The sequence below is a fragment of the Umezawaea beigongshangensis genome (assembly GCF_016464305.1).
GTDB classification, from domain to species: domain Bacteria; phylum Actinomycetota; class Actinomycetes; order Mycobacteriales; family Pseudonocardiaceae; genus Umezawaea_A; species Umezawaea_A beigongshangensis.
The window spans coordinates 1-52,457 of the sequence record NZ_JAEIOJ010000020.1; the positions used below are offsets into that span (position 1 = coordinate 1).

Here is a 52,457-nt window from a genome sequence, read left to right on the forward strand (position 1 = left end):
ACGTCGGTGTCGTTCGACCTGTCGGTGTTCGAGATCTTCGCCCCGCTGTCGGTGGGTGGGACGGTGGTGCTGGCTCCGGACAACGTGCTGGACGTGATCGAGCACCCGGAGCGGTACCGGGACGTGACGCTGGTGAACACCGTGCCCTCGGCGGCGCGGGAGTTGCTGGCTGCTGATGCGGTGCCGCCGCTGGCGCGCACGATCAACCTGGCCGGTGAGCCTTTGTCGCCGGAGCTGGTGCGCGCGCTGTACGCGCACCCGGTCGTCGACGTGGTGAACAACCTGTACGGACCCAGCGAGGACACCACCTACTCCACCCACGCCGTCACCGATCCGGCGCACGACCGGACCCCGATCGGTGTGCCGGTGGACGGTACGAGCGCGTACGTGCTGGACGCGAGTCTGAGGCCGGTTCCGCTGGGTGTGGTGGGGGAGTTGTACCTGTCGGGTGCGGGGATCACGCGTGGTTATCACGCGCGACCGGGTCTGACGGCGGAGCGGTATCTGCCTGATCCGTTCGGTGGTGGGCGGATGTACCGCACGGGTGATCTGGTGCGGTGGCGCACGGACGGGATGCTGGACTACCTGGGTCGTGCCGACGACCAGGTCAAGATCCGCGGTCACCGCATCGAACTCGGTGAGATCGACACCGTTCTCCGGGCGCATCCCGACGTCGCCGACGCCGTGGTCGTGGCCCACCAGCACCCGTCCGGCACCGCTCAGCTCGTCGCCCACGTCGTCCCCGCCGCAGACGAGGTCGACCACACCACGCTGACCGAACACCTGCGAGCCGTGCTGCCCGCGCACTTCGTGCCGGCCGCGTACGTCACGCTGCCCGAACTGCCCCTGCTGCCCAACGGCAAGATCGACCGCGCGTCGTTGCCCGCGCCCGCTCAGGAATCCCGCCGCACCGGACGTCCCCCTCGGACGGACACGGAACGGTTCGTCGCGGACGTCTGGCGCGAGGTGCTCGGCGTGACCGACATCGGTGCCGACGACGACTTCTTCGACCTCGGCGGCCACTCGCTGCTCGCGACTCGCGTGATCAGCAGGCTCTCCGCCCACACGAACGTCGACCTTCCGCTGCGGTTGGTCTTCGACCACCCGACGGTCGCCGAGCTGGCCGCCCAGCTCCCCGACCGGTCACCGGCGGCCGCGCCGACCACCATCCCCCGCGTGTCCCGCGTCCTCGGACGGGTGAGCGACGCGTGACCAGCGGTCAGACCGCCAACTCCGGCCCCCTCCACAACACGGGAGAGATGTTATGACACAGGTGAAAGAGGTCTCTGCCGAGCCGGTGAAGCGCCCCGACGAGGCGCAGGAACCCGGTGCCCGGCCCGTGCAGTTCACCGCCGACCCGAGCCTGCCGGGATTCGCCGGCTTCCTGATCGGCTCGATCTCGCTGGCGCTCTACCTGGTGGACTACAGCGTCGCGGCCAACTCCCTCGTCGCCTCCCTGCCGATCATGGTCTTCAGCAGCAGCATTCTGCTGCTGATGGCCGCGAGGTGGTCGATGCGGCTCGGTGACGGGGTCTTCGCGGCGATCTACGGCCTGTTCGGCACCTTCTGGCTCAGCTTCGCCGTGCTCAGCGTGACCCTGAACAACAACCTGCTCGGCGAGTTCGAGAACATCGAGCAGCGGGCGGCCACCGCGAACTTCGTCGTCGTGTGGGCGATTGTGATCATTCTGCTGACGGTCACCACGCTGCACCTGCCCGCGGTGTTCACCCTGCTGTTCGTGATCGTCGACGTCACCCTGCTGTCCCTGTTCGGGTCGATCAACCAGGCGATCGAGCGAACGATCAACAACCCGACGCAGCCGGGCGACCCGTGGCTGATCTACGTGGGCATGGTCAGCATGTTGCTGTTCATCCTGGTCGGCATGTACATCTTCGCCAGCGCGATGAACGCCGCGACGGGGGGCAAACGCCTTCCGCTGGGCCGTCCGCTGCGCAAGCGGCGTTGAGTCGGGACGATCATGGTGGACTACCTGCCCAGGGTTGCGACCGTTCCCTTCCGCCTCGGTCGGCCGGAGGACCTTCCGCGCACGGCCGAGGGCCTCGCGGCTCACCGCGACCGGGCCCGGCTCGCCGTCGCCCGCATCGCCGACCCGCGCGCACGGACCGACCTGCACGCCCTGCTGGCCGCCGCTGTGGAGACCAGGACCGCGCTCGGCGAGCTTCCCGGCAGACGGATCCACGACGATCGCGCCGAGTCGGAGGCCAACCGCGACAACGACGTCGCGTTCGGCATCCACCGCGTCGAAGGCCCGCCGCTGCCGCTGCTGGTCGACGCGGCGATCGCCGCGCTGATCGGCGTGCTGGAACCGGCGGTCGTCCGCGGCAGCGGGCTCGACGAGCGGGCCTGGACCGATCTGGTGCGCGGCGTCGACCACCTGCTCGACTGGTGCGCCGATCCGTACGCGTCACCGAGGTCGCGTCCCGTGCCCGTGGCTGCCGAGCGCGGGACGCCCGCGACGGACGACGCCCTGCGCAACTGGGTCCGCGGTCACCACCTGTTCATGGTGCTGGCCCAGGGGTGCGCGATGGCGTGCGCGTGCCTGGTCGACCAGGCCGCACGCGACGACGCCGAGGGCGCCGCGGTGTCGGCAGGGGTCGCCACGGCGCTGATGTGGGCATCGAGGGGTGCGCTGCGGTACGCCGGCGACGCGGCGCAGCAGGAGTACAACGCCGAGATCCGTCCGACGCTGATGCCGCCGATCGCACCACCGAAGATGAGCGGCCTGCGCTGGCGCGACCACGAGGCGCTCGTGCGCGCCCTCTCGGGCTCCACCGCGGCCTGGGCCTGGCTGGCAGACCGGGACGAAGCACCACTCGTCGCGTTCCGCACCGCGCTGGGCGAGACCTACGACGCCCACCGCGGAGTGTGCGAGCACTTCGTCGGCGGCCGGTCGCCCAGCCTGCTGGCGAACGCCGATTCGTCGCGATCGGCGGTCGGCGTGCTGTCGCAGTTCCGCCGGATCCGCCTCGCTCACCTGCCGGAGACCCCGGCGACCGAAGTCCGCGGAGGAGATCGATGATCCACAGCCTGGTGCTCGACGACGAGATCCAGCAGTACGTGCACGACGTGTCCCTCCGGGAGGACGACCTCGCACGGGAACTGCGACTGATCACGCTGGAACTCTCCGAACACACGATGCTGGTCCCACCGGAGCAGGGGCAGCTGCTGGGTTTCCTCGTCGGGTTGCTGTCCGCCACCACCGTGGTCGAGGTCGGCGTGTTCACCGGCTACAGCACGCTGGCCATGGCCCGCGCACTACCCCCCGGTGGTCGTGTCATCGCCTGCGACGTCAGCGAGGAGTGGACCGACATCGGCCGTTCGTTCTGGGAGCGGGCAGGCGTCGCCGACCGCATCCAGCTCGAACTCCGTCCCGCTGTCGAGACCCTGGACGCACTTCTGGACAGCGGCGCCGCGGGCACCGTCGACCTCGCCTTCGTCGATGCCGACAAGGAGAGCTACTCCGTCTACTTCGAGCGGTGCCTGGAACTGCTCAGGCCCGGCGGACTGATGGTGCTGGACAACGTGCTCTGGTCCGGGAAGGTGGCGCGATCGGACGAGAGCGACCCGGAGACGGATTCGTTGCGAGCGCTGAACTCCGCTCTGCGCAACGACAAGAGGGTCGAACTGAGCACGCTGCCCGTCTTCGACGGGATCACGCTGGCGTACAAGCGCGCCGACCGCTGAACGAAAACCGCAACGCACACATGAGGAGAACCAAGGTCATGACGTCGACACTCGGTAGCAAAGGTGCCACGTCCACGCCGCAGGAGCTGGACATGTCCGGCCTGTCGTGGATCCTCTTCGGGCACGCGGCGTTCCAGTACCTCAACGCCGCCTGCGAGTTGGAGCTGTTCGAACTGCTGGCGAAGCACGGTTCGCTGACCAAGCGGGAGATCCAGGAGAAGCTCGAACTGGAGGACCGCGCGACGGACGTCCTGCTGCTGGGCACCACGGCACTGGGGCTCACCGTGCAGCGCGACGGCAACTACTCCGTGGCGGAGGTCATCGCCGACCTGCAGCGGGGCAGCGACTGGCAGCGCATCAAGGACACGGTCGCCTTCGAGCAGTACGTCGTCTACGAGGGTCAGCTCGACTTCACCGAGTCGCTGCGCACCAACTCGAACGTCGGCCTGCGCCGCGTGCGGGGCACCGGCCGCGACCTGTACCACCGCCTGAGCGAGAACCCCCAGCTCGAGTCGGTGTTCTACCGGTACATGCGGTCGTGGTCCGAGCTCGCCAACGTGCACCTGGTCGAGCAGCTCGACCTGTCCGGCTCGAAGAAGCTGCTCGACTGCGGCGGCGGCGACGCCGTGAACTCGATCGCGCTCGCGGAGGCCAACCCGCACCTGTCGGCCGCGGTCTTCGAGATCCCGGCGACCGAGGCCATCGCGCAGAAGAAGATCGCCGAAGCCGGGCTGTCCGACCGCGTCTCGGTGATCGCGGGCGACATGTTCGCCGACCCGTTCCCGAGCGGGTTCGACACCATCATGTTCGCCCACCAGCTGGTCATCTGGACGCTGGAGGAGAACACCTTCCTGCTGCGCAAGGCGTACGAGGCGCTTCCGGAGGGCGGGCGACTGGTCATCTTCAACTCCATGTCGAACGACGAGGGCGACGGTCCGGTGGTGGCCGCGCTCGACAGCGTCTACTTCGCCGCGCTGCCCGCCAAGGGCGGTATGATCTATTCGTGGCAGCAGCACGAGAACTGCCTCCGTGAAGCCGGTTTCCAGGAATTCCAGCGAGTGGCCTGCCCCGGGTGGACCCCCCACGGCATCCTCATCGCGACGAAGTAACCGGTACGAATGCCGCGCGGGCGGCACGACCACTTCGGTGGTCGTGCCGCCCGCGCGGCGTCGGAAGCTGTCCCCCGGCCTCTGATCAGGCGTTATCGACTGTTTCGCCCTCCGTCGAACCGCGTCGCAGCAGCAGTGTCACCGCGGCCGTGGCCAGCACGGTGACGGCCAAACAGACGACACTGATGACGAACAAGCCGTGAGTGAACGCCGCGCGGGCGACGTCGAAGGCGGCAGAGCCCAGGTGGCCGGGCAATCGGCTGGCCTCGTCCGCCGCAGAACCGATCGTGTCCAGAAATGCTGGCACCGAATTCTCCGGAAGTCCGTCGGGGAGGTTTCCGGAGACCTGGCCGTGGTAGACGGAGGTGCCGATGCTCCCGAGAACGGCGATACCCGTGCCGAGGCCGACCTCGTGAGTGGTCTCGGAAATCGCGGAAACGGCGCCCGCTTGTGCGGGTGGTGCGGACGAGATCATCATGTCGGTGCCGAGCGCGACGGTCGGAGCCACTCCGAAATTCAGCAGGCCCAGTGCCACCACTGCCACGACCACCCCGTTGTCGGAATTGATCTGGATCAGCACGCCGAAGCCGACGACGGCGATCACGAGTCCCGTGGTCATCACCGCCGCAGGACGCATCCGCTTGAGCAGCAGCGGTGCGAGCAGCGACCCCGCCACCCCTCCGACGCTCGCGGGCAACGAGCACAGGCCCGTGGCGAAGGGGGACAGCCCCACGACCATCTGCAAGTACTGCGCCACGAAGAGCTGCGATCCCGCCATCGTGAAGAGGGCGAGACCCATGGCGCCCAGCGGAACGGAGAAGGTGCGTTCGCGGAACAGCCGGAGGTCGATCAGCGGACTGTCGATCCGCCGCTGGCGGAGCACGAAGGCGACCCCCAGCGCGAGACCGAGCGCGAGTGCCGGCACGGCCAGCGGTCCGGTGTTCGCGCCTGCGAGCTTCTTGACGCCGTAGACCGAGGTCAGCAGGCCGACGATCAGCAGCGCGACGCTCGTGACGTCGATGCGGCCGGGCTCGGGGTTCCGGTACTCCGGCAGGAGCACGGGACCGAGGACCAGCAGCAGGACCATGGCGGGCACGCCGAGCAGGAACACCGAACCCCACCAGAAGTTCTCCAGCATCACGCCACCGACCAGCGGGCCGATGATCCCGCCCGCCAGGAAACAGGCGATCCAGACGCTGAACGCGACCGAGCGCTGCCGCGGATCGGTGAACATGTTCTGGATCAGCGACATCGACGACGGCATCAACGTCGCGCCGGCGACACCCAGCAGAACACGGCTGACGATCAGCATCTCGGCGCTGACCGAGAATGCGGTGAGAAGGGACGCGACACCGAATCCCGCAGCGCCGATCAGCAACAGGCGACGACGCCCGATCCGGTCACTCAGCGTGCCCGCGACGATCAGCAGGCTGGCGATCATGAAACTGTAGACGTCGACGATCCACAGCAGCTGCGTGCCGCTGGGATTGAGGCTGGCGCTCAACTGAGGAATTGCAAGATACAGCACCGTGCTGTCGAGCGTGATGAGCAGAGCTGGTAGTGCGAGTGCGCCGAGAGCGAACCACTCGCGCTTCCCCGCACGTTGCGCGAGCGGGGCGGAGGATTTGGTCGTCATGAGTTCGAGTCCCGCCGGGTCCCGGTGGACGGGATGTCGCGCGAGTGCCTCCTGAGACTTGACCCGTGCTGTGCGGTCATGTGATCATCCTTTGCGGTGTTCGTGTGGTCACGGTCTACGCCGAGTGCTGGGGGGTGCGGAGTCGGATGACTTCGGCCGTGGTGGAAAGTGATGTGCCAGATATACGTCGGAGCCGTGCGGCGGGACAACGTCCCAAGTGCGATGTGATACCGACGTAAGAGCGGCTGCCGTGAAGCCGCTGCCGGATTCATCTGTGCACTCGGACGCATTGGCCTCGTGCCAAGTCCGACGTCGTGGTACAAGCTCCTGCTGGACAGACGTCCTAACATCGGTAATGAGGAGTGACATATGGCTGACCTGAGCCGCCGGAGATTATTCACCCGTGCTGCGGCGGTCGGGGCCGGGGTGGTGTCGACGGGAGCACTCGTCGGAACCGCGCCCGCCGTCGCGGACCGGGGGACGCGCGGGGGGAGCCCGCCGCCGTTCAACCCCGTCACCGTGCAGCCGGGAGACACCCGCTACGAGAGCTTCCTGCGCGCGCACAACACGCGGTTCGCCGGACAGCCGGACCGGGTGACCATCGCGGGTTCTCCGAACGACGTCGCCGAAGCGCTCGGCAGGGCCGTCGGAGCGAACAGGCGGGTCGCCATCCGATCCGGTGGCCACTGCCTGGAGAACTTCACGACGACTCCCGACATCAAGGAGATCATCGAGCTCTCGCAGCTCAAGGACGTCTACTTCGACGAGGAGCGGAAGGCCTTCGCGTTCGAACCCGGCGCGATGGTGGCGTCGACGCAGGGGACGCTCTTCAAGGGCTGGGGTGTGCAGATCCCCTCGGCGGGCTGCTCGGAGGTGTGCCTCGGCGGGCACATCCTCGGTGGCGGCTACAACTTCTACTCGCGCATCCACGGGATCGCCGTCGACCACCTGTACGCCGTCGAGGTCGTCGTGGTGGGTGCGGACGGGCAGCCTCGCACCATCGTGGCGACGAGGGAGGCCAACGACCCCAACCGCGACCTGTGGTGGGCGCACACGGGTGGTGGCGGCGGGAACTTCGGTGTCGTCACGAAGTACTGGCTCCGCACGCCGGGAGTGGACTCCACCGATCCCAGCCGCCTGCTGCCCCGTGCCGACAACCAGCGGATCCGGACCATGGCGTGGCCGTGGGAGTCCATGTCGCAGCAGGACTTCACCACTCTGGTGCGCCAGTACTGCCAGTGGTTCGAGCGCAACAGCGCCCCCGGAGCGCAGGGGGTCCAGGTCTGGGCGTCGTTCTCCCTGTCGCACAAGTCGGCGGGGGTGATCTCCCTGATGGCGGGCGTCGGCAAGTCGGTCGAAGGCGGCGAGGCCCTGCTCGACGGCCTGTTCTCCGCCATGACCAGCGGCGTTCGCGTCCAGCCCTCGGCGGACTCCAAGTACGACCTGCCGTGGCTCGACCGGGACAACTGGTACTGGGGCGCACCCGGTCGTCAGAAGGACAAGACCGCGGACCTGCGGAAGAGCTACACCGACGAGCAGCTCGGGACGATCTACCGCCACCTGTCCGACGAGAACTTCTCCGACCCCGGCGCACAGGTGAACATCGCGGCCATCGGCGGGAAGATCAACTCCGTGCCGAAGAACGCGACGGCCTCGGTGCACCGGGACTCGATCCTGCGCGTCTACTTCACCCCCGGCGTCTGGCGGGACCCGGCGGCGGACGACACGTACATGTCGTGGGTGCGCAACCTCTACCGGGACATCTACCGCAACACCGGTGGCGTTCCCGTGCACAACGACATCAACGCGGGCGCGTACATCAACTACGCGGACAACGACCTCGCCGACCCGGCGTGGAACACCTCCGGCACGCCGTGGCACGCGCTGTACTACGGGGAGAACTACGCCCGCCTGCAGCAGGTCAAGAAGCGCTACGACCCGCGTTCGGTGTTCCGCCACGCTCTGTCCGTCAAGCCGGCCTGATGTGAAGCAGCGGTCGTGCGATAGCGCCCGCCGATCGGAAGACGAGTCGTAGGGACGTTCGAGGGGCCGCGGCCCCGACCTCACCGGTCGGGGCCGCGGCCCCTCGGCCGTCGTGGCCGAGCCAGGTGCCCGCGGTCGGCCAGCAGGTTGCCGGCCAGCGCGAACCGCACCAGCTCTTCCGGCTGGTAGGTGCGGAACCGGGTGTCCACCCACTCCTCGCCCGTCGAGGGGAGCCCCGGCACGACCGTGCCGTCGGGGGCGGAGTCGCCGGTGTGGTCGAACACCCCGCTGGTGTGCTGCAACAACATCCGCACCGTGATCCGCGGATCCAGCGCGAACCGCGGCAGGCGGCGGGCCACCGTGCTGTGCAGCCCGATCCTCCCCCGGCCACCAGTTGCAGCACCGCGGTCGCGACGAAGGTCTTGGTGTTGCTGCCGATCCGGAACCGCCCGTTCGTCGGCGGCGTCGCGGTCCCGCCCAGCTCGCGCACCCCGGCGCTGCCGACCCGCTCACCCCGCTGGTCCTGCACGCGCAACCGCATCCCGGCGAAACCGATGTCCACGAACGCCTGGACCGCCTCCTGCACTCCGGGCGGTTCCGTCCCGCAGCGGCGCCCGGCGCGGCCCCGCTGGCCGCACCGGGGGGCGACGACTCCCGCCAGCAGCGCGACCGCCAGCGCCGCGACCCCCGCTCGCCGCAGGGCCCGCGGCGTCCGCACCCTCTTCTGGAACCCTGCGACCGGCTGCGTGAGCCGAGCCGTCGAGGTGATGTCGTTCGTCATGCGGCCAGCCTCCAGCCCGCCCTCGGGGCGGGGTCGACCGCTGTCGCGCCGGTGTTCGCCCGGCCGCCGGATCGAGCTACAGCGCGAGCATCGCCGCGGCGACCTCGTCGGCGGCCGTGTCGGGGATCGCGGCAGCGGCCCGTTCGAGCACCAGCAGCCGGGCGCCGGGGATCTCGCGTGCGAGCGCCTCGCCGTTGCCGACCGGGAAGAACAGGTCGCGGCGACCGTGCACCACGAGCGTCGGGATCGCGAGTCCGGGCAGGCGCTCGCGCCAGCGCGGCGCGCAGTCGAGCCTGGAGAACACCATGCCCATCTGGTTGGCCGTTGCGACCGCCGGCCCGGTGCCCGGCGTGCGGTCGAAGACGCGCTCGGCGGTCGTGCGTGCCGCGGCCGGGTCGTCGCCGAGGACCTCCGCTCCGGCGGCGGCGAACTCCGCCACGGCGGCGCGGTCGGACCAGTCGGGCATCGGGAGCGCGAACAACCGCCCCATCGTCGCCGCGTCGTGGTCGGGCAGGTCGTCGTCGGCCGGGCCCGGAGCGACGGGCCGCGTCCCGGCGAGCGTGAGTGCGGAGAAGGCGTCCGGGTGGTCGAGCGCGGCGACCTGGGCGACCATCCCGCCGACGCCGATGCCCGCCAGGTGCGCCGGTCGGTCGTCGAGTCCGCGGGCGAGCGCGGCGGCGTCGGCGGCGAGATCGCGCAGCGTGTACGCCGGCGCCTCGGGGTCCAGGGTCGTCGACGCGCCGGAGTCGCGCAGGTCGTAGCGCACGACACGACGCCCGCCGCGCGCGAGCGCCGCGCAGAGCGCGTCGGGCCAGGAGAGCATGGTCGTGCCGCCCACCAGCAGCACCAGCGGCGCCGCCGCATCGCCGAACTGCTCGATCCCGAGCGTGACACCGTCGGGCGTGCGGAACGTCGAGCGCATCATCGGCCTCCAGAACGGTTTGCGTGCGAGCGGCACACGCTACGCGCGGCACGTCGGTCCGCTCGGGCGGCCGGTCGTCGCCGATCGAGACGCGTCCCGTTCCACACAACGGCGGATCACCGCCCCGGACCACACGTCCTCACGTGATCCCCGGCAGGTGGTGGCTCCGGCACGGACACGCGCCGGTGAAGTGCAGGGCACTGGAACAGCCCGGTCGCTCCAGCGGTGCGGCGGTGGTGCTCACCAAGCGCAGGCCGGTCGTGCGGGCAGCGGTCCGCGGGGCGAGCAGGACCGGGGTGTGACCGAGGACGAGGACGTGCCCCTCGGGGCGACCAGGCGTGCCAGCGCGGTGAAGAGCGGTCCCGCCGTCGCGCGGGGGACCACCTCGGCGTTGAGGAAGCGCACCACGAGCAGGTCGACGCTGCCCGGTGGAAGCGGCGGGTGGGCGGCGTCGGCGACCACGACGTTCGCCGAGCGCGCGGCGGCGCGGCGGACCGTCGCGGGGGACAGGTCCGCGCCGAGGCACCGGGCTCGCGGCACCGCGTCGGCCGGGGAGCTCAGGAACGTCCCCGTGGAGCACGCCGGGTCGAACACCAGCGGTGCAGGAGGAAGTGCTGGACGAGGCTCGTCGGGCAGCTCTCGTGCCGGACGAGGCCGCACCACGACGTGCCGCGACGGGGACGAGGCGCGTCAGGTGGAGACGCGCGAGCTCTCCAGGACGCGCATGAACGCGCGCGACCAGAGGGGGAGGTCCGGCCAGCCGCGGCAGGACACCATCGCTCCGTCGACCACGTCGGGCTCGTCCACGAACGTCGCGCCGGCCAGCTCGACGTCCGCCCTCAGCGGCGGGTAGGCGGCCGTGGTCCGGCCCCGCAGGAGCCCGAGGGCGGCGGGGACCTGCGGGCCGTGGCAGATCGTGCCGACCGGGAGCCCGTGGTCGAAGAAGTGGCGGACGACGCGATCCACGTCGGGGCTGGTGCGGATGTACTCCGGTGCCCGCCCGCCGGGGATCACCAGCCCGTCGTACTCCTCCGGGGCGACGTCGCCGAACGCGAGGTCCACGGGCAGCAGGTGGCCGGGTTTCTCGGTGTAGGCGTCACAACCGGGCTCGAAGTCGTGGACCACCAGCTTGACCGCGCGTGTGGTGGGAGCGGCCACGACCGCCTCGTGTCCGCCTTCGCGCAGACGGAAGATCGGATACATCGAGTCGAGTTCCTCGGCGGCGTCGGCCGTCAGGATCAGCACTCGGGCCATGCTCGCTCCTCAGTCCCGCTTCGATCGGCCGTGTCGGCGCTCTTGCGGCAGGCAGCACGAGATCGTCGAGCGGATGGTCGTCGAACCGGTCGGGCCGCTGACGAGCGTAGGACGCTCGGGTCGCCACCACAATCGGCCGGTCAGGTGCCCAGGTGATTCGCACGTGGATGGTGAGGACGGCGAGCTTCCCGTCTCGTCCGAACACGGGAGACGGGAGGGTCGGGACGCGGGCCGGTTGCGGACCGTGTTCCGCGACCGGCCCCCGCGGTCAGGAGACCGCGGCAGCGGCGTCCCCGACGTCGACGCCGAGCTGGGCCAGTTGCCCGAGCTGGTCGTACTGCACCCACTCCTCCAGGAGCCGACCGTCCTCGTGGTAGCGGAAGATGTTGATCAGGTCGTAGCTGAAGGGCTGTCCCGTCGGCTCCAGGGGGCCCAGCGCCGTGCCGTCGAACGTGCGCGCGAAGACACCCGCGAACCGCGTGCGTGACGAGAGGTGAGGACCGCCGTCGTCGATGATGGCCTGCCGTTCCACGCTGAAGTCGTCGAACGCTCGCCGCGCCGACGCGAAGTAGGCCCACAGCTGTTCGCGGTTCAGTTCGGCGCCCCCCGGGCCGTGGAAGCGGAAGTCCGGGTGGAAGAAGGCGTCGAGCGCCGCCGCGTTCTCCCGGGCGATGCCGTCCTGACCGACCCGGATGAGCGCGCGAGCACGTTCGGTGAGGCCGGGGTCGTCCACCCGCAGGTCGTCGTCGGTGCTGCTGCCGGTCGTGGCGCTCGCGCCCTCCCGACCCCGCTCGTCGTGCCCCGACCGGCTGGACGTGGCGCCCGCCGCGAGGGGGTCGACCGAGCCGCCGCAGGCGGAGATCGCCCCCAGTGCACCGGTCAGAGTAATGGCGAGCAGCGTTCGTCCTGGTCGAAGAACCATCGAGAAACCTCCAGCTGGCGGATGGTCCACACGCGGCGACACCTGGTTCGCGGTGCGTGCGGTCGGCTGTTGCCGTGGTGGGCCGTGACGGCACCACCACGACGATCGCCCACCGCAGGTATGCGCACAAGCGAGGACTGAGCACAGCAGATGTGCGTCGACCTCATACGTGCGGACGGAGTCGACCTCTTCGACGTGCTCATGGCACGTACCGCTCTCATGCGGACGAGACACAGCGGACTACTCTGCGCTCATGGCCGAGTTCACGCTGGTGGGTCTGCGAGTGATGGTGGAAGTGGCACGCACCGGCTCCTTCAGCGCAGCCGCGGAGTCGCTCGGCTACACGCAGTCGGCCGTCTCGCGGCAGGTGGCGGCGACCGAGAGAACGGCGTCCGTGCCGCTGTTCGAGCGGCACGCGCGCGGAGTCCGTCCCACGGCCGCGGGCGAGGCGCTGGTGCGCCACGCGGCCCGCGTCCTCGACGCCCTCTCCGCGGCCGGGCAGGAACTCGCGGGGATGCGCGACCAGCTCGCGGGCCGACTCGGGGTGGGTGGCTTCCCGACTGCCATGGCCGTCCTCGTGCCGCGCGCGGTCGCGCAGCTCCAGGTCGAGCATCCCGGCATCGACGTCCGGCTGACCGAGGCGCCCACCCCCGCTCTGCTCACAGCTGTCCGGCGAGGTCGTCTGCAGGTCGCGGTCGTGGCAGTCGGCGCGGGGCTGCCCGACTACGACCTCACCGACCTGGAACTGCACGTGCTGGTCGGCGGCCCCGGCGCGGGGGTGGCGGTGTGCGAGAGCAGTCCGTTGGCGAGCAGCGCCCGCTTGACCCCCGAGGATCTGCGGGAACAGACGTGGATCGCCGGGCCGCAGTCCACCGATCGTCCGGAGTTCGACGCGTGGCCGGGGCTGACCGCACCCCGCATCGCGCACCGGGCGAAGGACTGGCCGACCCGCCTCGGGCTCGTCGCCGCCGGGATCGGCATCGCACTCGTTCCGGGAATCGCCGCCGGTGCCGTCCCCCGTGGCGTGCGGTGGGTGCCCGTGACCAGGGAGGGAGAGCTGGGACGCCACCTCTGCGTGGCGACGCGAGGGCGGCCGACCCCCGCGGCGGAGGCGATGACCGGTGCGATCCGTCGTCAGCTGCCCCGGATCACCGAGCCGTGGGACCACGGCCGTCCGCGCGTCGAGTCGTCGTGAGGTCGTAGCGACCGCGAACCGGCCCGGCGGTTCGGGCCGAACCCGATGATGTCGATCGCGCGCAGGACGCGGTGGCGGCTTTCCTCGTTGACCGGTGTGACGGGTGACGCGGTGACTTCCCCGGGGACTCCGGTCAGCGGTCGAAGACGAGCAGCTTGCCGCGTCCGTGACGACCACGCGTCGCGGCACCTTCTGCCGCGCGACCGCGACGGCACGGGCGATCGGACGTTCATACTGTTCGAGGAGGGTGCCACCGCGGCACCGGCAGAACGAGACGTGCGGGGGAGACCGAGGTGACCGTGCTGCCCGACTCGGTGCGCGAACGGACCGCAGAACCCGAGGCGGCCGCGCGGCTGTTCAAGGCGCTGGGTGATCCGATCCGGGTGCGGCTGCTCACGCTGGTGCGCAACGCCAGGGCCGACGAGGTGTGCTTCTGCGACCTGGCGGAGGAGTTCGACATGCCGCAGTCCTCGCTCAGCCACCACCTCAAGATCCTGGTCAACGCGGGTGTGCTGCGGCGGGAGCGACGCGGCACGTGGAGCTGGTACAGCGCCGACCACGCCGTCCTGAGCGTGCTGGGACAGCTGCTGCGCCCCGGTGGGCCGCTGCGCGCCGACCTGGACGAGGAGGCCGACGGCGCGTCCGCCCGGTGCTGCGGCTGACCCGCTCCCGGTGCGGCCCGGTGGTGTCGCGCTGACGTGGGGGCCCGCCGGGCGGGTGTGCCGGAGAACCGGGCCGGACCGCGCCGTCGTATCAGTGAGCGGTGATGTATGTTCTGCATTGATGATGTTCGATGCAGAGGTTCTGCGGGTGCTGGCCGATCCGCTGCGCGCCCGGATCGTGGAGCTGCTGGCGGTCGAGGCGCTGTGCACCTGTCACCTGGTCGAGGAGACCGGTGCCCGGCAGAGCAACGTGTCCAACCACCTGCGGCTGCTGCGCGAGGCCGGGCTCGTGGACAGCGAGTCGCACGGACGTTTCACCTACTACCGGCTTCGACCCGATGTTCTGGACGGTCTCGCGCGCGGCATCGCCGCGGTGGCCGAGCAGGCGCGCACCACCACCGAGATCAGGAGACCGTGTTGAGCACGAGCACCACGAACGCGAGCGCGCCACCGGCCGAGACGCCGGTGTTGCGCCGGTTGTCGTTCCTGGACCGGTTCCTGCCGGTGTGGATCGGCGTGGCGATGCTGGCCGGACTGCTGCTGGGCCGCGTCGTGCCGGGGCTGCAGGGCGTGCTGGACGCGGTGAAGATCGGCGGGGTGTCGCTGCCGATCGCGCTGGGCCTGCTGCTGATGATGTACCCGGTGCTGGCGAAGGTCCGCTACGACGAACTGGGCACGGTGACCCGCGACCGGCGCACGATGGCGCTGTCGCTGGTGCTGAACTGGGTGCTGGGCCCGGCGCTGATGTTCGCGCTGGCCTGGATCTTCCTGGCCGACCTGCCCGAGTACCGCACGGGGCTGATCATCGTCGGCCTCGCCCGCTGCATCGCCATGGTCATCATCTGGAACGACCTGGCCTGCGGCGACCGCGAGGCCGCCGCCGTGCTCGTGGCGCTGAACTCCGTGTTCCAGGTCGTGATGTTCGGTGTGCTGGGCTGGTTCTACCTCGACCTGCTGCCCGGCTGGCTGGGCCTGGACACCGCCTCGATCGACTTCTCCCCCCGGGAGATCGCCCTGAGCGTGGTCGTCTTCCTCGGCGTGCCGCTGGCCGCCGGATACCTGTCGCGGAAGCTGGGGGAGCGGGCGCGCGGCCGGGAGTGGTACGAGTCGCGCTTCCTGCCGAAGATCGGCCCGGTCGCCCTGTACGGGCTGCTGTTCACCATCGTCGTCCTGTTCGCCCTGCAGGGCGAGACCATCACCTCCAAGCCGCTGGACGTCGTCCGCATCGCGCTGCCGCTGCTGGTCTACTTCGCGGTGATGTGGGCCGGGTCCTACGCCCTGGGCAAGGCCGCCGGGCTGTCCTACGAGCGCACCACGACACTGGCGTTCACCGCGGCGGGCAACAACTTCGAACTCGCCATCGCCGTGGCGATCGGCGTGTTCGGCGTGACCTCCGGGCAGGCCCTGGCCGGGGTGGTGGGCCCGCTGATCGAGGTGCCGGTGCTCGTCGGTCTGGTCTACGTCAGCCTGTGGCTGCGCCGCCGCTGGACCGCTCGCGTGGAGAGCTGACGTGCCCGCGGCGCGGGTGGTGGTCGTCGGCGGAGGCCAGGCCGGTCTGGCCGCCGGCTACCACCTGCGCCGCGCGGGTCTGGAGTTCGTCGTGCTCGACGCCCAGACCGGGCCAGGAGGGGCGTGGCGGCACGGCTGGGACTCGCTGCGCCTGTTCTCCCCGGCCCGTCACAGCTCGCTGCCCGGCTGGCCCATGCCCGCCGCTCCCGGCGGCGGCTACCCCGGCACGGCGCACGTGGTGGACTACCTGACGCGCTACGAGCAGCGCTACGACCTGCCCGTGCGGCGCGGGGTGCGCGTGCGGGCCGTGCGCCGCCACGGGTCCGGGTTCCGCGTCGAGACGGACTCCGGCGACTGGACCGCCGAGCACGTGATCAGCGCGACCGGCACGTGGTGGCGGCCCTTCCTGCCCGCCGTCCCCGGCCGCGCGCCGTTCACCGGACGTCAGCTGCACGCCGCCGACTACCGCGATCCGCGGGAGTTCCGCGGTCAGCGCGTGGTCGTGGTGGGCGGCGGCAACTCCGGCGCGCAGATCGCCGCGGACCTCGCCTCGACGACCCGGCTGACGTGGGTCACCCGCCGGCCACCGCGGTTCCTGCCCGACGACGTCGACGGCCGCGTCCTGTTCGACGTGGCCACCCGCCGCCGCGCCACGGCCGGTACCGCCGACGACGACGGCGGGATCGCCGCGCTGGGCGACGTCGTGGTGCTCCCGCCGGTCCGGGCGGCCCGCGACGCCGGCCTGCTCACCGCGCACCCGATGTTCCACCGCCTCGGCGAGCACGGCCCCGTCTGGGCGGACGGAACCGCGCAGCGGGCCGACGCGGTCATCTGGTGCACGGGGTTCCGTCCCGCGCTGGGCCACCTCGCCCCGCTGCGGCTGCGCGCGGGCGACGGCACCGTCCGCACGGCGGGGACCCGCGCGCTGGCCGAACCCCGCCTGCACCTGCTCGGCTACGGCGACTGGACGGGCCCCGCCTCCGCGACGCTGATCGGCGTCGGCCGGACCGCCAGGACGGCGGTGCGCGAGATCGCTGCCCACGCGGGTGCGGTCACCGGCGCGAACCGGTGACCGCACCCGCCGGGCACGCCGACGACCGCGGAGACGCCCTGCGCCGGGGCGAACCAGCCCCCGACCGCACCGGACGACCTCCCGGTGCCGGTGGTGACGCGTCCGACCAGGACGGGGAGCACGCCCCGGCCGGTGATCTCGGTCCGGCACAGCACCACCCGCGGCCGGTCCGGCAGGTTCACCGGTGTCAGCGGCGGCTCGACGGCGCCAGCAGTTCGATCTGCTCGACCGGCGCCGCGCAGCACCCGGACGTCGCCGCCGCGTCGTCGGCGGGGGCGTCGAACACGCCCGATCCGCCGCACACGCCGGTCTCGGGGAGCACCAGCTCCACGCGACCGGCGGCGTCGTGGTCGCCGTCGAGCTTCGCCACGACGCTGCGGACCTGTTCGTAACCGGTCATCGCCAGGAACGTCGGCGCGCGGCCGTAGCTCTTCATCCCCACCAGGAACACGCCGGGCTCGGGGTGGGCCAGCTCGGCCGCGCCGTGCGGGTAGACCGTGCCGCAGGAGTGCGCGTTCGGGTCGATCAGCGGAGCCAGCGCGGTCGGCGCCTGCAGCACCGGGTCCAGGTCAAGGCGGATCTCCGAGAGCCAGGAGTGGTCGGGGCGGAACCCGGTGAGCACCACGACCTCGTCCACGCCGTCGAGGCGCTGTCCGGCGTCGGAGACCAGGGTCAGCCCGCCCCGCTCGTCGCGCTCGACGGCCTCGGTGCGGAACCCGGTCAGGGTGCGCACCACCCCGGCCTGCGCGGCCTCGCGCGCTTTCAGGCCCAGCGCGCCGCGGGCGGGGAGCTCGTCGGACTCCCCGCCGCCGAAGACGTCGCCCACCGCCCCGCGCCGCAGCAGCCACGAGATCCGGGTGCCGGGCTCGGTCCGGGCGAGGTCGACCAGGGCGACCAGCGCGGTCAGGGCGGAGTGACCGCTGCCTGCGACCGCGACGTGCTTGCCCGCGTACCGCGAGCGCACCTCGCCGCCGGCCAGGTCGGGCACGCGGTAGGAGATCTGCGCGACTGCCGCGTTCTCGCCCAGCGCGGGCAGTCCGTCACCGCCCAGCGGGTTGGGCGAGCCCCACGTGCCGGAGGCGTCGACCAGCGCGCGTGCGGGAACGCGCTCCTCGCCGTCGGCGGTCCGGACGTGCACGGTCAGCGGCTCCTCCGCGCGGCCGGCGTCGACCACCCGGTCCCGGCCCCGCCGGGCCACGCCGGTCACCCGCGCGCCGACGCGGACGTGTTCGCCGAGGGCGGCGGCCAGCGGGCGCAGGTAGGACTCGACCCACTCCGCTCCGGTGGGGTAGCCGTCACCGGGACGCCGCCAGCCCGTGGGCTCCAGCAGGCGGGCCGCGGCGGGGGCGACGAGCTCGGGCCACGCGGAGAACAGCCGCACGTGGTTCCACCGCGACACCGTCGCACCCGCCGCGTCGCCGGCCTCCAGCACCAGTGGACGCAGGCCGCGTTCGAGCAGCTCCGCGGCCGCGGCGAGACCCACCGGTCCGGCACCCACGACGACGACGGGCAGTTCACTCATCGGGCATCTCCTCGTGTATCGACCTTCTTCGATCCAACACGGCAACAGTATCGATGCGGATCGATTGACACAAGCATCGATCCGTGTCGATGACGACTCCCGCGCGCCGACCACCGCCCCGTCGGCCGGAGACCTCTCCGATCCGTCGGCACGAGACGCGGCGCCGTGCGCCGACGTGGTGGTGGGCGAGTCGTCGCGGTGCGCGCGGCTCGCCGTCCTGTCCGCGCCGTCACCGCTGGGGTGGTGACGGCTGCTTCGAGGTGCCCGTGAGCAGATCCACCACCGCCGACGCCGTCCCGGCGGCCCCTAACCGGTGATCACCACGTCGCGGACGGGGGACGCCGCGCCCGTGCCGCTCACGCGGTGGTCCCGGTGGGCGCGATCTCCGCGACGAGTCCTTCGACCAGGCCCTTGATCTCGTCGCGGATCGGCCGGACCGCTTCGACGCCCCGGCCGGCGGGGTCCTGCAGCTTCCAGTCCAGGTAGCGCTTGCCGGGGAAGACCGGGCACGCGTCGCCGCAGCCCATGGTGATGCACACGTCGGACTCCCGCACCGCCTCGACGGTCAGGATCTTCGGGGTCTGCTCGGAGACGTCGATGCCGACCTCGCGCATGGCTTCGACCACGGCGGGGTTGATCTGATCGGCCGGGGCGGACCCCGCCGAGCGCACCTCCACGCGGTCACCGGCGAGGTGGCGCAGCCAGGCGGCTGCCATCTGCGAGCGTCCGGCGTTGTGCACGCACACGAACAGCACCGAGGGCCTGTTCGCGGCGTCGCCGACCGTGCCGGCGGTGTCCGCGGTGCTGGAGACGATGTCTGTCACGGGTGTTTCCTCCTGGTGAAGGTGACGGTGCTGGTCGTGGAGTGTCGAGACGCGCACCGGTGAGACCCCGGTGGGGGTGTCCACCGCCGGGGGGCGACGGTCGGACGGACGGCTCGGGCACCCGGAGAGGTCGCGGCCTCCAGCGGTTGCTGACCCGTGTCGACGGGGCTGCTGAGGTGCTCGTGCTGTCGTGAGCGGGTGGTCAGAGCGGGTGGACGGCGGGGGCCACGCGGTCGATCCGCTCGGCCAGCTCGCGGAAGGCGGCGTCGAAGGCGTCCTCGGTGCCCACCGCGGCGGGGTCGGCGACCGACCAGTGCAGGCGGTCCGCGGGGTCGAGTTCCTCGTGGGCGTTGTCGCACACCGCCACCACGAGGTCGTCCGGCTGCACGACCTGCTCCACGTGGTGGGGCAGGGCACCCTTCAGGGACAGACCGTGGGCGGCGGCGGTGGCGACGGCCAGCGGGTGCACGGTGTCGGCGGGCCGGGTGCCCGCCGACGCGGTGGGCACCGCGCTGCGTTCGGCCCACAGCGCGGCGGCGAGCTGCGAGCGGGCGGAGTTGCGGCTGCACACGAAGACGACCCGCCGCGCCCGCCGGACGTCCGACGAGGCGAGGCCGGGCGGCGCGGAGGTGCGCAGCCTCAGGTAGGTGCGCCGGGCGTCACCCTCCGAGCGCGACCGCTGCACCAGTCCGCTCTGCTCCAGCAGCTTCACGTGGTGCGCCAGCAGGTTGCTCGGCAGACCGAGCTCTCCGCCGATCTCGCCGGGCGACGCGTCGCCCAGCAGCAACCGGTCCACGATGGCCAGCCGCGCCGGTTCGCCCAGCGCGGCGTGCACCCGCGCTCTCGCCACCAGCTCCGGAGACCAGTCAGTGTTCATTGAGGCAATGATGGTTGAGTTTCTTCGCCCGGTCAAGACGGGCTGGTGGTGGTGAAGGTGAACACCGCCGCCGGACCGTCGGCCGCTCGCGCGCTCGGCGACGGGTGCGGGTGCGGCCACTGCGGTCCCACCGCTCGTGGCCCGCTGCCGGAGCGGGCCGTCGCGCGGTTGCGTCCACCGGGACCGCTGGGCCGTGCGGAGCACCGCCGATCGTGCTCCGCACGGCACTCGCCGGGGCGCAGAAGTCGGTCGCGCGGTCCGACGCGCGCTTCTGCCCGTGGCGGACGACCGCGTACCTCCTGGCAGTGGCGGCGCGGGCGTGCCGACCGGCGGCCTCGCCCGCGCCGGTGCCCCCCGTCGTGCTCGTCAGACGCTCGTGTAGCCGCCGTCGATGAACCACTCGGCACCGTTGACGTAGGTGGCGGTGTCCGAGGCCAGGAGCAGAGCCGCCGACGCGACCTCGTCGGGGTCGCCGAGCCGACCCGCCGGCAGTGTGGTCTCGAACATCGTGACGAAGTCGTCCTGCTGGTCCTCGGAGACGACGCCGAGCAGGCCGGGGGTCCGGATCGGCCCAGGGCTCAGCACGTTGACCCGGAAGCCGTTCTCCCGCGCGTTGAGCGTCCAGCTGCGGGCGAAGTTGCGCAGCGCCGCCTTGGTCGCGCCGTAGACCTCCATGCCCCGGTCGGGCCGCGTGGACGTGCTCGACCCGATGAGGATCACCGAAGCCCCCCGGGACAGGAGGGGCATCGCCTTCTGCACCCCGAACACCGCGCCCTTCACGTTCGTGGCGAACATGCTGTCGAACTGCTCCTCGGTGATGTCCCCGAGAACGGCCGGCACGGCGCCGCCCGCGTTGGCCACCAGGACGTCGATCCGCCCGGACCGCTGCGCGACGACCTCGTAGAGCGCGTCGAGCTCGGCCAGGTTCCCCACGTCGCACCGCACCGCGACGGCCCGCGGCCCGAGCTCCGCGGCCGCCGCGTCGATCTGGGCCTGCCGGCGGCCGGTGACGAAGACCTGCGCCCCCTCGGCGACGAACCGCCGGGCGATGGCCAGCCCGATCCCGCTCGTCCCACCGGTCACCACGGCCACCTTGTCGTCCAGAAGTCCACTCATCGCCTGACCGCTCGCTCTCGTCGACACCCTTTATGGAATGAATCGTCCACAACGTAGGGGTTTATGGACGGCATAGTCAAGAACGCTTAGACTGCGGGAGTGGTGAGGCCGAGGAAGTTCGACGAGGAGAGCGTGCTGAACGCGGCACGCGACCAGTTCTGGGCGACGGGCTTCGCCGGCACCAGCATGGATGCGATCGCGGCGGCCACCGGTCTGGGCAAGGGCAGCCTGTACGGGGCGTTCGGCGGCAAGCGCGAGCTCTTCCGCCGGGTGTTCGACGACCACTGCGACGCGGCGATCTGCTCGGTGGACCGCCAGTTGGGCGGTGACGACGAGCAGGCGTTCGCGCGGCTCACCGCCTACCTGCTGGCTCACGCGACCGCCTGTGCCGAGCCCAGCCGTCGCGGCTGTCTGCTGGCCAAGGGCACGGCAGAGCTGGCCGAGCACGACGAGGTGGTCTCGGCTCGCTCGCTGAAGACCTTCGAGGCCGTTCAGCGGGCCATCACCGCCGAGCTCGAGGCCTGCCAGCGCAACGGCGACATCGACCCCGCCGCCGATGCGCGGCAACTCGCCGGCCTGCTGCTGACCGTTCACCGCGGCCTGGAGGCCCTCGGCAAGGCCGGGGTCGACGAGCGCACCCTGCGGAGCAGCGCGGAGGCGGCCCTGGCCGGCCTTCCGCGTCCACCCCGGTAGCGCCACGACGACCCCCGGATCGTGGACCAGTCGGGTGCCTCGCCGGGCCGTCGAGCTTCCTGCTGGGACGGCGATCGGGGCGGGGGAGCGGCCCCGAGCCGCCTGTTCCGCACCGCCCCCGGGTGACGTTCCCGCAGTGGCGCACCGCTGGGGCCGGTCGTCGGCCAGCGCTGTCGTCGACGCCTTCCGCCGCGGCGGCGGCCGATCCGCCGCAAGCTCCCACCGGCGCGCACGGCTGTCGCACGGCGAGGCGTCGAGGTCCCCGCAGCACCCGCCCCCGGTGAAGCCCGCGGTCTCGAACTACGCGCGCATCTCGCTCCGGATCGTCGTGGCGCTCCGGGTCACCGGGGTGTCGGCCTCCGGTCGGCCCGTTCGGCACGCCGGACCAGACCGACCGCCAGGATCACCACCAGGACGAAGACGGCGGTTCCGGTCCACACCGTCCACGGTTGCACCGACACGGGCGCGCTGTGGTGCGCACCGGGCGTGCGCCCACCGCCGCGACCGCTGACCACCACGGCGACCAGCGCCCCCGTCGTGGCGAGGACCGCGACGAGCGCCCCGATCCTCCTGCCCGTCGCCAGCGCGCCCCGCGTCCGCCCGATCCGCTCACCGGGACGTGCCGGAGCGAGCAGCCGCGCCAGCAGCAGCACCGCCACCGGCACCTGCAACAGCCACAGGGTGGTGCGGGGCCAGCCGTCGAACCACACGTTCGTGCCGTACAGCAGGGTGTGCCAGACGCTGAGCACGTACACGACGATCACGAACCGGTGCAGCGCCCGCCACGTCCTGGCGCCGGTGCGGGCACGCAGGTAGTAGGCCAGCCCGAGCGGGACGGCCAGGTAGAACGCCAGCAGGCCGAGCAGGACCGCGACCCGGCCGGTGCCGGACGGGTACCCGCCGGGGACGAACACCTCGACGAACGCGCCGCCGACCCTGCCCGCCCAGTCCGAACCGTGCTCGTCGGCCCGCACCAGATCGGCGAAGAACCAGAACGCGTGGCCGAACATCAACCCGATCGTCGTCAGGCTCGTGGCGCGGTGCCACCGCTCGACCGCGACGGGCGAGACGCCCGGCCACCTCGGCCGGGCGCTGGACCGCACGAGCCCCAGCATCGTCGTCAACCACGCCCACAGCAGCGCCGTCCACCCGAACGCCTGGCACAGCCAGTACATCAGGTAGGTGTTCGCGTCGGCGAGGTACGGCATCACCGCGAGGGTCGCCGACGTCCCCGACCGCACCCGCGCGTACAGCCACGCGAAGATCGCGATGGTGATCGTCAAGGCGGCCGCGGCGTCGAACACGGCCGTTCTCAGATCCGTTCGCAACCCCGGTCGGCGCCGACCGCCGTCCACCGCCGCCTCCGCAGAGACCACCACGTCACCACCTCTGCAACGGGGACGACGCGTCCGCGCGTCCTCCTCGTCAGATCCAGTCGGGGACGGGTCGCCGGAAGTTCCCGCCAGCGTGCTGTTGACACGCACCGATCGCCCGGCCGGTCCGAGGCGCGGTTCCCCCGGCACCCCGGCGCCAGCGGTGCTCGCCGCGTCCCGCGCCCTGGCCGGGAAGCCCGTGCCGCCGGGGGCGGCGACGGACACGGGCTCCTGGAACGCGAACTAGCGCCACGCGGCGGCGGTGTCCCGCGCGTAGTCGCGCAACGAGCGCGGGGCCCGGCCGAGCAGCCTGGCCGTGTTCTCGACGTCCGCGGGGTCGGTCGGGATCGGCGTCGAGCCGAGCAGTTCGAAGCTCGAGATCCAGTCCTGGAGCTTGCGACCCGGCAGCCGGAGCGCGAACGTCCTGCGCCACTCGGGGTCGTCTCCGGTGTACCGCACCGGCCGTCCGAGCGCTTCGGACCAGATGCGGGCGCTGTCCTCGCCGCTGAGCGACTCCGGGCCCACGAGCTGGTAGGAGCCAGCGGCGAAGCCGGGGTCGGTGAGCGCGTTCACGACCACCACCGCCACGTCGCGCAGGTCGATCCGGTTGACCCCGTCGCGATGCATCGGGGTCGGGAACCGGCCGGCGAGGACGTCCTCGCGGAACACCTCGTCGTTCTGGTCGAAGTTGGTGATGCTGATCATCACCGGTCGCGTGTCCGTGCTCGCCAGGAACGCCGCCAGCCGCAGCTTGGAGGTGTAGGCGGGAAGCGCCTCCTCCATCGCCGCGCGCTGCTCCTGGTCCTCGACGTGGAAGCCGCCGAACACCAGCCGCACACCCGCGCGCTGGGCCTCCTCGCCGAAGATCCGTGCGATCTCGACCTCGTTCTCCTCGTGCGGGGAGACGTAGAACGCGGCCTCCACGCCCTGCAACGCCGCCCGCACCGCGTCGCGGTCGGCCAGGTCGCCCTGCACGAGTTCGACCGTGCCGGGCAGGGTGCTCGCCTTCTTCTCGTCGCGCACCAGGGCGCGCACGTCGACACCCCGGCGCACCGCCTCGGCCAGCACCAGGCCCCCGACGGTGCCGGTCCCGCCGATGATCAACGTCTTCGTCATGCTCGCTCCACTCCATTGACTATCAGTCAGTGACTACGGGTCAATTAGTAGCGCGCTCGTTGACTCGAAGTCAACAACTGGTAGCGTGAGCGCCGTGCCACCACCCGCTCAGACCCGTCGTCGGACGAGCGCCGCCGCCACGCGCGAGAAGGTGCTCGCGGCGGCACGCGAGCTGTTCGTGACGGCGAAGTACGACGACGTGAAGGCCGCGGACATCGCCAACGCGGCCGGAGTGGCGCACGGACTGGTGTTCCACCACTTCGGCAGCAAGCAGGGCCTCTACCAGGAGGTGCTGTGCCAGATCGGCAGCGAGGTGCTGGACCTCCACGTGAGCGATCCGGACGTCCCGCTGGGCAGGCGCATCCGGCAGTCCCACGCGGCGCACCTGGCGTACCTGGTCGAGCACCGCGACCTCGCGATGAACCTGGTGCTGCGCACGCCGGGCGCGGAAGCCGAGCCGTACGACGACATCCGCGACCGAGGGCACCGCGCGCTCGCCGCGAACCTGGGACTGGACTTCGACTCGCCCGCGGTGCGGCTGGCGGTGCGGCTCTACACGACGGCGGCGGACCAGCTCGCCAGGGACCACCTCGCGGAGGACCACGCGCTCGGCGAGGACGTGATCGTCGAGATGCTGATGTCCGTGCTGGCTGGTGCGCTGCGCGCCGCGCGGGTCGCCGACCCCGGCCTGCGCGTCGAGTCGGTGCTGCAGGAGCTGGAATCCCGGTAGCGACGTTCGGGGGCGTCGCCCCCGGGGCCACCAGCGGTCCGCACACGGAAGTCGAGCCCGTCGCGCGAGTCGTCACCGACGAGCGACCAGCAACTCGTCCTTCCCGTGCCAGGACTCGGCGCGGTGCGTGGCGACGAACCGGCCCCGCCGGGTTGCCGGGCTCTCCGACTGTTCGATCACCCGGAAGTGCCACCCGGCCCCTCCGCCTCGTGGTTCGATCGGGGCTTCACCGACGCGACGGGGGAGCACGGATGTCGACGCAGTTTCCGGGAGACCGTTCGATTCCGCCCGAGGTGACGATCGCGGCGGCCAGCAGAGGGCTGGGCCGGGTCACAGCGGTGCACCGGGTGCCGCACCGCGTGGGCACCGCCGAGGAGGCCGCGCGGGAGAAGCGTGCCGATCGTCGCAACGGCCTGCTCCTCCTCGCCGTGATCGCCGGTCCTCTGGTCGTCGGCTTGCTCCTCGGGCTGGTGACCGGAAGCGTCGGGTTGGGCATCGGCGTGGGCGTGGTGCTGGCGCTCGTGGGTTGGGGCGCGGGCTTCTACTTCGCGAACCGGGGCGGCGACGCGGGCGGGGAAGAACGCGACCACGTCTACGTCTTCGGCGAGGGTTTCGCACTGCCGGCGAGGGAAGGGGTTCCCGCGCGCGCGTTCACCTGGGCCGACGTCGACGCCGTCCGCCGCGTCGTGACCGACAACCACGTCAACGGCCAGTACGTCCTGACCGTCCACGTCTACGAGCTCGTGCTGGCGGACGGCGAACTGGTCGTCTTCCGGGGCACCGAACAGCCGGGCAGGACGTCGCCCACCGACGTCCTCGAACTGGGCCCGCTGCTGCAGCGGGAAGTCTTCGACCGGCGACTGCCACCGGCGGTGGAAGCGATCGACGCGGGCCGGACCGTCACCTTCGGCGCACTGGCCCTGTCCGCGTCCGGCATCACCACCCCCGGTGGTCTCGTGCCGTGGAACGCGGTTCGAGACCTGTCGACCCGCGCGGGTCAGGTGGTGCTCGCCGCGGCGGGTGGCAGGCCGACGACCTACCCGATCGGCGACATCCCCAACTTCGAGGTCTTCTGGACGCTGGCGCAGAACCTGCGCGCACAGCACTGACCAGATCGGCCCGACCGATCGCCCGCGGCCGTCTGCGGAGCTCTTGCGGGTGCGGGGTGCCCGGGGCGTTTCAGCGGTTCGCCACCCCGCTCCCGGAGGCTGGCTCGACCCACTGGAACTGCACCCGGCTCAGCCATCCGGGGAGGTCGCTGAGCACGTACAGCTCGCCGTGCACGTCGGTGCCGATCGCGGTCGGCTGGGTGGGGAAGTTGCCGATCGTGGCGGACTCGTAGCCGCCGCCGGACTGGGGACGCACGGCGAACACACGGGTCGAGCAGTAGTCGCTCGCGACGTAGGTCCCCCGCGCCTGCGGGGTCCGGGACCCGCGGTACACCACGCCGCCGGTCACCGAGCAGTTGTCGTTGTAGTGGTCGTACTCGAAGACCGGGTCGGTGTACCGCCCGCCCGACCGGCACTGCTGCGGGTCGAACACCGGGGTGCCCTCCCGGCAGGACCAGCCGAGGTTCGCCCCGCCCTGCCGCGGACGGATGTGGTTGATCTCCTCCACCAGGCCCTGGCCGACGTCGCCGATCCACAGCGAGCCGTCGACCGGGTCGACGGAGAACCGCCACGGGTTGCGCAGCCCGTAGAGCCAGATCTCCGGCCGCGCGCCCGGCACGCGGACGAACGGGTTGTCGAAGGGCACGCAGTACGGATTCGCCCCGCAGGTGCGGTTGACGTCGATCCGCACGATCTTGCCGAGCAGGGTGCCGAGGTCCTGACCGGCCTTGAACGGGTCGTTCGCGTGGCCGCCGTCGCCGAGGGACCAGTAGAGGTAGCCGTCGCGACCGAACGCCACCTGTCCGCCGTTGTGGTTGCCGTACTCCGCGTGCTCCTGGGTGAGCAGCACCTGCACCCGCTCGGGAGCGCCGATGGGCACTCGCGCCAGGGTCAGCGCGCCAGCGGGCAGGCTCGTGTAGGCCACGTAGAGGATTCCGGTCCGGGCGAAGTCCGGCGCGGGCGTGATGCCGAGGAGGCCGCGCTCGTTGTCCGACGGGTCGATCCGGTCGGTCAGGTCGAGCACCGGCTCGGCCGCCAGGCCGGTGTCCGGGTGGTAGGCGCGGACGGTGCCCTCCTTCTCCGCGATCAGCATCCGCCCGTCCGGCAGCCCGGTGATCGCGATCGGGCGCCGCAGACCGGACGCCACCCGTTCTGACACCACGGTCAGCTCGGTGAGCGGTACCGCGCGGGTGTGGGACGTGCCGGCCGCGGCGCTGCCGCTCACCAGCACCGAGGGCAGCAGGAACGCGGACAGGACCGGGATGAGCAGGCCGGCCAGCAGGGTGACCGGGCGACAACGCCGTCGCGACATGGTTCGGCTCCTCGAGCAGGGTGTGGAGGACACTTTCTGGGAGCGCTCCCAACCGTACAGCGGCCTTCCGGCTACATCTAGCCGCCGTCTTGACGCCGCATCGTCATCGCAGTTGTGCGGGCTCCTGCTCCGAAAGGAGGCCACCGAGTCCCCTCGTGTCGCAGCGCACGCTGCTCGTCGCAGGAGACCTCCGCGGACCGCACCTTCGACGACGTTCCTTACCCGGCTTGGAAGTGCTTCCCCGATTCCGTCGTGCACTGCGCATCGACGGCGAAGCCCGTCAGCGAAGTGCCGGAGAACTCGGCTGTCGACGTGACGACGCCCGCGCGCTCGGACCTCCGGCCGTCGAACGGCCGGGGACGGCCGTACGGCCCTGACGAGCCGGGGAAGCGGGCGGTCCGGGACTGCGGTGGAGTTCGAGCAGGGCGAGGGCCCGCAGGTCGCCACGGGACCGGTCCACACCGAAGTCGCACCACCGGAAGCCGAAGGGGGCGTGTCGACCGAGGGCACGCCGACTACGGTGTGCCCGTCGCCGTGTCCAAGAGTGTCAAGGGGTGTGGGTCTTGTCAGGTGCAACGCGTGCGGAGAAGTCGATCGCGCGCCTGGGGCCTCGGCACCCGGTGGCCGCCGTCGCCACGGTTTCGCCCGCCGGGACCTCGGTGGCGAGCGTGGGCGCATCCGTCGACGCCGACTTCGAGATCGGCTCGATCTCCAAGGGGATCACCGGCCTGCTCTACGTCGACGCGCGAGAACGCGGCGAGGTCGGGCCGTCCACCACGCTGGGCGACCTGCTGCCGCTGGACGGCACCCCGGTGGCGGGCGTGACGCTGTCCTCCATCACCACCCACCGCTCGGGCCTGCCGAGGCTGCCCGCCGCGGCCTCTCCACTGCGCAGGTCGCTGGGACTGTGGCTGCACGGCACGAACCCGTACGGCGACACGCTCGACCAGTTGCTCGTCCAGGCACGTGGCGTGCGCCCCGGCCCACCCCGCCCCCGCTACTCCAACCTGGGCTTCCAGCTCCTGGGGCACGCCCTGGCGAGCGCCGCCGACACGACGTTCCAGGGCCTGCTCCAGGAGCGGGTCGCCACTCCGCTGGGCCTGGACGTGTTCTACGCGCCCGCCACCCCGACCGACCTGCGACCCGCCGCGCTCACCGGCACCACCAAGCGGGGCCGGAAGCGTCAGCCGTGGACGGGTGAAGCGCTGGGACCGGCCGGAGGCGTCCGCGCGCGCATCGGGGACATGGCCCGCCTCACCGCCGCGCTCCTCGACGGCTCGGCCCCCGGCACCGCCGCCCTGCACCCCACCGAGAACTTCACCGGCCGGGTGGTGCGCATCGGCGCGGCGTGGATCACGATCGAGCGCAACGGCCGTGCCGTCACGTGGCACGACGGCGGCACCGGCGGCTTCCACAGCTGGCTGGGCCTGGACCGCGCGGCCGGTACCGCGGTGGTCCTCCTCACCGCGACCGCGATCTCGGTGGACCAGCTCGGTTTCGCCCTGCTCGGGCAGCTGACCGAGGAAGAAGGCCGCTGACCGACCGCCGCCGCCCGGCACGAAGGCGGTGGCAGCCGGGCGGCTGTCCGACCCGGGGGCCGAGCCGGTTCGTGATGGTGCGCGTGCCGGGGGACGGGTGGCGATCTCCTTCCCGCCACCCGAGCGTCGCCGCACCGCCCCGCAGGTGCTGCTGCGGCTGTGCGCCCTCGTGCTGAACGAGGACGGCGTGGACCTGCGCGGGGTCGGACCGGCGGAAGAGTCGACGGCGTCAGGGATCGCGGTGCACGGCGCCTTCGGCCGGGACGGTGCCGCCATCGCGTTCGCGTGCCGGTGGGCGCGGGAACGCGATGACGGCACCGAACTCGACCTGCGATCAGCGCGAGCACGAGTTCCAGGACCGCCGTGGTCCTCCGGAGAGCCGGACGGGGCAGCCGGGTGATCGGCTCCGCTACTCGAACACCCCGTAGCCCGCGACGGCGTGCGCCCGGACGCCGTCCATGTCGAGCTCCACGCCGATGCCGGGAGTGTCGGGAAGCGTGATGTAGCCGTCCTTGACGATCGAGCCGCTCCCGTCGGGGGCGTGGACGTAGCTGTCCCACACCGCGCGCTCCTCGAGGGCGTGCCACTCCAGGACGAAGAAGTTGGAGATCGCTCCGCACTGGTGCGACGTGGCCATCGTGCCCAGCGGCGTCGACACCAGGTGCGGTGCGAAGGGGATGTAGTGCAGCTCCGCGAGGTTGGCGATCTTCTTGGCCTCGGCGAGCCCACCGCACTTCGGCACGTCCGGCTCGACGACGTCCACGGCGCCGCGTTCGAGCAGCTCGCGGAATCCCCACCGCAGGTAGAGGTTCTCGCCCGCGCAGATCGGCGTGCGGGTCTGCGCGCGCACCCGCACCAGCGCGTCGACGTTCTCCGCCGGCAGCGGCTCCTCCAGCCACATGAGGTGGAACGGCTCGAGCTCCCACGAGATCCGGCACGCGCTCGGCACGTCGTACCGGGCGTGCAGGTCGATGGCCAGATCGACGTCCGGTCCGATCGCTTCCCGGACGGCCGCTACGCGCTCGACCATCGATCGCAGCTCGGCTGCGTTGATCGTGTGGTTGAAGACGTCGGACTTGGCGGGGTGGTGCAGGTCGTCGATGTCGAACTTGATGGCGGTGAAGCCTTCGGCGACCATCCGCTGGGCTCGGTCGACGCACCCGGCGATCGAGCCCGCCGGGTCGTCGCCGTCGCCGCAGTCGGCGTAGAGACGGATCCGGTCGCGGAACTTGCCGCCGAGCAACCGGTAGACCGGCTGGCCCGCGGCTTTGCCCGCGAGGTCCCACAGCGCGAGCTCGATCCCGGACAGCGCGATCACGAACACCCCGCCCTGGGAACCCGCGAAGACACTGCTGCGGCGCAGTTTCTCCCAGCACCGCTCGACGTTGCGCGGGTCCTCGCCGATCAGCAGGGGAGTCAGAAAGTCGATCATTCCGACGACGGCGCCTGCGCCGGCGTCGGGATTGGCCTCGCCGAACCCGCTGAGGCCCTCGTCGGTGTCGATCCGAACCAGGGTGGCCTGACCGTGGTAGGCCACCACCGCCGTCGTGACGTTCACGATCCGCATTGCTCTCCCGCCGCCGGGTTGTGCACATGAACGGACTGTCGCGAGAATCAACTTGTCATATAAGCTGATGACATGCAAAGGAGGCAGGAGTCTCCGGACGCCGTCAAGATCCGTACTCTCCCGGTGCAGGTGGCGGCACACCTGACCCGGCGCATCGTCAGCGGTGACGTCGAGGACGGCCGGGCTCCGTCGGAGCTCGACATCTCCCAGGAGTTCGGGGTGTCCCGCGTCGTGGCGCGGGAGACGCTCAAGATCCTCGCCTCCCTCGACGTCGTCGACGTCGCGCAGGGCCGCCGCGTCGTCGTGCGCCCCCGCGCGGAGTGGGACTACCTGAGCCCGTTGCTGATCGAGTGGCTGCCCGCGGAGATCGTCGGCGAGCTGTTGCAGGAGCTGCACCAGACGCGCGTGCTGCTCGAGCCCGAACTCGCCGCGATGGCCGCGCTCAGCATCACCGACGAGACGCTGGAGCGGCTCGGGGACGAGATCGACCGCATGTCGGCGCTGGAGGCGGACCCCGACGCCTACCTCGAGGTCGACCACGAGTTCCACATGGAGATCTGCCGGGCGGCGGACAACCGCATCCTCGACCGGATCATGTACTCCGCCCGCTGGCTCGGCACGGCCAGCCGACGCATCACCAACGAGGCGCCGGCCGCGCTGCGCAAGGCCACCGCCGACCACGCGGAGATCTACGAGGCGCTCGTGGCGCGCGACCCGGAGGGTGCCCGCGCGGCGATGCGCAAGCACCTGCGCAACAACTCCACGCTCCTCGCGGAGAAGGAGCAGCGGACCGAGCGAGCCGCCCGGCGGCGCTAGGGCACTGCACGACCGAGATCCGGAACCGATGACGAGGACGGACGAGGCATGGCAGCACCTGCGATCCCGCAGATCCGGCTGGGGCTGATCGGCACCGGACTCGCGGTCGAGAAGCTGCACTGGCCGGCGTTGCGCCAGCTCGCCGATCGGTACGTGGTCACCGCGTTCACCGACCGGTCCGCCGAGCAGAGCAAGCGGTTCGCCGAGTACAGCGGGACCGGTCCAGCACGGGCCACCGCCGACCGGGCCGCGTTGCTGGCCCGCGACGACGTGGACGCCGTGCTGATCTCGGTGCCGATCCCGCACCTGTACGAGGTGGCGCGCGACTCGCTCGTGGCCGGCAAGGACGTGCTCTGCGAGAAGCCGACCGGCGTCGACGCCGAGCAGGCCGCGGACTTCCTCGCACTGGCGGCCGCACATCCGGACCGCACCTTCGTGGTGGGGGAGAACTTCTTCTACCGCGACGACCTGCGCTACGCCCGCGCACTGCTCGACGACGGCGCGATCGGTCGTCCGCACCTGATGGCGTGGCGGCACGCAGGCCAGATGGTGCCCCGCGAGGGCAGGTTCACCGGCACGCCGTGGCGGCAGCGGCCGCAGTACCGCGGCGGCGTGCACCTCGACGCCGGCGTGCACCACATCGCCCAGATCCGGCTGCTCTGCGGTGACGTCGCACGGGTGCACGGTGCCGTGCAGGCGGCCAACCGCACGATGGACGCACCGTCGGACCTCACGCTCAACCTCGTCTTCACCGGAGGTGCCATCGGCAACTACACCGCGGTCTACTCCGAGATCCCGGTGCCGCCCGAGCCCGACGACATGCGGCTGTACGGCACCGAGGGCGTGCTCGTGCTCGACGGATCGGGGGCGGAGCGCCGCGTGACGTGCAGCAGCTCCGACGCCACCACCCGCACGACGGTCTTCCGCGGTATCGACAACGGCTACCGCGCGGAGCTCGTCGACTTCGCCGACGCCGTGCAGTTCGGAGTGCGGCCGGTCGGCAGCGTCGCGCAGAGCGTGGCCAACGCGATGGTCGTCCAGCGAGCTCTCGACTCCGCGGAACGCGCGGCCGCACTGGCGCTCGACCCCGTGCCCGGCGCGGGCCCGGTACCGCTGTGGCGGCCCCGCGGCTCGACCGGGCTGTTCGACGGACTACCAGGACAACGCATCAGCAGTTCGGCGTCCTTCGCCGCATGAACGACCCGGCAGCGCGGCACTCGCCCCGCTGTCCCGCCGGTTGCAACGTTGCCCCGTCGGTACGCGTCCGCTCGATCGGACGCGAAAGGAGTGGTCATGGAAGAGAAGACGGACTTGTCGAGGCGCACGTTCCTCGGGGTGAGCGCGCTGAGCGTGCTCGGGCTCGCCGGGTGCGGGAGCGGCCCCGCCGCACCGCAGGTCGACGTCCAGGTGCCTCAGGCGCTGCTCGACCAAGCGGTCCCGCTCCGCGGCGGGTCGGTGGGAATGCTTTCGCAGAAGCTGTACTCGGAGACCGCCAACGAGGCGCTGGACACGTCGTTGCAGGCGTTCGCTCAGGCCACCGGCACCACGATCCGCAACGACCTGGTCTCCGGCGACGCCGGAGACATGGTCGCGAAGATGGACGCCGAGGTGAAGGCGGGCACCAGCCGCGATCTGGCCTTCGTGAGCGACCTGCGGTTCGTCGGCCAGCTCCACAACCTCGGCCACCTCACCGACGTCACCGACGTGGTCGAGGAGATGCGCGTCCTCTACGGGGAGCCCGCGACGGAGGCGGCCAACTTCTGCGTGTTCGACGGGCGCTGGTACGCGATCCCGTACCACTTCATCGCGACCGGGATGTACCTGCGCAAGGACTGGTACGAGGAGAAGGGTCTCCCGCTCAAGCCCCACTACACGTGGGAGGAGCTGCGCGACAACGCGTTGGAGGTCTCGGACCCGGCGAAACGGCGCTTCGGCTGGGGTCTCACGGTGAACCGCTCCGGCGACGCCAACGGCTTCATCGCGAACGTCGTCAACACCTACGGCGGGGCGATCGCGGACAACACCGGCACGAAGGTGGTGTTCAACTCTCCGGAGACCGTCGCGGCCGTCGAGTTCATCGGCGACGTCTACACGAACCCGAAGTACGCGCCGATGCTGCCACCGGGGGTCGGAAGCTGGACCGACTCCAGCAACAACGAGAGCTGGCTGGCCCAGATCGTGGGGCTCACGCTCAACCAGTACAGCGTCTACGCCGACTCGAAGACCAAGAACAACCCGGTCTACGCCAACACGCACCCGTTCAACGGCGCCACCGGACCGGCTATCGACCGGCCGCTCGCCTACGGCCAGTCCAACTCGTTCGTCGTGTTCAAGGGAGCGAAGAACCCCGACCTCGCCACGCTGGTGGCGAAGTTCATGGCCGGCGGGAGCGCACTGCTCGGTGTCGCGAAGGGAGCACCGTGCCTGGTCAACCCGGCGTGGGACGAGGTGTGGGACTCCGACCCGTACTACACCAGCGGTGACCCGGCCTTCGCCGCGCTGCGGGAGCAGACCCGCGCGCCGCTCCCGCTGACCACCACCACCGGCTACGCGTTCCCCCAGGCTCCGAGCCCCGGCGAGCAGGCCGCCACCGCCGCCTACCTGCTGACCGACATGATGCAGTCGGTCATCCAGGGCACCCGGCCGGCCGAGGCCGTCGCCTCGACCCACGACCGGATCGTCCAGGTCTTCGAGCAGCAGGGCTACGAGCAGTGACCGTCCTGCGTCCGCGGTCGGCGCCGGTCCGTCCGGCGCCGACCGCGTCGTCCTCGCTCACCCCGTCGCAGCGGCTGCTCGGGCGCGACTGGCGCCTCGCCGCCGCGTTCATCGGGCCGACGCTGCTGCTGGTCACCGGACTGATCCTGTTCCCGATCGTCAGCTCGATCTTCACCAGCGCCACGGAGCGCCACGGCGCGGAGACGGTCTTCGTCGGGCTGGACAACTACACCGCCCTCGTCGACGACGCCGTGTTCCACAAGGGCGTGCTCAACTCGTTCGTCTTCACCGCGTACGCCGAGATCTTCAAGGTGACCCTCGGCCTCATCGCGGCGTTGATGCTGCACCACGTGCGCCGCGGCCGGGCGATCATCGCCGGGGTGATCCTGCTGCCGTGGGTGGTGCCGACGGTCGTCACGGCCTTCACCTGGCGGTCCTTGTTCGACCCGATCTTCGGCAGCGTCAACGTCCTGCTCACGAGTTCGGGGATCGGCCCCGCCCTCGCCACGATCGGGCTCGTCGACAGGTGGCCCGCGGAGTGGCTGTCCGATCCCGCGCTCGCGATGCCGGCGGTCGTCCTGGTCAACGTCTGGAAGGGAGTCCCGTTCTTCACGGTGACGTTCCTCGCCGGGCTCAAGGCCATCGACAGCGGTCTCCACGAGGCGGCGATGGTGGACGGCGCCTCGCCGTGGCAGCGCTTCGTGCACGTCACGCTGCCGGGCCTGCGCCACATCATGATCGTGACGGTGCTGCTGTCGTCGATCTGGACGTTCAACAACTTCGACCTGATCTGGCTGATGACCCAGGGTGGACCGGGGGACGCCACCGCCCCGTACGTGATGGTGGCCTACTCGAAGGCCATCCAGCAGTTGCAGGTGGGCGCGGGTGCCGCGGTCACGCTGGTGATGCTGCCGATCGTCGGCGTCCTCGTGGTGATCCTCGTGCGGATGATGCGGCGCAACGACCTGCCGGGTGCGGGCGACGTGGGGCGCGAGCGGCTGACTCCCGCTCAGCGCAGGGCGCTGCCGTGGGTGGTCGTCGTGGCCTCGGTGCTCGTGCTGGTCTGGGCGTCGCCGCACATCGTGTGGAAGGCCGCGCTCGTGCTGGGCGTGTTCGTGGTGCTCGCGGCCGCCGTCGGCCGGGTCGTCTCCGCGCTCACCGCGCGGGGCAACCAGCTGGCCGCACGCCTGGTCAGCGGCGTCGGCAGCGGGATCGCGCTCGCGGGTCTGCTGGGCTTCGTGCTCGCCCCGCTCTACTGGATGACGGTCACGGCCTTCAAGTCCGACGCCCAGATCGTCGCGCGCACCGACGACCTCTGGCCGATCCCGTGGAGCACCGAGCAGTTCACCAACCTGTTCACGGGCAGGGCGTTCGGCACCTGGTACGTCAACACGCTCCTGGTGTCGGTGGCGTCCACCGCGATCGCCCTGATCTGCGCGGCGCTGGCCAGCTACGCGCTGGCGCGGTTGAAGTTCCGGGGCTCGGAGAGCTTCACGGTGACGATCCTGCTCACCTACGTGATGCCGGGCGCGCTGCTGTTCATCCCGCTCTACCAGATGATGAGCGGAATCGGGCTCAACGACTCGTTGTGGTCGCTCGTGCTCGCCTACCCCACGTTCACCCTGCCGTTCGCGACGTGGCTGCTCGTCGGCTACTTCAGGTCGATCCCGGCCGACCTCGAGGAGGCCGCGCTGGTGGACGGCTGCACGCGGTTCGGGGCGTTCGTCCGGATCGTGCTGCCGCTGGCCAGACCGGGCCTGCTCGCGGTCGCGCTGTTCACGCTCACCAACGCGTGGAACGAGTTCCTGTTCGCCTTCGTGTTCATCACCAAGGACGACTACAAGACGCTGCCCGTCGGCATGCAGTCGATGATCTTCGGCGACGTCGTGCCGCAGGGGCAGCTGGCCGCGGCCTCGCTGCTGATCAGCGTCCCGGTCGTGGTCATGTACGGGTTCGGGCAGCGGTTCCTGACCGAGGGCCTCACCGCGGGAGCCGTGAAGGGATGAGCGTGCCCCGCGAGACCCCGGCGTGCGGAGTGCCCGCGCGGACCGGACGAGCTGCTGCGCCACCACCTCGACCCGCGCGATCCGGTGTTCTTCGCCGAGACGACGCACCGGGACGGGGAGTCGAGCCACGACCGGCTGTGCAGCTGAGAGCGCCCGTCAGGCCGGGCCCTGCTCGGCGCGCCACCGCTCGTACTCGGGCCGGGCCTCGTCCGACAGCGGGTAGTACAGCCGCATGTCTCCGCCCTCGGCCAGCCGGATCTTGGAGAACTCCTCCCACTCCGCGTGCTCCTGAGCGGCAGCCAGCAGGGCGGGGGCGAGCTTGATCGGCACCACGACCGCCCCGTCGTCGTCGGCGACGACGACGTCACCCGGCTCGACGAGCGTGCCACCGCACGCCACCGGCACGTTGACGGCGGTCGGGACGATGTCGGTCTGGGCGTGGTAGTTCGGCGTGGCACCCCGGACCCACAGCCCGAGACCGAGCTGCTTGGCCTCGCCGATGTCGCGCAGGCACCCGTCGACCACCACACCGGCACCGCCGCGGCCCTTGAAGTAGGTCAGCATCATCTCGCCGAACACGCCGCTGCTCATGTCGCCGCGCGCGTCGACGACGATCATGTCGCCGGGCCGGGCGTGGTACATGACGTGCCGGTGCAGCTGCTTCTCCGGCTCGGCGTACTCGTCGTCGGGGTAGAGGTCCTCCCGTTTCGGCAGGAACTGCAGCGTCAGCGCCGGGCCGGCCACGCGCACGCCGGGGGTCACCGAAACCGGGCCTCGGATGAACGCGCTGCGAATGCCCATGCGGCTGAGCTCGGCGCTGGCCGTCGCGCTGCCGATGGCCGCGAGGGCCGCACTGAGTTCGGCGGGCGGGCGAACGATGTCGTGCGTCTCGACCACGTCGGCAGCTCCCTCGGGTCCGCGCTGACCGCAACCATCGGAGAGTTTCGATGGGTTGTCGATCTCAGCGTAGTCCGGCGAACCTGCTTCCGCGATGTCCGGCGGACGGCGGCGCGGTGCTGCTCCGCACGCCGCGTGCGGTGGACGACTCGATCCGGCCCGGCGGCAGCGCCGTGCTCGCCGGACATCTCGTCCGTGCGGCTCGGGCGGCGCTCAAGCCGACCGCGTGGACGGAGTTGTCGGCAGGCAGCACGTTCACGCCTGCCGACGCGGACACGCTGCTCGCGCCGGAGGTGCGCGGGATCGTGGCGCGGCACGGCGAGACCGCGGCAGGGGTGGTCCACGGCTGGCCGTCCCCGTCCGAGGTGCCGGAAGAACCGTTCTGCGGCAGCGGGAGCCCCGTCGTGCTCATGTGGTGGTCGTCGGCGCGCTGCTGGCGTCGAGCACGCCGCCGGAGGTCAGCCGAACGGTGTGGTCCGCCCAGTGGTCGAGCAGGACGGTGTCGTGGGAGATGGCCAGGACTCCCGCTCCCGTCCGTGCCTGGTAGTCGCGGATGAGGCCCACCAGGGCGGCGGTGGTGGAGGCGTCGAGCATGGTGGTCATCTCGTCGCAGATCAGGTAGCCGGGGTCGAGCGCGAGCGTGCGGGCCAGACAGGCGCGCTGGAGCTGGCCGTCGCTGACCTCGTGCGCGCGTCGGGTGAGCAGGTCGGAGGTGAGCATCACCAGGTCGGCCAGCTCGTCGACGCGCTCAGCGACGTCCGGTGCCCTCGTCGCGAGCAGGGGTTCGCCGATCGCCGCGCGCAACGTCATCCGCGGGTCCACGGAGAGCCTCGGCTGCTGGAACAGCACGCCGACCCGGACCCGCTGGGCGTGCGGGGTGCGGTGCCGAAAGCCGGTCACGGGTTCGTCGTCGAGGTGGACGCTTCCCGCGAAGGGCTTGTGCAGCAGGGCGAGCACGCGGGCCAGGGTGGACTTGCCGCTGCCGCTGGGACCGGCCAGTCCGGTGGTCCGTCCGGCCGGAACGGTCAGGTCGACGTGGTTGATCACCGGGCGTCGGGGGTCGTAACCGGCCACGACGGCGTCCGCGCGCAGCCCGGTCAGCACGGGCGGTGGCACGCGACGGCGTGCTCGGTGTCGGTGGTCAGCACGGGGCGTCGGGCGCAGTCGGGTGCGACGTGGTCGCAACGCGGTGCGAACGAGCAGCCCGGCGGCAGGTCGGTGAGCAGGGGCGGCATCCCCGGAACCGGGGTGAAGCCGCGATCGGGCAGGGAACGCCCCAGGCCGCGGGTGTACGGGTGGCCGGGGTCGTCGAGCACGGAGTCCGGCGGGCCGATCTCGATCAACTGCCCGGCGTACATGACCGCGATCCGGTCGGCGACGCGTTGGGCGGCGGCCAGGTCGTGGGTGATCAGCAGGACGGCGTGGCCGTCGGCGACGAGTCGGCGGAACTCGTCGAGCAGGCCGTCGACGAGGTGCCGGTCGAGACCGGTGGTGGGTTCGTCGGCGATGAGCAGCCACGGCTCACCCACGAGCGCGAGGGCGGTGGCCACCCGCTGGGCCATGCCGCCGGACAGCTCGTGCGGGTAGTGGTCCAGGTCCTGCGGGGTCAGTCCTGCTCGGGCGGCGACGCTGTCGGCGCGCTCGCGCGGGTTCGCCTCGGTGGGGCGGAGTGCGCGGACGACCTCCTCGAGTTGCGCGCGGGCGGTGCGGACGGGGGTGAGGTGGGAGGCGGGGCTCTGCGGGACGAGGCCGATCCGGCGGCCCCGCACGGTCGTGGCCAGTTGCCGGTCGGTGGCGGTCAGCAGGTCGAGCGTCGGGCCGTGCTCGTCGCTCAGGGTGGCGCTGCCGGAGACCTGGGCGTTGCCCGGCAGGAAGCCGAGCAGCGCGCTGGCGAGGACGGTCTTGCCGCAGCCGCTCTCGCCGACCAGCGCGAGGCACTGGCCCGGTCGCAGGCGCAGGGACACGTCGCTCACGGCGGCGACGGTCGCGCCCGGCAGGGCGAAGCGCACCGACACCTGGTCGAGGACGAGTTCGGTCACCACGTCAGCTCCGATCGGCGGCGGGGGTTGAGCCGGTCGCGCCAGACACCGCTCGCGCCGGAGATGGCCAGGGTGACGACGATCAGCACGAGGCCGGGCGCCAGCGACATCCACCAGCCTCCGGTGAGCAGGGACCGCTGGGCGTCGTTGATCATGTTGCCGATGCTGGCCTCGTGCGGTGGCAGGCCGAGACCGAGGAAGGACAGGGCGGTCTCGTGCCAGACGGCGTGCGGGATCATCAGCGTGGTGGACAGCAGCACCTGCGGGGTGACGTTGGGCAGCAGGTGCCGCACCAGGATCCGGAGCCGCGACGAGCCGCCGACGATGGCGGCGTCGACGAACGGGCGGCTCCGCAGGGAGAGGATCTCCGAGCGCACGATCCGGGCCGAGGTGAGCCAGTGGGTCAGGCCGATCGAGATGATCACGGCGGACAGGCTGGGGCGCAGGATCGCCACGATCACGATGCCCAGCAACAGGTGCGGCACCGACGCCACGGTGTCGACCAAGCGCATCAGCAACCGGTCCACCCATCCGCCGAGCGACCCCGCGAGCGCCCCGACGGCCGTGCCCACAGCGGAGGAGACCAGCGCGGCGACCAGACCGACCGTGAGCGACACGCGCAGGGCGTAGACGCACCGCAGCAGGACGTCGCGGCCGAGTTCGTCGGTGCCGAACGGGTGCGCGGGTTCGGGAGGACGGTTGGCCGCGGCGAGGTCGACCAGCTGCTGGTTCAGGTCCACCACCAGCGGGACCAGCACCACCGCCGCGACGGCGATCCCGAGGACGGCCGCCGAGGGGATCAGCCGCCACCGCGGTGATCGGGGAGTGCTCGCGGCGGCGATCCGGGACCGGGGGACCGGTCGCCACACCCGTTGATCAGCCATCGAGACCCACCCTGGGGTCGGCCAGCGCGTACAGGACGTCGGCCAGCAGGTTGCCCAGCAGCACCACCGAGGTGGCCAGCACGGTCAGCGCTCCCATCAGCGCGAAGTCCACGTTGAGCGCGGCGTCGACCGTCGCCCTGGCGATACCGGGCCAGGAGAACACGGTCTCCACCAGCAGCGCGCCGGTGATCAGCTCGGGCAGGCGGGCGCCGAGCAGGGTGAGGAAGGGCAGCAACGAGGTGCGCAGCGCGTGGCCGAGCACCACCCGCCTGTCGGTCAGGCCGCGGGAGCGGGCGCCGATCACGTGGTCCTGGCTGAACGATTCGAGGAGGTTCTGCCGCACGAACAGCACGAACCACGGCGCTTGCGACACGGCCAGCACGGACACCGGCAGCACGAGGTGCGTCACGACCTGTCCGACGCCCAGCGCCGCGCCCGCGTCGGTGAGACCGCCCCCCGGCAGCCAGTGCAGTTGAAGGGCGAAGACGTACAGCGCGGCCAGGCCCAGCCAGAACACCGGAGCGGCTTCGAGGGTGTAGGAGACCGCCGTGATCGTCCGGTCCAGCCAGCCGCCCTGTCGCCACGCCGCCGCCGTGCCCAGCAGCAGACCGAGCAGCAACGCCAGCCCGAACCCGATCGAGACGAGCAGGACCGTCCACGGAAGACGGTCGCCGATCACCTCGGACACCGGTTGCCGCAACGACAGCGAGTCGCCGAGGTCGCCCGCGACCGCGTGCCGCAGCCAGGCGAGGTACTGCTCGACCACCGGCCGGTCGACGCCCCAGTTCTCGCGGATCTGCGCGACCCGCTCCGGGCTGGCGCCGATGATCCGCAGGCCGAAGTAGCGTTCGACCGGGTCGAACGGTGAGGCCTTGGCGAGTGCGAACAACGCGAAGCTCACCAGCAGCAGCACCGGCACGGCGAAACCCAGGCGTCGCAGGACCAGCAGCCCGACGGCCCGTCCGCGTCGCCTCTGCGCGACCGTCGTCACGACTTGGGCGTCCAGCGTTCGAGGTTCCACCACACCGCGTGCACCAGGCCGTGGTCGTGGGGCTCGACCTGTTCGGCCTGCCCGTTCCACCTGTCCCGCAACACGTACGTGTGGTCGAGGAACACCAGGAACGCCCACCCCGGATCGGCGACGTACGCCTTCTGGAAGTCGGTGTAGGCCTGCTTGCGCGTCGTCGGGTCGAGGCTGCGGCGACCGGTGTCCAGCGCACCGTCCACGCTCGCGTTGCGGTACAGCGTCATGTTCACGTAGCCGGACCGGCCCGCGTAGCGGGAGTGCAGCAGCGTGTAGGACGCGGTGTCCGGGTCGTAGGGGTCACCGCCGCCCCAGATGCTCGCGGTCTCCCTCTGCCGCTGCAGCATGACCTCGAGCGTCGTCGCCTCGACCGGCGCGTCGATGCCCAGCTTCGCGATGTCGCTCGCGGTCGCCAGCGCCAGTTCCTTGCGCAGCACGTCCGGCGCCGGGTACAGGATCGGCAACCGCGCGGCCTGGCCGTCGCGCGACCGCTTGCCGTCCGCTCCTGCCCTCCAGCCCGCCTCGTCGAGCAGCCGCGCCGCTTCGGCGGGGTCGTGGCGGAACACCGCGCTCTGGTCGTACCACTCGTCGAGGTAGGGCGAGATGGGCGTCGCGGCGGGCTTGCCCGCCCCGGCGAGCACCGTGTCGATCATCGCCTGGCGGTTGATGCCGAGGTTGATCGCCACCCGCACCTTCGGGTCCGACGTCAACGGCAGCTCCGACGGGATGCCCAAGCCGCGGTAGTCCGCCGACGGGTTGCGCACCACGCGGTAGCCCTGCTTGGCGTCGTAGGCCCCGGCCAGCTTCGGCGGCAGGACCGTGCCGTCGAACTCGCCCGCCGCCATCCGCGTCGCGCGGGCGTTGTCGTCGGCGACGAACACGACGGTCACCGTCTTCACCGCGGGCGCGCCGCCCCAGTAGGACTCGTTGGCCTTGAGCGTCATCCGATCGCCCTTGCGCCACTCGGCGACCGTGTACGGGCCGGTGCCGATCGGCGCGGAGTTGAACGGCGCGCTGCTGACGTCCACACCCTTGAAGGCCTTGCGCGGCACGATGCCCAGCGACAACTGCTGGTCGAACGGCGCGTACGGGTGGGAGAGCCGGAACTCGACCGTCCGGTCGTCCGGCGCGCTGACGTCGGTCACCGCGTCGAACCGCGAGGCGATGGTGGAGTTGGACTTCGGGTCCAGCACGGACTCGTAGGTGAAGACGACGTCCTGCGCCGACAGCGGAGTCCCGTCGGAGAACGTGGTGCCCTCGCGCAGCTTCGCGGTCCAGACCAGCCCGTCGGCCGACGCGCTGGGCAGTTCCTCGGCCAGCGCCGGGACCAGCTTGAGCTGGGCGTCCCGCGCCACCAGACCGTCGAAGACCTTCGACGCGCCATCGGGGGCGTAGCCGAGGATCGGGTTGAGGTTCTCCGGCTCGCTGCCCGCACCGATCACGATGGACTGACCGGTGTCGGCCGTTGCGCCCTCGTCCGGTGACGTGCACCCGACGAGCACCAGGCCCGCCGCGACGAGAAGGATCGCTGGTCGATGATGCACGGCGCATCCCCTCGGACGTGGACGTCGACTGTTGCGCCGAGATGCTAACAGCAAGAACCTGGCAACAAGAAGGCGTGATCGTCACACCGTGCCGGGTGCCGGTGGTCGTACCGGGCGATGCGCTCGCACTCGGGACGGTGGAGGGGAAGCACGGCACGCCGCCTTCGGCTGGCCGCACCGCTGCGACACACCTCCACCTCGGACAGAAGTCCCCGGTCGACTACGAGAACGACCTTCCCCGACACCGGCCACGCCGATGCGCACCGCACGACCCCGTGTCCAACACCCCGGGACGAGGCCCGCGGGGTGTGCCGGGTGAGGCAGAACGGACGGTCGCGTTCGTCCATCGACAGGTGCAGTCCCGCGAGATGGAGGCGAGCATCTGCTGCGACGACCGCTCTGCCCCGTGCGGGAGGAGGTGGCCCCGGTCCGGCAATCCCCCTCGTGGAGCGGAGCGGTGACTCGGCGAGCCGGTGATCGGGAGGTCCTGGACAGGTCCGGGCCGTCCGCCGACGATCGGTGTCATCGCCGAGCACGCGGAACGAGCGGCGGTCCGGGCAGAGGTCCGATCGCACGAGGAGCAGATGATGACCGACCTGACAGGAAGAGTCACCGCGGTGACCGGTTCGGCGCGCGGGACCGGTGAGGCGATCGCGTTGCGGTACGCCTCGTCGGACGCGAGCGTGGTGATCGACTGCTCCGCGGACGAGGACAACGCGCGACGCGCGCTCGTCGAGGTCGAGGTCGAGGACACCGGAGGACGAGGGGGTCGTGGTCCGGGCCGATGCGCAGTCCCCGGCCGGCCCGGACCGGCTGGTCACGACCGCGGTCGACGCGTTCCGCGGTCCCGACCTCGTCGTGATCGACGAGGGGCGCGAGGTGATCGGCCGACCTGACGTCACCGTGAACACCGTCCCGCCCACCGCGACCGCCGACGCAGGTGTGTTCACCGACGTCACCGACGGCGACGAGCTCCACCGGACGAACACCGAGATGCGTCCGGTCGTCGTCGCGGGCAACTCCAGCGGAGGCGTCGTCGCCGCCTGGCTGTAGGCCCGCGCCATGCGGAGGCAGATCCGCGGGTGCTGTGCGAGGACGCCCCGCACACGCTGCACCAGTTCGATCCGTCCCGGTACACCCGGACCTTCGCGCGGTGGGCGGACACGTTGCCGCTGTGACGCATCCGTCCGCGACCACGAACGGCTCGAACGCACAACCACAACCCGAAGGAGCAGCAACGATGCCACGCACACCGATCGACATCACCATCCCCGACCTGTCCGGCAAGCGCGCCGTCGTCACCGGGGCCAGCGACGGCATGGGCGCGGGCATGGCCCGACGCCTCGCCGCTGCCGGAGCCGAGGTCATCATCCCCGTTCGCAACCCGGCCAAGGGCGAGGCCGTGATCGCCAGGATCAAGCAGTCCGTGCCCGACGCGGACGTCTCCCTGCGCAGTCTCGAGCTGTCCTCCCTCGCCTCCGTCGCCGCCCTCGGGGACACCCTGCGCGCGGAGGGCGACCCGATCCACCTCCTGATCAACAACGCCGGCGTCATGACTCCGCCCGACCGCCAGACCACCACCGACGGGTTCGAGCTCCAGTTCGGCACCAACCACCTGGGCCACTTCGCCCTCGTCGCGAACCTGATGCCGCTCCTGCGGGCCGGTGGTGCACGGGTGACCTCGCAGGTCAGCGTCGCCGCCCGCAGCGGCCGCATCAACTGGGACGACCTGAACTGGGAACGCAGCTACGACGGGATGCGCGCCTACAGCCAGTCCAAGATCGCGTTCGGCCTGTTCGGCCTGGAGCTGGAGCGGCGCAGCAAGGCCCACGGGTGGGGCATCACCAGCAACCTCTCCCACCCCGGCGTCGCACCGACCAACCTGCTCGCCGCGCGCCCCGAACTGGGCCGCGCCAGGGACACCACCGGACGCAGGATGATCCGCTGGCTCGCAGCTCGCGGCATCCTGGTGGGCACCGTCGAGTCCGCGGGGCTGCCCGCGCTCGTGGCCGCGACCGACCCGCGAGCCAAGCCCGGCGCCCTGTACAGCCCCAGGGGGTTCGGCAACATCGGTGGTCCGCCGGCCGAGCAGCGGATGTACTCCCCGCTGCGCAGCGCCGACGAGGCCGCACGCGTCTGGGACGTCTCGGAGCAGCTGACCAGTACCGCCATCTCGGCCGCCTGACGTCCCCGCGCCACCGGTAGGTGGTGGTCCTGGCACCCCTGGCCTCGTCGGCCAGGACGCCGCCGTCGGTCAGCGCTGCCCGTTGTCGTAGTCCACCCACGCCCACGTCGCGCGAAAGGACGATTCGCTCGACCTGTTCGGGCAGGTCGCGGGACCGCGTGTTCCCGCCCATCGCGGCGATCCGGTCCCTCTCCCGGGCCGTCAGCTCGACGTCGAACACCTCGACGTTCGAACGGTGTGAGTCGGGCCGGTCTGCCCGAGGGGGAAGCGGTCCGCCACGACCGTGAACGCGTGGGCCAGCGCTGGCCCGACGTCGTGGAACGGACCTGGTCGGGACCCGCAGCGACCAGAGCGGGGGACCGCACGGCGGTTGATCCGGCGGCGCAGCGAGGCATTCGCACCCGGCACGACCCTCCTGATCCTGGTGACCGCGGCCTCGCCCTCGCAGGGGTCGCGCGCCGGCGTGCGCACCTCCGCACCGTCCGCGGCCAGTCGGGTGGCGGTCCCGGGCTCATCCCGTCGCTCGCGCCGGTGACGAGGGCGCGCTGTCCGGACGGGGTGGGGGTGCTGTCGCCGGACGGCGCAGACCTGTCCAGGACCGCCCGAGCACGGACTCCCCGCTCACCGCGGGTGCGGAGAGGGGGATCGACGGGCCGTGGCTACGTGTTCCTGCCAAGCGGTAGAAACGAGGTAGTACCCCAGAAGGAGGAGCGTCGTGATCGATCGTCCTGGGCTGGCGGAGTTCCTCCGCAACCGCCGAGAGGCACTGCAACCCGAGGACGTCGGTCTGCCGCGCGGGCCGCGGCGCAGGACCAACGGGCTGCGGCGCGAGGAGGTCGCGTCGCTGTGCCACATGTCGGTCGACTACTACTCCCGCCTGGAGCGGGAACGCGGCCCGCAGCCGTCGCCCATGATGCTCGCCTCGATCGCTCAGGGGCTGCACCTCTCGCTCGACGAACGCGACCACCTGTTCCGCCTCGCCGGGCACAACCCGCCGGACCGGGGAGCGTCCCCCGACCACATCAGCCCCGGCCTCCTGCGGGTGCTCGACCGCCTGGACGACACACCCGCCGAGATCGTCACCGAGCTCGGCGAGACCCTGCGGCAGAGCCCGATGGGCGTCGCACTCACCGGCGACTCGACCCGGTACACCGGACCCGCTCGCAGCTCGGGATACCGGTGGTTCACCGACCCCGTCGCCCGGCAGATCTACGCGCCAGAAGAACATCCGTTCCTCACCCGGATGTACGTCTCGGGGCTGCGTGCGCTGGTCACCCTGCGCGGTCCGGGTTCCCGGGCCTCCCACCTGGCCGACCTGCTCCTGAACAGCAGCGAGGAGTTCCGACGCGTGTGGGACGACCACGAGATCGGACTACGCCCCCACGACGTCAAGCACTTCAACCACCCCGAGGTCGGCGCGCTCGAACTGAACTGCCAGCGACTCGTCGACCCCGGCCAGGCGCACTCCCTGATGGTCTACACCGCCACACCCGGCAGCGAAAGCTACGAGAAGCTGCAGGTGCTGTCCGTCATCGGAGCACAAGTGCTCCACTGACGACAGGTGAGGTCGTCCCCTCGGACCGGACACCCCGATCCCGGACAGCGCTTCGAGGGAGGATGTTCCCCGTGTCGGGCGAGTCGGAGCAACGACGAGAAGCCTGTCGTTCACCGGGTCGAGCACGCTCTGCACGGCCGCGCGGTGCGCCCGCAGGGCCGGGGTGATCGACTCGGGTGGCGCGCAGAACCCCGTCCGGCGCGGCCTGCACGACGTGCTCCGCCCGTTCCCGGATCGGCCGGAGCCCGGGTACCTCCACGTGCGTCGTCGACGACGGCGTTGTGCCGCACCGCGGCGAGCACGCGGCGAACCCGGCACTCCTGCGCGAACTGGTGGAGGTGTTGAACGCCGCGGATGAACGTCGAGAGGTCCTGACCACGACGGACCCGCTGCACGTCGGCGGGGGCTCGGGCGTCCGCGTCCTCCCCGTCGGTGTAGCCGGTGCCCTCACCGCCCTGCCGCACGTGGTGGACGATCACGACCCCCGCGACAGGCTGGTCGAGGTGCCGAGAACCCTCCTGGCCGGCACCGCGCTGCCCCTGGCACCGCCCGACCGGTGACCACCCGGTCCGAGAGGTCGTCGCGCTCGTGCACGCGCGCAACGGCCAGGTCGTCGTGTCCGACCGCGACGCCCCCTCGCCCTCCCGGCCCGCGTCCACGCCCGCGGACGAGCTCGTCAGGCGTGTCGTAGCGGATGTTGACGTCGCCCCTACGTCCGGTGTCGGGGTCGTGCGACCGCTCCACGTCGTCACCACCGGTGACGCTTCCGCCGAATCGCTGACCCGCGCCTCGGGGTGGTGCCGGATCATCCAGCCGCTGGTGGCGGGTAGGGGAGGAGGGTGGCGTTGATCGTTTCCCAGGCGGCGACGAGTTCGGCGAGCTTGCCGGGTTCTTTCGCGGCGAGGTTGGCCAGTTCGCGCTGGTCGTCGGCGAGGTTGTACAGGTGCGGGCCGGGTGCGGGCATTCCGGGCTGCGGCAGTGCGCTGTAGTAGAACTTCCAGTCGCCGCGGCGCAGGGCCCGGCTCCTGCGCATCCGCCAGAACAGGTCGCGCCCTGGTGCGGGCCTGCCGCGCAGCAGGTGGTCGACGAGGCTCACGCCGTCGAACGGGTGAGCGGGACCGGCGGCGGCTCCTGCCAGCTCGACGAACGTCGCCGTCCAGTCCATGGTGATCACCGGCGTGCGGCTCACCGTGCGGCGGGGGAGCACGCCCGGCCAGCTCAGGATCGCGGGCACCCTGATCCCGCCCTCCCTCGTGTCGCCCTTGGCGCCGTAGAGCGGCCACGTGTTCGACCAGCGTTCGCCGCCGTTGTCGCTGGTGAACAGGACGACGGTGTTCTGGCGCTGCCCGGTGGCGTCCAGTGCCGCGAGGATCTTCCCGACCGCGGCGTCCAGCCCTTCGACCATCTCCTTGAAGACCTCGCGGCTGCCGCCGTCCCAGTGGGCGAGCGCTCCGTTCTCGCCGGTCTCACCGGCCAGGGTCCGGGCGGTCAGCTCCTGGCTGATCGCCACGTCGCCCGGTCCCTCCCACGGCCAGTGCGGCGTGGTGAAGTTGACGTTGACCAGCCACGGCTCGTGGTGCTCCTCGCGGATGAAGCCCACGGTGCGGTCGGTGATGAGATCGGTGAAGTACCGCAGGTCCTCCACCTCGACCTCGTTCTCGTAGAGGTCGTGGTCGCCGTTGGGGTTGACCTTGGAGAAGTAGTCGACGGCGCCGCCCATGGCGCCGAAGAACGCGTCCCACCCGACGCGAGTGGGACTGAACCAGGGGAGGTACCCGCAGTGCCACTTGCCGAACATCCGGGTCGCGTACCCCTGCGACTTGAGCAGGCTGGCCAGGGTCGGCTGGTCCAGCGGAATGCCGTCGATCTCGTTCGGCCGAACGATCGGCTCCGCCAGGCCGCCGGGGAGCCGGGCCGGGTAGCGGCCGGTGTAGAGGCCGAAGCGGGTCGGTGAGCACAGCGGAGCGGCGGCGTATCCGTCGGTGAAGCGGATTCCCGACAGCGCCAGCCGGTCGAGGTGCGGCGTCCTGATCTCCGGGGAGCCGTAGCAGGAGATGTCGGCCCACCCCAGGTCGTCGGCCAGGACGACCAGGACGTTGGGCTTCTCGGGATGGCCGCCGCGGTCGGTGGGGACGAGCTCCGACTCGGTGGCCGCGTTCGCCGGCGCCCAGGAGGGCGTCATGGCCACGGCTCCAGCGGCGGCAGCGGTGCCCGCAGCGCCCAGAAGGCGGCGCCGGGACAGGGAGGACGTCGGGGAGGTCATGGGTGCTCGGTCTCCTCGTGGTCGGTGTCCCTCCACGATGTCGAGACCGGTCATCGGCATCCAGGACCTGTCGATCCGAGGATGAGCCGGGGGCCGCGACCGTGGCGGCCCCGAACCGTGATCTGTTGGCGCGGCACCAGAACGTGTGCCGGGTCGGTGCCGTCTTCGTGCAGGATCGGCCTCACCGCCGAGGCGGCGGTGCGGTGGCCGAGGCGGGTCGGTTCGCCCTGGATTCGGCGGTGACCCCGACGATCGAGCAGCCCGGACAGGGCGGGGAACCAGCACCGGTCAGCGGGCTCGTGGCGGACCGGACCCGCCGGTTGCCGTCGGAGGACTGCGTTCTCGTGCCGCAGCACGAGCGGCACGGGTGCGGCGGAGGTGCCGGACGGGGCTCTCCTGCGCCAGGCGCAGCACCAGGAGCCGGATCGAGCGGATGGCCCGTGGCCGACCGTGCTGCCCTGGCGGAACCTGGCCACGTGGCGTCGCGCGAGGAGGTCCCGGTGCCACCGCAGCACTGTCTCCGGACGCACCAGCGGTCGGAGCCGTTGAAGCGTGGTGGCCGGGAGTCGGTGCGGCAGTGCCGCGAGAAGTGCTCGGCTCCGGGGGAGAACCGTGGACCGGCGTTGCCCGGCCGGGGTTCCGGGAGGGTGAGCTGGTGCCGTGGGGCCGGTATCTCCACACAGGACAGTCGGAGCAGCGCGGCCGGTCGTCGTGCCGTGCTGGCTGATGTCACGGCGGAGCGCAACCGTGCCCGCGAGCGTTTCGGGGCCTCGGTCGTCATGCGCTCTCCACCTGGGCGGCTGAGATCACCGGCAGGCGGTGGGTCGGCCGTCCCGGTACGGCCGACCCACCGGTTCCACCGGATCAGGCGCCGGTGGAACCCACCCTGCGGCGCAGGTCCACCACCGGGACGCCGCCGCCGACGAGCACGGTCGCGGTGGACCGCTCGTCGAGCTGCACCGAGACGTCGGTGAAGTCGGGCACGGTGAGCAGCACGCCGGTGTCGCCCAGGTCCTCCGACCCGACCCCGACGCACCACGCGCCAGCCTCGACCGCCGAGCGCACACCGCTCACGGAATCCTCGAACACCACCACCTCGTCCGGCGACAGGTCGAGCCGCGAACAGGCCGTGAGGTAGGGCTCCGGGTGCGGCTTGCCCCGGGAGACCTCGTCGCGGTGCACGACCACGGGCAGCGCGGCGCGCACCCCGATCATGTCCAGCGCGTGGTCGATCTTCGCGGGCCAGCTGCTGGTCACCAGCGCCAGCGCCGTCCCGGCGTCGGCCAGGGCCAGCACGAACTCCGCCGCGCCCGGAATCGCCTCGTACGGCGCGGTTTCCTCGATCCGGTCGACGTGTCGCCAGATGTCGCGCTGCCGACGCTCGTCGAACCCGGGGAACAAGGTCGCGACGGTGTGGCTGCCGTTGCGGCCGTGGACGTGGTCGCGCACCTCCTCCTCGGTGAGGTCCCGGGCCAGGTACTCCCGCGCCGCCTCGCGCCACGCGAACTCGATGACCGACCGCGAGTCGATCAGGACGCCGTCCATGTCGAACACCACGGCTCCGGCGGTGACTCGCTGGACCGGAGAATTCATCGCACGACCTTTCACCAGTGGATTTCGTCGGCCTCCCGCGCCGATCAGACGATCGGGTTCACCGTGTCGTCCGCCCACACGAAGTACCGGTCGTCCACCAGCAGGAGGTCGACGATGCCGTCGCTGACGGCGTCGAGCGCGTCCCGGGGGGAGCCGACGATGGGTTCTTCGTGCTTGTTGAACGAGGTGTTGACCAGGGCTGCCTGACCGGTGCGGTCGTGCCAGGACAGTAGCACTCCGTGCAGGAACGGATCGTCTTCGTGACGGACGACCTGCGGTCGCGCCGTGCCGTCCACGTGCACGACCGCCGGGCACGACTCGGCGAACTCCGGCGTGCAGTCGTAGGTGAGCGTCATGAACCGGGCAGCCGCGTGGTCGGGGCGCCAGTTCACGTAGCACGACGCGGCGAGCACGTCAGCGGTGATCGGGGCGAACGGCATGAACTCGGTGCGCTTGAGGCGCTGGTTCAGCCAGTCGTTCATGCTCGGGTCGTCGGTCCGGTAGACGATGCTGCGCCTGCCCAGGGCGCGCGGGCCGAACTCCATGCGCCCCCGGTAGAGCCCGATCACCCGGTTGTCCTCCAGGGCCTTGAGCAGCATCCCGCGCGGGTCGTCGGAACGGGTGAACTGCAGTGAGGGGTAGGACCGCAGCAGGTTCGCCAGGGTGTCGTCGTCGGTCGCCGCCGTGGGGCCGAGCGCCATCGACGGCGCGTCGTAGCGGTGTCCGCCTTCGCGGTAGGCGACCACGGCGGCGCTGTGCAGGGGCAGGCCGCCGTCGCCCATCGGCGGGATGACGTAGACGTTGTCGACGCCGGGGCACTCCAGGATGCGCTGGTTCAGCTTGACGTTGCCGAACACCCCGCCGCCCAGGCACACGTTCGACGTCGGCACCCCGGCGATGTGGGTGGTGACGAGTTCGGAGAGCAGGTTCTCCAGGTGGCGCTGGGCGGCGGCGGCGACGTCGGCGGGCGGCTCGGCCGCGACGGCCTCCAGCAGGACGTCCGAGTAGGTGTCGTAGGAGGGCTGGTAGTAGTCGCCGCAGCGCGCCCGCAGTCGGCCGTCCTCGATGTCGATCATCATCCGCATGAGCGGCAGCAGCCGCTCGGGATCACCGTTGGCGGCCAGACCGGTGATCTTGCCCTCGTGCCGGTTGGGCCGGAAGCCCAGCAACCGGGTGATGCGCCCGTAGAAGTAGCCGAGGCTGTCCACAGAGGTTTCCCGCTGGAGCACCCGCTCCTCGTCGCCGGAGACGAAGCTGATGGTCAGCGACTGGAAGTCTCCGCGCCCGTCGCAGGTCACCACCAGGGCGTCGGTGAACGGCGAGCACACGAACGCGCCCATGCCGTGGGACTCGTGGTGGTCGACCAGCACCACCTTGTCCCGCAGGCCGTGCCGCTCGGCGAACTCGTCGAACTCGGCGCGCTTGGCGCGGTCGTTGACGATCTCGTCGGAGATCCGCTTGCGGACGTGCGGGAGGCCCTCGGGGCGTCGGGTGGCCTCGTGGGCGACCCGCTCGACGTACAGCAGCAGGTGGCGCTCGGCGTCGAAGCCCGCGTGCCAGCCGTAGGCGACGCGGTCGAGGTCCGCGAGGGTCACGCCCCCCTCGGCCAGCACGAAGTCGATGGCCCGCTCGGGCCAGGTCCGGTGTTCCTTGACGCGGGTGAACCGCTCCTCGCTGGCTGCGGCGACGATCTCGTCGTCACGCAGCAGACAGGCACCTGCGAGGTCGTTGTTGGTGATACCCAGGACGAGCATGGTCGGCTCTGCCTTCCGGTGTTGGGGCGTGTTCGGTCGACGCGGGAGCCGGTCGGCTCCGCGCTGGTGGTCGTGCGGGTCTCGGGGGCGGTGCCGCGCGTCAGGCGCGCAGCGACCGGTGCGCTTCTTGCAGCGGAATCAGCTCGGGCGCGTCATCGGTGGCAACGCTGGCCTCCAGCGCCTGGACCACGGCTCCCAGGCCGCGGATGGTGGTGATGCTGTGGACTTGGTGCGCCGAGGCCGCCGCGCGGATCGCCCGGTCCGCCGCGCCGGCGGGGGAGCGGTCGTCCGAGGTGCTGACGACGAAGGAGAACTTGCCGCCGACGATCTCCCCGACGACGTCGCCGATCGCCTGGGTGTGGACGATGCCGTTGCGGCGCAGCACTTCGGCGGTGCTGGAGGTGGCGAGCACCTCGAAGCCGAGGTCGGCGAGCCGCTTGATGGGGAAGATCATGGCGCGCTTGTCCCGGTTGGCGACCGACACGAACACCTTGCCCGAGGTGGGCAGGGAGCCGTAGGAGGCGGTCTGGGACTTGGCGAAGGCCGTGCCGAAGGAGGAGTCGATGCCCATGACCTCGCCGGTGGACTTCATCTCGGGGCTGAGCAGGGAGTCGACGCCCTTGCCCTCCTTGGTGCGGAAGCGGTGGAAGGGCAG

46 protein-coding genes and 2 pseudogenes are annotated in these 52,457 nt (G+C 71.4%); 24 read left to right on the forward strand and 24 right to left on the reverse strand.

Annotation, left to right across the window (positions count from 1 at the left end):
- The 5 genes from IMZ35_RS28690 to IMZ35_RS28710 all read left to right on the forward strand — a co-directional run.
- A partial coding sequence (locus IMZ35_RS28690; protein WP_199444344.1) for a non-ribosomal peptide synthetase occupies positions 1-1,212 on the forward strand: 1,212 nt, incomplete at its 5' end.
- 61 nt (positions 1,213-1,273) lie between these two features.
- Positions 1,274-1,966, forward strand: coding sequence for a GPR1/FUN34/YaaH family transporter (locus IMZ35_RS28695; protein WP_199444345.1), 693 nt, complete (start codon positions 1,274-1,276; stop codon positions 1,964-1,966).
- 12 nt (positions 1,967-1,978) lie between these two features.
- The gene (locus IMZ35_RS28700) at positions 1,979-3,040 is read left to right on the forward strand and encodes a 3-methyl-L-tyrosine peroxygenase-related protein (RefSeq protein WP_199444346.1); all 1,062 of its coding nucleotides are present in this window, start codon (positions 1,979-1,981) and stop codon (positions 3,038-3,040) included.
- Complete coding sequence (locus IMZ35_RS28705) at positions 3,037-3,705, forward strand: O-methyltransferase (protein ID WP_199444347.1); 669 nt, start codon at positions 3,037-3,039, stop codon at positions 3,703-3,705. The genes IMZ35_RS28700 and IMZ35_RS28705 overlap by 4 nt, the downstream gene beginning before the upstream one ends.
- Positions 3,706-3,743: 38 nt before the next feature.
- Entirely contained in the window at positions 3,744-4,814 is a 1,071-nt protein-coding gene (locus IMZ35_RS28710; RefSeq protein ID WP_307868970.1) for a methyltransferase, read from the forward strand.
- Between the two features lie 85 nt (positions 4,815-4,899).
- Here the strand turns inward: IMZ35_RS28710 and IMZ35_RS28715 are convergent, their stop codons facing one another.
- The gene (locus IMZ35_RS28715) at positions 4,900-6,450 is read right to left on the reverse strand and encodes an MFS transporter (RefSeq protein ID WP_199444348.1); all 1,551 of its coding nucleotides are present in this window, start codon (positions 6,448-6,450) and stop codon (positions 4,900-4,902) included.
- Positions 6,451-6,819: 369 nt separating this feature from the next.
- Here IMZ35_RS28715 and IMZ35_RS28720 point away from each other — a divergent pair, with 369 nt between their 5' ends.
- The gene (locus tag IMZ35_RS28720) at positions 6,820-8,433 is read left to right on the forward strand and encodes an FAD-binding oxidoreductase (RefSeq protein WP_199444349.1); all 1,614 of its coding nucleotides are present in this window, start codon (positions 6,820-6,822) and stop codon (positions 8,431-8,433) included.
- Positions 8,434-8,585: 152 nt separating this feature from the next.
- Here IMZ35_RS28720 and IMZ35_RS28725 read toward each other — a convergent pair.
- The 5 genes and pseudogenes from IMZ35_RS28725 to IMZ35_RS28745 form a co-directional block, all read right to left on the reverse strand.
- Positions 8,586-9,214: pseudogene (locus tag IMZ35_RS28725) on the reverse strand (serine hydrolase domain-containing protein); the annotation flags it as partial.
- Positions 9,215-9,290: 76 nt separating this feature from the next.
- A complete protein-coding gene (locus IMZ35_RS28730) occupies positions 9,291-10,139 on the reverse strand; it encodes an alpha/beta fold hydrolase (protein WP_229373587.1) in 849 nt (282 codons plus the stop codon).
- A gap of 237 nt (positions 10,140-10,376) precedes the next feature.
- The gene (locus tag IMZ35_RS28735) at positions 10,377-10,730 is read right to left on the reverse strand and encodes a class I SAM-dependent methyltransferase (RefSeq protein WP_199444350.1); all 354 of its coding nucleotides are present in this window, start codon (positions 10,728-10,730) and stop codon (positions 10,377-10,379) included.
- Positions 10,731-10,826: 96 nt separating this feature from the next.
- On the reverse strand, positions 10,827-11,390 hold the full coding sequence (locus IMZ35_RS28740) for a DJ-1/PfpI family protein (protein WP_199444351.1): 564 nt from the start codon (positions 11,388-11,390) through the stop codon (positions 10,827-10,829).
- 268 nt (positions 11,391-11,658) lie between these two features.
- A complete protein-coding gene (locus IMZ35_RS28745) occupies positions 11,659-12,312 on the reverse strand; it encodes an ester cyclase (protein WP_199444352.1) in 654 nt (217 codons plus the stop codon).
- Between the two features lie 253 nt (positions 12,313-12,565).
- Here IMZ35_RS28745 and IMZ35_RS28750 point away from each other — a divergent pair, with 253 nt between their 5' ends.
- The 5 genes from IMZ35_RS28750 to IMZ35_RS28770 all read left to right on the forward strand — a co-directional run bounded on the left by IMZ35_RS28750 (position 12,566) and on the right by IMZ35_RS28770 (position 16,750).
- Entirely contained in the window at positions 12,566-13,507 is a 942-nt protein-coding gene (locus IMZ35_RS28750) for a LysR family transcriptional regulator (RefSeq protein WP_199444353.1), read from the forward strand.
- Positions 13,508-13,800: 293 nt separating this feature from the next.
- Positions 13,801-14,169 carry an ArsR/SmtB family transcription factor gene (locus tag IMZ35_RS28755; RefSeq protein ID WP_199444354.1) on the forward strand — a complete coding sequence of 123 codons (369 nt, stop codon included), beginning with the start codon at positions 13,801-13,803 and terminating at the stop codon, positions 14,167-14,169.
- 121 nt (positions 14,170-14,290) lie between these two features.
- A complete protein-coding gene (locus tag IMZ35_RS28760) occupies positions 14,291-14,590 on the forward strand; it encodes an ArsR/SmtB family transcription factor (RefSeq protein ID WP_199444355.1) in 300 nt (99 codons plus the stop codon).
- A complete protein-coding gene (gene arsB / locus IMZ35_RS28765) occupies positions 14,587-15,678 on the forward strand; it encodes an ACR3 family arsenite efflux transporter (RefSeq protein WP_307868974.1) in 1,092 nt (363 codons plus the stop codon). Before IMZ35_RS28760 ends, arsB begins: the two co-directional genes overlap by 4 nt.
- Before the next feature lies 1 nt (position 15,679).
- Positions 15,680-16,750 (forward strand): ArsO family NAD(P)H-dependent flavin-containing monooxygenase, encoded by a 1,071-nt coding sequence (locus IMZ35_RS28770; RefSeq protein ID WP_199444356.1) that lies wholly within the window; start codon positions 15,680-15,682, stop codon positions 16,748-16,750.
- A 187-nt stretch (positions 16,751-16,937) separates the two neighbouring features.
- On the opposite strand, the gene IMZ35_RS28775 is transcribed toward IMZ35_RS28770, so the two are convergent.
- The 4 genes from IMZ35_RS28775 to IMZ35_RS28790 all read right to left on the reverse strand — a co-directional run bounded on the left by IMZ35_RS28775 (position 16,938) and on the right by IMZ35_RS28790 (position 21,089).
- Positions 16,938-18,272 carry an FAD-dependent oxidoreductase gene (locus IMZ35_RS28775; RefSeq protein ID WP_199444357.1) on the reverse strand — a complete coding sequence of 445 codons (1,335 nt, stop codon included), beginning with the start codon at positions 18,270-18,272 and terminating at the stop codon, positions 16,938-16,940.
- A gap of 356 nt (positions 18,273-18,628) precedes the next feature.
- The gene (locus IMZ35_RS28780) at positions 18,629-19,087 is read right to left on the reverse strand and encodes an arsenate reductase ArsC (RefSeq protein WP_307868982.1); all 459 of its coding nucleotides are present in this window, start codon (positions 19,085-19,087) and stop codon (positions 18,629-18,631) included.
- A 211-nt stretch (positions 19,088-19,298) separates the two neighbouring features.
- Complete coding sequence (locus IMZ35_RS28785; protein ID WP_199444358.1) at positions 19,299-19,973, reverse strand: arsenate reductase/protein-tyrosine-phosphatase family protein; 675 nt, start codon at positions 19,971-19,973, stop codon at positions 19,299-19,301.
- A gap of 366 nt (positions 19,974-20,339) precedes the next feature.
- Positions 20,340-21,089: an SDR family NAD(P)-dependent oxidoreductase gene (locus tag IMZ35_RS28790; protein ID WP_199444359.1), complete on the reverse strand. Its 750-nt coding sequence runs from the start codon at positions 21,087-21,089 to the stop codon at positions 20,340-20,342.
- Positions 21,090-21,188: 99 nt separating this feature from the next.
- Here IMZ35_RS28790 and IMZ35_RS28795 point away from each other — a divergent pair, with 99 nt between their 5' ends.
- Entirely contained in the window at positions 21,189-21,782 is a 594-nt protein-coding gene (locus IMZ35_RS28795; RefSeq protein ID WP_199444360.1) for a TetR/AcrR family transcriptional regulator, read from the forward strand.
- Positions 21,783-22,123: 341 nt separating this feature from the next.
- On the opposite strand, the gene IMZ35_RS28800 is transcribed toward IMZ35_RS28795, so the two are convergent.
- A complete protein-coding gene (locus IMZ35_RS28800) occupies positions 22,124-23,161 on the reverse strand; it encodes a ferric reductase-like transmembrane domain-containing protein (protein ID WP_307868975.1) in 1,038 nt (345 codons plus the stop codon).
- Positions 23,162-23,398: 237 nt separating this feature from the next.
- Positions 23,399-24,271 carry an SDR family oxidoreductase gene (locus IMZ35_RS28805; protein ID WP_199444361.1) on the reverse strand — a complete coding sequence of 291 codons (873 nt, stop codon included), beginning with the start codon at positions 24,269-24,271 and terminating at the stop codon, positions 23,399-23,401.
- Positions 24,272-24,365: 94 nt separating this feature from the next.
- Here IMZ35_RS28805 and IMZ35_RS28810 point away from each other — a divergent pair, with 94 nt between their 5' ends.
- Positions 24,366-25,001 (forward strand): TetR/AcrR family transcriptional regulator, encoded by a 636-nt coding sequence (locus tag IMZ35_RS28810; RefSeq protein ID WP_199444362.1) that lies wholly within the window; start codon positions 24,366-24,368, stop codon positions 24,999-25,001.
- A 251-nt stretch (positions 25,002-25,252) separates the two neighbouring features.
- Positions 25,253-26,110, forward strand: coding sequence for a DUF6585 family protein (locus tag IMZ35_RS28815; RefSeq protein ID WP_199444363.1), 858 nt, complete (start codon positions 25,253-25,255; stop codon positions 26,108-26,110).
- 70 nt (positions 26,111-26,180) lie between these two features.
- Here IMZ35_RS28815 and IMZ35_RS28820 read toward each other — a convergent pair whose 3' ends face one another.
- On the reverse strand, positions 26,181-27,422 hold the full coding sequence (locus IMZ35_RS28820; RefSeq protein ID WP_199444364.1) for a PQQ-dependent sugar dehydrogenase: 1,242 nt from the start codon (positions 27,420-27,422) through the stop codon (positions 26,181-26,183).
- A gap of 668 nt (positions 27,423-28,090) precedes the next feature.
- On the opposite strand from IMZ35_RS28820, the gene IMZ35_RS28825 reads away from it, so the two are divergent.
- Complete coding sequence (locus IMZ35_RS28825) at positions 28,091-28,960, forward strand: serine hydrolase domain-containing protein (RefSeq protein WP_307868977.1); 870 nt, start codon at positions 28,091-28,093, stop codon at positions 28,958-28,960.
- A 97-nt stretch (positions 28,961-29,057) separates the two neighbouring features.
- Positions 29,058-29,360, forward strand: coding sequence for a hypothetical protein (locus IMZ35_RS28830; protein WP_199444366.1), 303 nt, complete (start codon positions 29,058-29,060; stop codon positions 29,358-29,360).
- A 9-nt stretch (positions 29,361-29,369) separates the two neighbouring features.
- Here the strand turns inward: IMZ35_RS28830 and IMZ35_RS28835 are convergent, their stop codons facing one another.
- A complete protein-coding gene (locus IMZ35_RS28835) occupies positions 29,370-30,527 on the reverse strand; it encodes a mandelate racemase/muconate lactonizing enzyme family protein (RefSeq protein ID WP_199444367.1) in 1,158 nt (385 codons plus the stop codon).
- Between the two features lie 72 nt (positions 30,528-30,599).
- Here IMZ35_RS28835 and IMZ35_RS28840 point away from each other — a divergent pair, with 72 nt between their 5' ends.
- The 4 genes from IMZ35_RS28840 to IMZ35_RS28855 all read left to right on the forward strand — a co-directional run bounded on the left by IMZ35_RS28840 (position 30,600) and on the right by IMZ35_RS28855 (position 36,064).
- Complete coding sequence (locus IMZ35_RS28840; protein ID WP_229373588.1) at positions 30,600-31,343, forward strand: FadR/GntR family transcriptional regulator; 744 nt, start codon at positions 30,600-30,602, stop codon at positions 31,341-31,343.
- Between the two features lie 48 nt (positions 31,344-31,391).
- Positions 31,392-32,540: a Gfo/Idh/MocA family protein gene (locus IMZ35_RS28845; RefSeq protein ID WP_199444368.1), complete on the forward strand. Its 1,149-nt coding sequence runs from the start codon at positions 31,392-31,394 to the stop codon at positions 32,538-32,540.
- 96 nt (positions 32,541-32,636) lie between these two features.
- Positions 32,637-34,058 carry an ABC transporter substrate-binding protein gene (locus tag IMZ35_RS28850; RefSeq protein WP_199444369.1) on the forward strand — a complete coding sequence of 474 codons (1,422 nt, stop codon included), beginning with the start codon at positions 32,637-32,639 and terminating at the stop codon, positions 34,056-34,058.
- Positions 34,055-36,064 (forward strand): ABC transporter permease, encoded by a 2,010-nt coding sequence (locus IMZ35_RS28855; RefSeq protein ID WP_199444370.1) that lies wholly within the window; start codon positions 34,055-34,057, stop codon positions 36,062-36,064. Before IMZ35_RS28850 ends, IMZ35_RS28855 begins: the two co-directional genes overlap by 4 nt.
- A 156-nt stretch (positions 36,065-36,220) precedes the next feature.
- On the opposite strand, the gene IMZ35_RS28860 is transcribed toward IMZ35_RS28855, so the two are convergent.
- The 6 genes from IMZ35_RS28860 to IMZ35_RS28885 all read right to left on the reverse strand — a co-directional run bounded on the left by IMZ35_RS28860 (position 36,221) and on the right by IMZ35_RS28885 (position 42,452).
- Positions 36,221-36,961, reverse strand: coding sequence for a ribonuclease activity regulator RraA (locus IMZ35_RS28860; RefSeq protein WP_199444371.1), 741 nt, complete (start codon positions 36,959-36,961; stop codon positions 36,221-36,223).
- 408 nt (positions 36,962-37,369) lie between these two features.
- Positions 37,370-38,077 carry an ABC transporter ATP-binding protein gene (locus IMZ35_RS28865; RefSeq protein ID WP_307868978.1) on the reverse strand — a complete coding sequence of 236 codons (708 nt, stop codon included), beginning with the start codon at positions 38,075-38,077 and terminating at the stop codon, positions 37,370-37,372.
- The gene (locus tag IMZ35_RS28870) at positions 38,059-39,000 is read right to left on the reverse strand and encodes an ABC transporter ATP-binding protein (RefSeq protein WP_199444372.1); all 942 of its coding nucleotides are present in this window, start codon (positions 38,998-39,000) and stop codon (positions 38,059-38,061) included. Before IMZ35_RS28870 ends, IMZ35_RS28865 begins: the two co-directional genes overlap by 19 nt.
- A complete protein-coding gene (locus tag IMZ35_RS28875; RefSeq protein WP_199444373.1) occupies positions 38,997-39,884 on the reverse strand; it encodes an ABC transporter permease in 888 nt (295 codons plus the stop codon). Before IMZ35_RS28875 ends, IMZ35_RS28870 begins: the two co-directional genes overlap by 4 nt.
- On the reverse strand, positions 39,877-40,875 hold the full coding sequence (locus IMZ35_RS28880; RefSeq protein WP_199444374.1) for an ABC transporter permease: 999 nt from the start codon (positions 40,873-40,875) through the stop codon (positions 39,877-39,879). The genes IMZ35_RS28875 and IMZ35_RS28880 overlap by 8 nt, the downstream gene beginning before the upstream one ends.
- Positions 40,872-42,452 carry an ABC transporter substrate-binding protein gene (locus IMZ35_RS28885; RefSeq protein ID WP_199444375.1) on the reverse strand — a complete coding sequence of 527 codons (1,581 nt, stop codon included), beginning with the start codon at positions 42,450-42,452 and terminating at the stop codon, positions 40,872-40,874. The genes IMZ35_RS28880 and IMZ35_RS28885 overlap by 4 nt, the downstream gene beginning before the upstream one ends.
- A 771-nt stretch (positions 42,453-43,223) precedes the next feature.
- Between IMZ35_RS28885 and IMZ35_RS28890 the strand changes: the two genes are divergently transcribed.
- The 4 genes from IMZ35_RS28890 (at position 43,224) to IMZ35_RS28905 (ending at position 46,752) form a co-directional block, all read left to right on the forward strand.
- Positions 43,224-43,505 carry a hypothetical protein gene (locus IMZ35_RS28890; protein WP_199444376.1) on the forward strand — a complete coding sequence of 94 codons (282 nt, stop codon included), beginning with the start codon at positions 43,224-43,226 and terminating at the stop codon, positions 43,503-43,505.
- A gap of 187 nt (positions 43,506-43,692) precedes the next feature.
- A complete protein-coding gene (locus tag IMZ35_RS28895) occupies positions 43,693-44,637 on the forward strand; it encodes an SDR family oxidoreductase (protein ID WP_199444377.1) in 945 nt (314 codons plus the stop codon).
- Between the two features lie 715 nt (positions 44,638-45,352).
- The gene (locus IMZ35_RS28900; protein ID WP_199444378.1) at positions 45,353-46,192 is read left to right on the forward strand and encodes a helix-turn-helix transcriptional regulator; all 840 of its coding nucleotides are present in this window, start codon (positions 45,353-45,355) and stop codon (positions 46,190-46,192) included.
- Positions 46,193-46,473: 281 nt separating this feature from the next.
- Positions 46,474-46,752, forward strand: coding sequence for a hypothetical protein (locus IMZ35_RS28905; RefSeq protein ID WP_199444379.1), 279 nt, complete (start codon positions 46,474-46,476; stop codon positions 46,750-46,752).
- Positions 46,753-46,997: 245 nt separating this feature from the next.
- Here IMZ35_RS28905 and IMZ35_RS28910 read toward each other — a convergent pair whose 3' ends face one another.
- The 4 genes and pseudogenes from IMZ35_RS28910 to carB form a co-directional block, all read right to left on the reverse strand.
- Positions 46,998-48,455, reverse strand: a complete 1,458-nt coding sequence (locus IMZ35_RS28910; protein ID WP_199444380.1) for a sulfatase-like hydrolase/transferase — start codon at positions 48,453-48,455, stop codon at positions 46,998-47,000.
- Between the two features lie 864 nt (positions 48,456-49,319).
- Positions 49,320-50,048: an HAD family hydrolase gene (locus IMZ35_RS28915; RefSeq protein WP_199444381.1), complete on the reverse strand. Its 729-nt coding sequence runs from the start codon at positions 50,046-50,048 to the stop codon at positions 49,320-49,322.
- A gap of 44 nt (positions 50,049-50,092) precedes the next feature.
- Entirely contained in the window at positions 50,093-51,802 is a 1,710-nt protein-coding gene (locus IMZ35_RS28920; RefSeq protein WP_199444382.1) for a carbamoyltransferase family protein, read from the reverse strand.
- Positions 51,803-51,902: 100 nt separating this feature from the next.
- A pseudogene (carB, locus tag IMZ35_RS28925) lies at positions 51,903-52,457 on the reverse strand (carbamoyl-phosphate synthase large subunit); the annotation flags it as partial.

Coding starts and splice junctions, on each gene's coding strand:
- IMZ35_RS28700 (WP_199444346.1), top strand. CDS start 1,979: ATGGTGGACTACCTGCCCAGGGTTGCGACCGTTCCCTTCCGCCTCGGT.
- IMZ35_RS28705 (WP_199444347.1), top strand. CDS start 3,037: ATGATCCACAGCCTGGTGCTCGACGACGAGATCCAGCAGTACGTGCAC.
- IMZ35_RS28710 (WP_307868970.1), top strand. CDS start 3,744: ATGACGTCGACACTCGGTAGCAAAGGTGCCACGTCCACGCCGCAGGAG.
- IMZ35_RS28715 (WP_199444348.1), bottom strand. CDS start 6,450: ATGACGACCAAATCCTCCGCCCCGCTCGCGCAACGTGCGGGGAAGCGC.
- IMZ35_RS28720 (WP_199444349.1), top strand. CDS start 6,820: ATGGCTGACCTGAGCCGCCGGAGATTATTCACCCGTGCTGCGGCGGTC.
- IMZ35_RS28730 (WP_229373587.1), bottom strand. CDS start 10,139: ATGATGCGCTCGACGTTCCGCACGCCCGACGGTGTCACGCTCGGGATC.
- IMZ35_RS28740 (WP_199444351.1), bottom strand. CDS start 11,390: ATGGCCCGAGTGCTGATCCTGACGGCCGACGCCGCCGAGGAACTCGAC.
- IMZ35_RS28745 (WP_199444352.1), bottom strand. CDS start 12,312: ATGGTTCTTCGACCAGGACGAACGCTGCTCGCCATTACTCTGACCGGT.
- IMZ35_RS28750 (WP_199444353.1), top strand. CDS start 12,566: ATGGCCGAGTTCACGCTGGTGGGTCTGCGAGTGATGGTGGAAGTGGCA.
- IMZ35_RS28760 (WP_199444355.1), top strand. CDS start 14,291: ATGATGTTCGATGCAGAGGTTCTGCGGGTGCTGGCCGATCCGCTGCGC.
- IMZ35_RS28775 (WP_199444357.1), bottom strand. CDS start 18,272: ATGAGTGAACTGCCCGTCGTCGTCGTGGGTGCCGGACCGGTGGGTCTC.
- IMZ35_RS28785 (WP_199444358.1), bottom strand. CDS start 19,973: ATGAACACTGACTGGTCTCCGGAGCTGGTGGCGAGAGCGCGGGTGCAC.
- IMZ35_RS28790 (WP_199444359.1), bottom strand. CDS start 21,089: ATGAGTGGACTTCTGGACGACAAGGTGGCCGTGGTGACCGGTGGGACG.
- IMZ35_RS28805 (WP_199444361.1), bottom strand. CDS start 24,271: ATGACGAAGACGTTGATCATCGGCGGGACCGGCACCGTCGGGGGCCTG.
- IMZ35_RS28815 (WP_199444363.1), top strand. CDS start 25,253: ATGTCGACGCAGTTTCCGGGAGACCGTTCGATTCCGCCCGAGGTGACG.
- IMZ35_RS28820 (WP_199444364.1), bottom strand. CDS start 27,422: ATGTCGCGACGGCGTTGTCGCCCGGTCACCCTGCTGGCCGGCCTGCTC.
- IMZ35_RS28835 (WP_199444367.1), bottom strand. CDS start 30,527: ATGCGGATCGTGAACGTCACGACGGCGGTGGTGGCCTACCACGGTCAG.
- IMZ35_RS28840 (WP_229373588.1), top strand. CDS start 30,600: ATGCAAAGGAGGCAGGAGTCTCCGGACGCCGTCAAGATCCGTACTCTC.
- IMZ35_RS28845 (WP_199444368.1), top strand. CDS start 31,392: ATGGCAGCACCTGCGATCCCGCAGATCCGGCTGGGGCTGATCGGCACC.
- IMZ35_RS28850 (WP_199444369.1), top strand. CDS start 32,637: ATGGAAGAGAAGACGGACTTGTCGAGGCGCACGTTCCTCGGGGTGAGC.
- IMZ35_RS28875 (WP_199444373.1), bottom strand. CDS start 39,884: ATGGCTGATCAACGGGTGTGGCGACCGGTCCCCCGGTCCCGGATCGCC.
- IMZ35_RS28895 (WP_199444377.1), top strand. CDS start 43,693: ATGCCACGCACACCGATCGACATCACCATCCCCGACCTGTCCGGCAAG.
- IMZ35_RS28910 (WP_199444380.1), bottom strand. CDS start 48,455: ATGACCTCCCCGACGTCCTCCCTGTCCCGGCGCCGCCTTCTGGGCGCT.
- IMZ35_RS28915 (WP_199444381.1), bottom strand. CDS start 50,048: ATGAATTCTCCGGTCCAGCGAGTCACCGCCGGAGCCGTGGTGTTCGAC.
- IMZ35_RS28920 (WP_199444382.1), bottom strand. CDS start 51,802: ATGCTCGTCCTGGGTATCACCAACAACGACCTCGCAGGTGCCTGTCTG.